The organism is Streptomyces cyaneofuscatus (genome assembly GCF_000718135.1).
Classification (GTDB): Bacteria; Actinomycetota; Actinomycetes; order Streptomycetales; family Streptomycetaceae; genus Streptomyces; species Streptomyces cyaneofuscatus.
This window is the reverse complement of the sequence record NZ_JOEM01000018.1, coordinates 112588-157253: the sequence shown is the minus strand read 5'-3', so window position 1 is coordinate 157253 and position 44666 is coordinate 112588. Positions and strand designations below refer to the sequence as shown.

Below are 44666 nucleotides of genomic sequence, written 5' to 3'. Positions count from 1 at the left end.
ACCGCGCGCTCGCGAAGCTCGGGAGGGTAAGGGGACGGACGTGCCATGACTCGATCCTCTCAGGGAATCGAGCCTCCATCAGACCCGGAGCGGTTCACACTGCCTTACCGATGGCGTCACCGCGCTTGCCCTCACGCTGGGGGCTGCGCTTGAACTCAAGGCAGGCGGATTCCTGAGTTCCCAGCAAGTCGGCCAGATCCACGTTTTCGTCGCTCACATCCTCATTGTGCCGTGCCGACCCGCACTCCGACCGGGAGGCCGGGCAATGGGTTCCGAAACCGCGAGCCCCCGTCGGTCGACCCGGACCTGGTCGGAGACTATGCCGACCTGGCCACGTGAGGGCCGTCGAGCCAGTGTCCGCAGCTTCTGGAACGGAAGCTCCAGCCGTCGAGCGCGAGTCGGTGACTGCCGCCCACGTAGCCGTGCCCCATACGTGCCCTTCAGAGCGGCCAACAGCGGACAAGTACGGCGTCGGCAGACCTCTTCAGCCTCGCACGCCTTGAGCGAATATGCAGGTCAGGGCCAATGTGACCGTCGGAGTACCGCTGATTCCCAAGCTCAGAGCGCGAGTTCGATTCTCGTGACCCACTCCACGATAAAGGCCCTGGTTGATGACCGAGGCCTTTCGCTTGCCCCGCACTGGACGGCGGGGGAGCGGCCGCCCTGTCACCACCCCCGCGCATGCGTTCGCAACCCTCAAGGCAAGGGGGGGCTGTGGCTCAAGCCGAGCCTTGCATACTCCAGTATGATGGGCTCATGTCCTCAACGACTCGCATCACCGTCACGCTCCCCAGCGATCAGGTGGCTGAGCTCCGCAAGCTCACGGACAACGTCTCCGGCTACGTGGCGGAAGCCGTAGCCCGCCAGATCCGGCACCAACTCCTGGGCGACGACCTCCGCCGCCACGAGGAGGAGCACGGGTCTTTCAGCGACGAAGAGCTCGCCGAGGCCCGCGCGAAGATCTTCGGCTCCGCCGGCACCTCCAAGGGCGCGGACGCCGCGTGAACGAGCGCATCGAAACCGTCGTCCTGGACTCGGAAGGGCTCTCCGCCTGGATCGCGCAGGACCGCAAGCTTCTTGCGATGCTTCAGGTCTTCCACGACATGGGAGCTGACCTGGTCATCGGGGCCAACACCATCGTGGAAGTCAGCCATTCCCGTACCAACATGCCGCGCCTTAACTGGGCTCTGTCCCGCGTCAAGGTGGAGCCCGTCACCGAACAGGCGGCGAAAGCGGCAGCGGAACTGCTCAAAGGTGCCGGACTGCACGGGCACAAGTACGCCATCGACGCCACGGTCGCCGAGGTCGCCCTGCGCCAGCCGAAACCCGTCGCCCTCCTGACCTACGACAACGACGACATGACCAAACTCTGCGGCAACCAGGTCCGCATCATCTCTCTCTGACGCGCTGGCCCACCCCGAGCACACCACCTGTCAGGGTCCACCGCACCACTACCCTCGTGCCCAGCAGAGCGGACAACGGTGGTCGAGTACGGCTTCCATAGACCGTGGCCATCCACGCCGAGGGCTTGAGGGCTGGAAGCCCTTCGGGTCTCCAGGGCGCGTCGGTTGGGACCGCACTTCATCGTTCAGGTTCGAGGGGGGCCTCAGGCGGGCTCGCTGCGTACCGGCTCCGGGGGCCAGCCGACCACCGCGTCTGCTTGGACGTTGCGCAGGGTTGTTCCCTCGAAGCGGGCGCCTGTGATGTCTGTGGGGCCCAGGCGGGGGATGCCTGTGTTGACGCTGCTCAGTCTGGCGCCCGTCAGGTCGGTGTCGCGTAGGTCGGCGTCGCGGAGATTGCAGCCGGCCAGGACCGCGCCGCGTAGGGAGGCTCCGCGTAGGTCGGCGCCGGTGAAGTCGCAGAACTTGAACCAGCAGCCTTCGAGGGTTGCGTGGCGCAGGTCTGCCCCAGCGAACGAGCAGCGCGCGAAGCGGAGTTGGTTCGTTCGGGTTGACGCCAGGTTCTGGTGCGTGAAGTCCTCGCCGCTTACGGCCGCGTAGCGGTGGAGCTCCGAAAGGCGTTGGTGGGCGGTCAGTGGCGTGGTCATGGAGACCAGCGTCTCAGCCGGGGTGGGGGGCGCCGTCGAGATTTCGTCAAATTGACCGTTCAACAGACAGGTCTGTGGGGGGTGATCTTGTGGCTCTCTAGGGGGACTTGGGGGCGTCTCGGGGCGGTTTGGGCGTCGACGCTGCCTGAGCTGCTGTACGGTGATCGTGTCATCACGCTCTGTGCGTACGCATGGGGCGGCCCCCGGTGGTGTTACAGCACCTAGCCGAGGGCCTTCACCCAACTAGTGGAAGCAGAAGGTCCACCGGGATGCTTTGGCATGCTATCGCGCCTGTTCGGCGCTACACGAAGGTCTCTCACGACGTCATGCGTCATCCGCGTCTGAACAGTGACGCGAAGGTCTTGATCTCTTACGTTCAGGGGTTGCCCGAAGGGCAAGTCGACCGGGCTCTCTCCGAGCATGCTCGTGAGGTTGGCATCAAGGGGCGGCGGTACCAGACGGCCAAGGAGCAGTTGGTCGTGAACGGGTTCGTGCATGAGCGGAAAGCGCCCGGGGCGCGCGGGTTGTGGGCTACCCATCAGCTCTTCTCCAATGTGCCGTTGAGCAATGCCGATGCTCGTGCAGTGTGGCGAGAAGCCGGTGTGGGTGGTGGTGGCGAGGTCGGTGGGGGAACTGAAGCGGCTCCGAGTGCGCAGGTTTCGACCGTCGGTCAGCCGAGGGCTCGGAGCGTCGGTCATCAACTACCGGTAGACGAAGAACTGGGGGAGAGCTCTTTCCGCCCACCCACCCAAGCTGCTGACAGCGAAGCTGCGTTGGATGAGCTTTCGCCTGAAGAGGCCCAGGTGGAGCGGGTGTTGCTGTCTCTCCAGGAGTGTCGCCGTGATCTGCGGCTCGGTGTCGCCGAGGCGCGTTCGCTGGTGGCCCTGGCTGTGGAGTGGTTGCGGCGTGGAGTGTCCGGGGTGGAGCTTCGGGAGGTGCTGAGCAGTGGGCTGCCGACGGGGCGGGTGCGGTCCGCTGTCGGGTTCCTGCGGCATCGGCTCGTGCAGAAGATGCCCGAAGCGCCCGCGCCTGAGCCGGCGCCCGAGCCCGCCTCCGTGTCTGATCCAGCGCCTCCTGCCCTACCTGATGTGCCTCCCACTCCTCCGCGTGTTGCGCCTCTCGTGACCTGTGAGGGGCCCGGCAACGAGCATGTCTTCCGGGCTTACGGCGGGGCGACCCTGTGCCCCGACTGCCAGCAGGCCGCCGCTTGGGCGCGGTGGGCCGAGCGGCGCGCCGCCGATCTGGGTGTTGATCTTGCTGAGGATGCCGCCAAGGCCGTGGAGGCCGGGCGGGATCCGGACGGGTGGCGGTCACGGCTCGCCGCTGCCGGGGCCGTAGCTGAGGGTGTCGACGAGCAGTAGGCCCCTGCGCGCACTTGGCCGATTTCCGTCTCGGGGGGTGACAGGGCGGACACGCCTGTGCCCGGCTGCGTAACGGATGTACGTCGCCGGGCACAGGGGGCGGAGCTGATGCGTGAAGGCGTCAGTCCGTAAAGCGTCAGTCCGTGATCTGGATCTGGTCCTTGTCGGCGGCCTTGTCCTGCTCGCTCTTCCGAGGGGCGGGAGCTGACGTGTCGGACGGCGAAGCCGGGGCGCCCGTGCGGTTCTTGAGGTTCTGGAGCAGCTGGGCGACGTCCACGCCCGTCGTGGAGCTGAGCAGCTCCACGCCCTGGGCGACGTTGTCGGTGACCGTGCGGGCCAGCTGGCTGGCGCCGTCCGTCGAGATGACCGTCAGCTTGTCGATGGCGCTCAGCGGCTCCGAGGCCTTCGCGACCACGTCCGGGAGGACCTCGACCAGCATCTGGAGGACGGCCGCGTCGCCGTACTGCGCGAACGCGTCGGCCTTCTTCTGCATGGCCTCCGCCTCCGCCGCACCCTTCGCGGCGATCGACGCGGCCTCGGCCTCACCCTCGATGCGCACCGCGTCGGCCAGCGCCGAACGGTGGAGCTTCTCACCCTGACCGGTCAGGCGCGAGCGCTCCGCGTCCGCCTCGGCCTCCTTGACCTGGGCGATGCGGCGGGCCTCCGCCTCCTGCTCGGCCTGGTAGCGGGCGGCGTCGGCGGGCTTACGGACCTTGGTGTCCAGCTCGCGGTCGGTCAGGGCAGCCTGGCGCTCGGCCACCTTCTCCTGCTCCTGGAGCACTTCCTGCTGGCGGGCAGCCTCGGCGAGCGGACCGGCTGCGTTGGCCTTGGCGGCCGCCGCCTCGGTCTCGGCCTTGATCTCGGCCTGCTTCAGGTAGTACGTCCGCTCGGCGATGGCGATCTCCTCGGCCGCCTTCAGCCGGGCCTGCTCCGAGGCGCGCTTGGCGATCGCCTCGGCGATGTCCGCCTCCTGCTTGGCGCGGGCGGCCTCCGGACGGCCGAGGTCCTCCAGGTAGGAGCCCTCGGTGGTGATGTCCTGGATCTGGAAGGCGTCCAGGATCAGGCCCTGGCCGGAGAGGCTGGTCTCGGCCTCCTCCGCGACCTGCCCGGCGAACGCGGCCCGGTCGCGGATGATGTCCTCGACCGACATGCGGCCGACGATCGCGCGGAGCGCTCCGGAGAGCACCTCCTGGGTGAAGCCGACGATGCCGTCCTGCTGCTGGAGGAAGCGCTGGGCGGCGGCGCGGATCGCGTCCTCGCCACCCCCGACCTTGACGATCGCGACGCCTTCGAGGTTCGACTTCACGCCGCGCAGGGTGACCGCGCCGCGGACGGCGATCGGGATGTGCCGGCTGGAGAGGTCCAGCGTGAACTTCTGCTGGACGAACGGCACGACGAAGACGCCGCCACCGACGACGACCTTCTGGCCGCTGTTGTCGACGCTGACGAGGCCGGTGACCGGATCGGTCGACTTCTTGCCGCGGCGGCCGGTGATGATGAAGGCCTCGCTGGGCCCGGCGACCTTGTACCGCGTGATGACGACCAGGCCGAGCAGGACGAGAAGTACGACGATGCCGATGACGGCGAGAGCTACTGGACTCATGAAGGTGTCCCCCCTGCCTCCCGGGTGGGGGACGGCAGATTGTTGTGGTGCCAGGTGCTGGTGGGGTGTGGGTTGGTTGGTGGGTGGGTCATGCGGTGGTGGTGTTCAGGTCGCGGTGGGTGGAGTGCGGTGCCCGGTCGCGTGGTCAGCGCTCTACCGGGCGGACGGCCACCGACGTCGTCGACAGCTCCGCCTCCACCCAGATCTCCGTGCCCCGGACGACCGGCGTCGGGGACTTGGCCGCGTACTTGACGGGCTGGCCCGCCAGCCGCAGCATCACCTCGCCGTAGCCGTCGGCCGGGATGGCCGTCACGACCGTCCCGGACGTGCCGACGAGGTCGCCGCCGCGCGGCGTGGAGGAGGTCTGGTCCCGCATCAGGGCCTTGCTGAACTTCCAGGTCAGCCAGCCCGCGACCAGACCGGCCGCGACGCCGGCGACGGTGGCCACGAGCGGCCCGGCACCCGTGGTGCCGAGCACGATCGCCCCGCCGAAGCCGAGCATCGAGATGGAGCCGGCGATCACCGGGAGCGAGAGCAGTCCGTCGAAGAGCCCGTCGAGCACGCCGTCGAGCATCCCTTCGAGGACGCCGCCGAAGATGAGGGAAAGGGCCAGCAGGACGATTCCCGCAATGCCGAGACCGAGAAAGAAGGTCACCTGATCACTCCCTGTTCTTCGACTTCCCCCGAGATATTTCCGTCGAACTGGCTGGATGGTCCCATAGGGGGGCGGTTCGGGTCACTGCCGGATCCCGGCAATCTTTACGCGGTTTTGATGCCGGACAACTGATCCGCCAGGGTGGAAAGTGACTGGAAGGTGGCGCCCAGCAACGCGACGTGCTTCCAACGCAGGACGCCGTCCGGGCCGATGAGGAAGACCGCCCGCCGTACGCCGATGCCGGGGGCGGCGACCCCGTACGCCTTGGCGATCTCGCGGCCCTCGTCCGCCAGCAGCGGCATGCGGAGCCCGTAGGTCCGGGCGAACGACTCGTGGCTGTCCACACCCTGTGGACTGATTCCCCAGACCTCCGCGTCGAGCCCCTCGAAGGTCTCCATGCCCGAGGAGTACGAGCAGAGCTGCTTCGTGCAGACGCTCGTGTTGTCCCCGGGGTAGAAGGCCAGCACCAGGGCCCGGCCGCGGGCGGCGGAGAGGGTGTAGTCGCCGCGTTCGAAGGTGTCCCCGGGCACGGACGGACCGGACAGGACACCGCCGGGGAGCGTGAAGTCCGGTGCCGGGGTGCCGAGGGGAGGTCCTGCCGCCATGACGACTCCTTCTTATGCGTTCGTGGTACGTACATGGATGGGGGCGTGCCCGTACAGTGAACGGCACTTTCCGCCCGTTGACACGTTCGGCCCAATCCGGAACCGGGTCCGCACCGAATACGGAGGGAGCGGGGGCATCGGCGCCCGCACCCGGATCTGGAGGTACGCGTGGACCGACGGCCGCCGTCAGCAGCGGTTCTCGTCCTGCACGGGGGCCATGAGAAGGGAACCGAGCCGCCGCCCTGGGGCCCGCTCAACCTGCCCGGCGTCCGCATGCGCCCCTTCGTCCGCGCCCTGCGCCGGGCCACCCGCGCCCCCGAGGACGGCACGGAGGTCCTCGTACGGCAGGTGCGGTACGCCCACCGGGGGTGGAACGGCCCCCGCGCCGACGCCCTCCGTGACGCCCTGGCCGCGCTCGACGCCCTCGGCGAGGAGGCCGGGGACGACGTGGCGGTGATCCTCCTCGGCCACTCCATGGGCGCCCGGGCCGCCCTGCGCGCCGCCGGGCACCCCCTCGTACGCGGCGTCGTAGGCCTCGCCCCCTGGTGCCCGCCCGGCGACCCCGTGACCCAGCTCGCGGGCCGCGACGTCGTCCTCGTCCACAGCAGCCGGGACCGGATCACCAGCCCCCAGGCCACCCAGTCCCTCACCGCACGGGCCCGCCGGGCCGGCGCCCGTACCTGCATGGTCACCGTCCGGGGCGGCGACCACGCGATGATCCGCCGCGCCCCCGCCTGGCACCGGCTCACCACCACCCTGGTCACCGGGTTGCTGGGAACCGGCAGTCTCCCGGAGCCCGTCACCACCGCCCTCGGCCTGCCGCCGACCGCCGAGCCCACGGAGGGCACCCTCGATCTCGACCGGCTGCGCGCCGAGCGGGGACCGGCCGGGCTCCTGCCGAGTTCCTGACCCGGTCCCGGGGCTGGATCGCCCGTGCGCACGTACGCACCCGGCGGCGCTGCGGATGCGGTGCCGGGGGCCGCCGCCCACGATGGAGGTCCGGAGGCCGATCGACGGCGGAGGAGACCCCCTTGCAGGCCGAAGCCGAAGCGTGCGGCGACGGAATGCCGTCGTCCTTCGACCCCACGACCGTGGCCGCCCTGCTCGACGGCAACCCCGCCGGAGTCGCCGTACTCGACGCGAACCTCCGCTACACCTACGTCAACCCCGCGCTCGAACGGCTCAACGGCCTCCGCGCCGGCGCCCACATCGGCCACACCTTCTCCGAGGTGCTCCCCGAACTCCGCGGTCAGGCCGCCGTCCTGCGCGGCGTCCTGCGCGACGGAGAACCCCGCGAACAGACGATCAGCGGCCGGACCTGGGCCGCGTCCTCCGCCGAACCCCGGTTCTGGCGCGCCACCTACCACCGGCTGGAGACGGGCGGGTCCGTCTGCGGGCTGATGGTGATCGTCGTCGAGATCAGCGACATCGCCCGCCAGCGGGCCGAGCTCGAAGAGGCCCGCGGCCATGTGGCGCTGCTCTCCACGGCCGCCGTGCGGATCGGCACCACGCTCGACATGGACACCACCTGCCGGGAGCTCGCCGAGTTCGTCGTGCCCGCCTTCGCCGACGTGGCGGCCGTCGACGTCTTCCCGCCCGAGGTGGGACACCCCGTACGCCGTGCCGAGCCCGGGGTCCTGCGGCTGCGGCGGGCCGCGCTGCGGGGCGATGGGGCGCTGGACGAGCAGGTGCAGCTGTTCGGGCACCCGGGGGAGTACGTCGACTTCGCCGCGGACTCCGCCGTCATCCGCTGTCTGGCCGAGAACGAGCCGGTCCTCGACGACTGGAAGGACCACCAGCGCGGCCGCTCCGCCTTCACCTCGGACCGGATCGCCGCCTCCCAGGCCCTCGGCCTGCGCGAGGCGCTCGTCGTCCCGCTCACCGCCCGGGGCGGCCAGATCGGCGCGCTCAGCCTGGTCCGGGCCGACGGCTCGCCCGCCTTCACCGACCAGGACGTGCTCGTCGCCCGGGAACTCGCGGGCCGGGCCGCCGTCGACCTCGACCATGCCCGCCGCTACGACCGCGAGCACAGCATCGCCCTGGAGCTCCAGGGCTCCCTGCTCTCCGAGCCCCGCGGCCCCCACCCGCACGTGGAGATCGCCACCCGGTACCTGCCGGCCGAGCGGGGCGTCCTGGTGGGCGGCGACTGGTTCGACGTCGTACCGCTCCGGGACGGCCGCCACCTCAAGGCCATGGGCGACGTGATGGGCCACGGCGTGGAGGCGGCCGTGGCGATGAGCCACTACCGCTCGCTGCTGCGGCTGCTCGCCGGCGACGACCTGCCGCCGCACCTGATCCTGGAGCAGCTCGACGCGATGGTGGAGCGGTCGGGTCTGGACCGGGCGGCGACCTGCCTGCTCGCCGTCGTGGACCGGTTCGGCGGGGTGTGCGAGGTGGCCAGTGCGGGCCATCTGCCGCCGGTGTTCATCGACCCGGGGGAGGCCGGGGCGCGCATCGTCCCGGTGGAGTCCGGGCCGCCGCTGGGCACCGGGTTCGGCGGCTACCGGACCACCTCCGTGCCGTGCGGGCCGGGGACGGTGCTGTTCATGTACACCGACGGTCTGGTGGAGCGCCGGGGCGAGGACATCGACGTGTCCGTGGGGCGGCTGGCCTCGCTCACCCTGCCACGCACCGGGACGCTGGAGGACCTGCTCGACCAGGTGCTGGACCGGTTCGGCGGGGACGCGGAGGACGACATCGCGGTGCTGGCCTCCCGGATCCGGGAGGGGCCGCCGGTGCTGCGGAGGCCGGACGCCACGTGAGCACCCTGGCCAGTGGGGTGGACGTGAGCACCCTGGCCAGTGGGGTGCTCAGCCCAGCTCCAGGCTCGTGATGCCGTAGTACCCGGCCCGGTCGATCACCGGCTCCGGGCCCGTGTACATCCGCGCCGTGTCGAACGACGGCGTCAGCCCCAGCTCGCCCGCGAGCCGTACGGCCGCCGGGTTGACGTCCGGTACGTCGACGGCCACCGCCCCCTCCGGCAGCGTCGCCGCCAGCGCGCTCACCAGGGCCGCCGCCACCTGCGGGGACGAGGCGTAGAGCGGGCCGATCCGGGAGGCGGCCCGGCAGGCGCGCACCACCCCGAGGCCCTGGAGCTCCCCGTCGCGGACCGCCGCCAGCGCGGTGCGGCCCGGGGCGGTGATCCAGGCCGCCAGGAAGCCGTCCCGGGGTGCCGGGAAGAACCGCCGGTCGTACGCGGCGAGCTGCGCGAACGGCACGGTCCGGGCGTCGACGAGCGAGGTGCCGGGCGGCGGTGCGATGTCCGGCGGCGGGGTGCCCTCGTACCGGGCGTTGCTCCAGCAGGTACGGGAGCCCGAGCGGCGGTAGTTGTCCTGCTGGGCCGGCACCCCGTCCAGCCCGACGTTGCGGCCGGCGAGCCGGGCCGTCCCGGCCTGCCAGGTGCGCAGTCCGTAGCCCTGGCCGCGCAGGTGGGGGCGGGTCAGGTAGAAGCCCAGGAAGCCGTGGTCGGGGCCGTACCGCACGACGGAGACGGAGGTGACCGGCGCACCGCCGAGGCGGCCGATCAGGAATCCGCCGGGGTCGGTCGGGAAGAAGACCCCGCCGTCGGTGAGGCCGGGGTTCCAGCCCTCCTCATGGGCCCAGGCGCCCAGCGTCACGATGTCCTCGGCGCTGGCCGCGGCGATCTCGAAGTCCTCGACAGGGTTCGGCACGGCACAGACGTACCCAGGGCGCGGGCCGTTCAGTGATCGGTCGTTACGCCGTCGGGGTGATGCCTGTCGAGGACTTCGAGGTCCCTCACGCCGTTTCCGGGTTCTCCTGGCGCCGGCCGCGCAGCTGCCGCAGGACCAGGGCGGCCGAGGTGATCAGCGGCAGCATCCCCGCCACCGCGTCGGCGGTGTTCAGCTTGTCGTGCGAGCCCTTGGCCCGGCGCACCTGCTTGGAGGCCCTGATGACGGCGAGCGCGCTGCTGCCCAGGCTCAGCGCCAGCCCCACCTTGCTGCCGCGCAGGCCCTTGGCGGGTGCGGAACGGTTCTTCTTCGCCATCGGAGGTACCTCCACGGGGTGCGGTGCGGGGTGTTCCGGAGTCGCCCGTTCCACGTAACCGGGTCCGCCCCGCCCCCGCAAACGGACCGGCCCCGGGCGACCGGCCGTTCATCACCCCGTTCACCATCCCGTCCAGAGCAGGTGGTTGATCAGCAGCGCCGGGACCACCGACGCGACCAGCCAGTACCGTGCGGTACGGGCGGGCAGCAGGGCGGCGGCGGGCAGCAGCCACAGCAGGAACGGCTGCCAGATGCGCTCGGTCTCCGCCTTGCTCATCCCGGAGAGGTCGGCGGCGAGCAGCGCCACCAGCGCCGCCAGGACGAGCAGCGCGAGCCGCTGGGCGGGAGCCCCTGTGCCCGTACGGAGCTCGCGTACGGCCCCGGGGGCGTACGACGCGCTCCGGCGTACTCCGGCGACCGCCGCCAGGCCCGCCGCGAGGACGGCGCAGGCGAGGTTGGCCCAGACCCAGTACGCGTACGGGCGCACGCCCCCCGCGCCCTGGTAGTAGCGCTCCACCAGCAGGTGGTACGCGGTCCACCAGTTGAACCCGGCGAGCGTGAAGGCGGCCGGGACCACCAGCGCGCCCAGCAGGAACGGGACCACCGGGCGGGCCGTCCGCGCGAGCACCAGGACCGCGAGCAGGACCGCCGCCATCAGCCCCAGCCCGTAACTGAGGTAGTAGGTCCACCCGAACAGCAGGCCCCCGCCCACCGCCGCCGAGCCCGGGAAGCGGACCCGGCGCGTCGCCGCCAGCGCGAGCAGCGCCACCGACCAGGCGGCGACGGCGGCGAAGTAACCGTCGGCCGAGACGCCCGCCCACACGGCCGCCGGGGCGAGGACCAGGAAGGGCGCCGCCCGCCGGGCCAGGCGCTCACCGGCCAGCACGCGCACGGTGATCAGGGCGGCCAGCACCGCCGAACTCCCCACGACGACACACCAGACGGCGGCCCACGCCCCGCCGCCGAGCCCGATCCGGTCCAGCCAGACGAAGGTCAGCGTCGCGCCCGGCGGGTGGCCGGCGACATGGGCGGGCCAGTTGCCGGGCTCGCCGATCACGATGTGGTCGGTGAAGCCGCGCAGGGTGGCGGGGATGTCGTCGAAGCGGTCGATGACCCGCAGGTACTCGTGCTTGGTGGTGAGGCGCCGCTCCACGCCCCGGTACCAGCCGTCGATCAGCGCCATCGAGAAGACCCAGGCCGTCGACCCGGCCCAGGCCGCCGCGAGGAGCCCGCGCCACGGCAGCCGGGCGGCGAGCGGCGGCCCGTACGCGATCACCAGCACGGCCATCGTCAGCGCGGCCGGGGTGCCGGGGCCGAGGTGGGGGTCCCAGGAGGCCAGGAGGGGCGGCCACTGGACCTGGAGGGTGCCGGTCCGGTTCTGCACGTACCGGCCGATGAGGATGGCGGCGGTGACGAGCAGGACCGCGAGGGCGGCGGCGATCAGGTCGCGTCGGTGGGCGGGGCGGTGGTCGGCGTGCCCGGGGACAGGGGCGGGGTCGGTCGTCCGCGGGTCCGGGGCGTCCGGGGTGTCCGGGGAGCCCGGCCTCGTTCCCTCGGCGGTTTCCGTACGGGGGGTACGTTCGGTCTTCACGCTGGCACGCTATGCACCCCGGGGCGAGTTCCGGCGGTACGGCGGGGCCGCGTCACCGAACCGTCAGATCCGGCACGCGCGCCCGGTGCGCGCACGGGCCGCAGGCCGCCATCCAGTTTCCGCGCCCGCCCGGTGGCGGGCGTCCAGGTCCGGCGCACGTCCGGTGGCAGGCCGCCATCCAGGTCCGGCGGGCCCCGACGTCAGAATTTCGTCAGGAGTCGCAGCCGCCTTCGCACGGGGTCCTCGGCCTAGCGTCGGGCCCATGCCCGAACGCCGCCGGATCCCCACCCTCCCCGCCCGTCTCACCGACCGTCTTCCCGCCCGCCTCGCCGCCCTCCGTACGCCTGCCGATCCCGGCTTCTGGCGCAGCCCGGTGCGCGGGGCACGCTTCACCGCCGTGCTCGGTGTCGTGCTGCTCGTGGGGCTCACCCTGGTGTTCGTCACCGGCCTGCTCTCGTACGCCGCGTACAACCCGGACCTGGACCCGGTCAACGACAAGACCCCGGCCAAGGGGTGGCTCGGCTTCTACCTGTTCGCCTGGCCGACCGGACCGCACTGGCTCTACCGGCTGACCCAGGCTCTGCACGTCACCGTCGGCATCGTGCTCGTACCCGTGCTGCTGGCGAAGCTCTGGTCGGTGGTCCCGCGGCTGTTCGCGCTGCCGCCCGCCCGGTCGGTGGGGCACGCGCTGGAGCGGCTCTCGGTGCTGCTCCTCGTGGGCGGGGCGCTGTTCCAGTTCCTCACCGGGCTGCTCAACATCCAGCTGGACTACCTCTTCCCGGGCTCCTTCTACACCCTGCACTTCTACGGGGCCTGGGTCTTCCTCGCCGGGTTCGTCACCCATGTGGCGCTGAAGCTGCCGCAGGCCGTACGGGTGTTGCGGAGCGGCGGCATCCGGCGCGGCGAGCCGGACACCCTCGCCGCCCCCGACCCGCTGCCCGCCACCCTCTCCCGGCGCGGCGCCCTCGTCATGGTCGGGGCCGGGTCCCTGCTCCTGCTGATCACCTCGGCCGGGCGCAGCTTCGACGGACCGCTGCGCCGCATCGCGCTCCTCACCCCGCGCGGCGGTACGGACCAGGGGCCGGGCCCGAACGCCTTCCAGGTCAACAAGACGGCCGCCGCCGTCCGGATCACCCCCGCCGACACCGGCGAGCGCTGGCGGCTGACGGTACGGGGGCCGGTCGGCGAACTCCGCTTCTCCCGGACCGAACTGCTGGCGATGGAGCAGCACACCGCGGCGCTCCCGATCGCCTGTGTGGAGGGCTGGTCGACCTCGGACCAGCTCTGGCGCGGGGTGCGGCTGTCGGACCTGGCGGCGCTCGCCGGGTACCCGGACAGCCCGCCGGACCTGTTCGTGGAGTCGTTGCAGCGCAGCGGCTCGTTCCGCAAGGCCGCGCTCCGGGGCAACCAGGTCCGCGACGGGCGCTCGCTGCTGGCGTTGGAGGTCAACGGCGCGCCGCTGTCGCCCGACCACGGCTACCCGGCCCGGATCATCGTGCCCGCCGCGCCCGGGGTGCTGAACACCAAGTGGGTCGAGACCCTGACGTTCGGAGAACTGTGATGTCCACGCCGACCGCACCCCGCCGCCCGCGTCTCTCCGTACGCCGCCTCGTACGCCGGTGGTACGGCGAGGGCCCCCTGCACCTGCTTCTGCTGGCGGCCACCTTCTGCTTGGCCGGATACGCGGGCGTACGCCTGCTGGACGGCGACACCCTCGGCGTCCTGCTCTGGTTCGCCGGATCGGCGGTGCTGCACGATCTGGTGCTGCTCCCGGTGTACGCGGGGGCCGACCGGGCCCTGCGCGCGGCGCTCGGGCCACGGCGGGACCTGGTCAACTTCGTCCGCGTACCGGTGTTCCTCTCCGGGCTGCTCCTGCTGATCTGGTTCCCGTTGATCACGCGGCGGACCGAGCGGCGGTACGTGGCCGCCTCCGGCACCTCCCCGGACCTCTACCTTTCCAACTGGCTGCTGATCACCGGCGCGCTGTTCGCGCTCTCCGCGTTCTGGCTGCTGGTCCGCGCGCTCCGCTCCCGTACGGCCGGCCGGGGGCGCGGGCGGCGCAGCGCGACGAAGGACCGCCCCTCCGCGCTCCACTGATCGGCCGGACGCCAGCCGCACGCGCCGGCGTACCGCAGCAGCGCCGGCGTGCCGATCCGCGCCCAGGGGAACGGCCGGTCCGCCGGGCCGGCCTTCTCCGCGGGCGCGCGCCGGCCGTCGTCCAGGCGGACCTGGACGCGTTCGTCGATGTCGAGCGGTGACGTCTCCGCGATGAGCAGCCCGCCGGTGGAGAGGAGGTCGGCCGCGCGGTCCAGCAGGGCAGCGGGGTCGCCGCCGATGCCGATGTTGCCGTCGACGAGGAGCAGGGTGCCCCAACGGCCCTCCCCGGGGAGCGGATCGAAAACGCTGCGGAGCAGGGCGGAGCCGCCGATGCGCCGGGTCCGGGCGACGGCCGCCTCACTGACGTCGATGCCGAGCGCCCGGTGGCCCAGCGCGGTCAGCTCCGCGACCAGCCGCCCGGGGCCGCAGCCGATGTCCAGCACCGGGCCCTCGCACCGGTGCAGCGCGGAGAGGTCGGCGGCGCCCGCGTCGGAGCACCAGCGCTCGACCTCCAGGGGCAGCAGCCAGCCGTCGCTGCGGCGGAGGAAGAGCGGGCCGCGTCCGTTGCGCAGGGCGTTGGCGTACGGGTCGGTGCCCCAGGGGGCGGTACGGGCTTCGGCGCCGGAGCGGGCGTCGGCCCTGGCGCGGGGTCCGGTGGGCCGGTCGGCCTCAAGGGCGTCGGCGGTCTCCCGGGTCTTCTGCGTGGCGGTCCGGGACGACGACGTTCCGGATGACGACGGTGGCAGCATCGTGCTCATCGCACTCCCGCCCCCGCCCCGGTCAGCCGGCCGAGCACCGCGGCGAACCGGCCGCCGGGGGCGTCGGCCGCCACCCGGTGCGCGTCGGACGCGGTGTCGACGTCGAGGAGGACCGGCAGGTCCCGTACCGCGAGGCCGGCCTCCACCAGCCGGCGCCGCTGCACCGCACCGGTCTCCGGGACGGACATGGGCACCCCCCGGAGCAGGGCGGGATCGGGTTGCGCGAGGCCCAGCGCCCAGAAGCCGCCGTCTTCGGCGGGGCCGAACCAGGCGTCGCAGCCCTCCCAGGCGTCCGGGACGAGGGCCGGGGCGAGCAGGGCCGGGGTGATCTGCGGGGTGTCCATGCCGACCAGGAGGGCCGGCCCGGTACACCTCCCGAAGGCCGCCGCGAGCCGCTCGTCCAGCCCGCCCGCGCTCTGCGGGACCACCTCGACGCCCGGCGGCACCCAGGGGCCCGGCCGCCCTTCGAGGACCAGGACGCGCCGCCGGGCGGGGAGGGCGAGCACGGTCTCCAGGGTGTCCGCGAGCGCGGCGGCGGCCAGCTCGGCGGCCTCGGCGGGGGAGAAGGGCGGACAGAGCCGGGTCTTGACCCGGCCGGGCACCGGCTCCTTCGCGATGACCAGCAGCTCCGTGGGCTCGTCGGGTCCGTACGGGGTGGTGCCGGTGGGTCCGTACGCGCTCATCGGGCGGCCCCCGTTCCGCTCGGGGCGGGCGCCGGCGCATGCGCCCGGTCCGCCGGTGGCTCGCGCAGGACGCCGCGCATGTCGCGTACCGCGTGCCAGGTGCCGCGCCAGGTACCGGTCACCTTCGACTTTCCCGTACGCGGCCGGTACGGGACATCGGTCTCGGCGACCCGCAGCCCGGCGTCCGAGGCCCGGACCACCATCTGGAGCGGGTAGCCGCTGCGCCGGTCGGTGAGGTCCAGGGACAGCAGGTCGGCGCGGCGGGCCGCCCGCAGCGGGCCGAGGTCGTGCAGGCGCAGCCCCGTACGGCGGCGGAGCATGCGGGCGAGCGCCAGGTTGCCCGCGCGCGCGTGCGGCGGCCAGGCGCCCCGGCTCTCCGGGCGGCGGCGGCCCAGCAGCAGATCGCACTCGCCGTCCGCGATCCGCCGGACGAACCCGGCCAGCAACGCGGGGTCCAGCGAGCCGTCGCAGTCGCAGAAGCAGACGAACTCGGCCTCGGCGGCCAGCAGTCCGGCATGGCAGGCCGCGCCGAACCCGCGCCGCTCCTCCGTGACGACGTGCGCGCCGAGGGAACGGGCGAGCTCGGCCGAACCATCGGTCGACCCGTTGTCGACGACGATCGCGCGCCAGCCGTCGGGAATCCGGTCGAGCACCCAGGGCAGGGCGGCCGCCTCGTCCAGGCAGGGCAGGACGATGTCGGCCCTCGGGACGGCTCTCCGGGAAGCGGTGGGCGGGACGGTGGCATCGGGAAGGGCGGCAGAGGAATCGGTCACCCGCCTCACCCTACGGAGACAACTCCGACATTCCGGTCTTCAGGTTCTTACGAAACATGGACGTCGGCCGGATGGCGGCGCACGGCTCTGCGGCGCGCCGGAGCGCGGTGCGAAGGTGGACGGCATGGAGAACACCCCGCTCGCCCCGCCGCACGCCCTCGCTCCCGCCGCCGCGCGGGGCCGGGTCCTCGTCGTGGACGACGACCCGACCGTGGCCGAGGTCGTCGTCGGCTATCTGCACCGCGCCGGGTTCGCCGTCGAGCGGGCGGGGGACGGGCCGGCCGCCCTGGAACGGTTCGCGGCGGCCCGGCCCGACCTCGTCGTCCTGGACCTGATGCTGCCCGCCATGGACGGGTTCGAGGTGTGCCGCCGGATGCGCGCGCACGGGCCGGTGCCGGTCATCATGCTGACCGCGCGCGGGGACGAGGAGGACCGCATCCTCGGCCTGGAGACCGGGGCCGACGACTACGTCACCAAGCCGTTCAGCCCGCGCGAACTGGTGCTCCGGGTCGAGTCCGTGCTGCGCCGCGCCGGGGCCGGAGCGCCCGCCGCCGAGGGGGCCCGGCCGCTGTCGGGCGCCGGGCTGCGGCTGGACCCGGTGGCCCGCAGCGCGTCCCGCGACGGCGTGGGACTCGCCCTGACACTGCGGGAGTTCGACCTGCTCGCCTTCCTTCTCCGGCATCCTGGCCGGGCGTTCGGCCGGGAGGAGCTGATGCGGGAGGTGTGGGGCTGGGACTTCGGCGACCTGTCCACGGTGACCGTCCACATCCGCAGGCTGCGCGGCAAGGTCGAACAGGACCCGGCTCGGCCCCGGTTGATCCGCACGGTGTGGGGGGTGGGGTACCGGCTGGACCTCCCGGGCGACGGGGCGGCCACCGAGGTCGCGGAGGACGCGGGGGTCACGGAGGCCACCGAGGTCGCGGAGGACGCGGCGGTCACGGAGGCCACCGAGGTCGCGGACGCCACGGAGGCGGCGGCGGTCACGGCCGCCACGGCGGTCGCGGAGGCCACCGGCCGTACGGAGGGAGCAGGCCGTGCGTGACCTCTTCCTCATCGCGCTGTTCGCCTTTCTCGGTGCGGCTGCCGCCGGGCTGCTTGGCGCGCTCGTCCTGCGCCTCCTGCGGCACCGCTCGCTGGTCGTCTCGGTGACCGTCGTCGCCGGGGTGGCCGTCACCGCGATGCTCGCCGGGACGCTGACGGTCGCCTGGGCGATGTTCCTGTCCTCGCACGACCTGTACGTCGTCACGACCGTCGTCGCCATGGCCGCCGTGGTCTCCCTCGCCACCGCCGTACTCCTGGGCCGCTGGGTCGCCGCCCGCAGCCGTGAACTGACCCTGGCCGCAAGGTCGTTCGGCGAAGGCGGCACCTTCGCGGCGCCTGCGGGGCAGCCAACCGCCGAACTGGCCGCGCTCACCCGCGAGCTGGCCGCCACCAGCGCCAAGCTGGACAGCTCACGGGAGCGCGAGCGGGCCCTGGAGAGCTCGCGGCGCGAACTCGTCGCCTGGATCTCGCACGATCTGCGCACGCCGCTGGCGGGGCTGCGGGCGATGGCCGAGGCGCTGGAGGACGGCATGGCCCCCGACTCAGGGCGCTATCTGCGGCAGATACGGACCGAGGTGGAGCGCATGAACGGCATGGTCGGGGACCTCTTCGAACTCTCCCGCATCCACGCCGGCTCCCTCACCCTCGCCCCGGCCCGGATCTCCCTCTACGACCTGGTCGACGACGCACTGGCCGGGGCCGGACCGCTGGCGCGCGAACGCGGGGTGCGACTGGTGGGCGACCGGATCGAGGCGGTGCCGGTGGAGGTGGACGGCAAGGAGATGAGCCGGGTGCTGGGCAATCTTCTGATCAACGCCATCCGCCGCACCCCGGCCGACGGCACGGTGGCCCTGTCTGCGCACCGTTCGGACGGCGGGGTCGTGCTGTCGGTGACCGACGGCTGCGGCGGCATCCCGGAGGAGGACCTGCCCCGCGTCTTCGACACCGGCTGGCGCGGCAGCCACGCCCGTACGCCCCCGGCCGGCGCGGGCCTGGGCCTGGCCATCGTGCGCGGCATCGTGGAGGCGCACGCCGGGCGCGCCGAGGTCCGCAACGTCCAGGGCGGCTGCTGCTTCTCGGTCACGCTCCCGGCGGTGTGAGGGTCGGGCGCTCGGCCTGGTCCGGTCGGTCCGGTCCGGCCCCCGGTCCCGCCGTGGCATGACAGCGTCATCACCCGTTCATGCCCCGTCCGTACGGGCGTCGCCGCGCCTTGCGATCTTTCCAGCGAAGAACGCGTACGGGTGTGGGGAGAGGACGTCATGAACAGAGCGAGTACCGGCCTGCCCCGGCGCGGGGCCCGGCTGCTGGCCGGAGTGCTGGCGGCGGGCACGGTCGTCGTCGGCGCCTCCACCGGGGCGGTCGCGGCGAGCCCCGGTAGCGCCGGGGGCGCGGGCGGTGCGGGGGCGTGCGCCGGGAGCGGGCCGCTGCCGCGCGCCTGCGCCCAGCCGGGCGATCTGATCGACGTCACCCTCGGCGAACTCCACCCGACCCAGGCCGTACTCGGCTTCGACCAGGTCTTCTACAAGCTCGGCCGGTACGGCGGCGACCGGGACGAGGCGGCGGGCGGCTTCAACAAGCGCTTCGACGACTGGTGCGAGACCAACGGCCAGGGCGAGGCCGCCTCGGTGAGCCCCGGCGCCCGGCTGGACGACCCGGCGAGCTTCACCTGCACCGTGCCGCTCGGCCAGGAGACCGAGAAGTCCGTCGCACCGATGAAGACGGCCGTCATCGGCCCCGGCGGGAAGCTCTACCTCACCGACGGGCACCACACCCTGACGTCCTTCCTGGAGGGCCCCGACGGCTCCGCCCGGCTGCCGATCCGCCTCCGCGTCACCGACAACTTCAGCTCCCTCTCCACCACCGCCTTCTGGCAGCGCATGACCGCCGAGAAGAAGGTCTGGCTGCGCGACGAGAACAACAAGCCGCTGGCCGTGGACCAGCTGCCGGACCGGCTGGGGGTCACCAACTTCCGCGACGACCCGTACCGCAGCCTCGTCTACTTCACGCGCGACATCGGTTACGAAGTCCCGGACGGGGCGACCGAGTTCCTGGAGTTCTCGTGGGGCTCCTGGCTGCGCGGGGAGCACGACACGGCCGCGTACGACCTGACCTCCCCCGGCCCGTACCTCGACCTGGTCAAGAGCGCCTCGAAGTCCATGGCCGCGCTCGCCCCGGACGCGGTCGTCGACGACGGGAGGACCGCCGCCCAGCTGGGCCGGATCGCGGAGTGGAACGGCGGCAAGAAGGAGACGGGCGGGGAGTTCGCCAAGCTGAGCAAGCCCCTGACGGACGCCAAGCCGGGCAAGCTCGCCGAGGCCCTCGACTACAAGTCCCGGGTGCTGCGCGCCCCCGCCTGCACCACGAAGATCACCGGCGTGCGCAACGGCCCGCTCACCGTCACGAGCGGCGTCACCTGCGTCGACCGCGCCGCCCTGCGCGGCCCGGTCACCGTCCGCGCCGGCGCCGCCCTCGTGCTGACCGGCTCCACGCTTCAGGGCCCGCTCCAGTCCGACCGCGCCGCCGCGGTCCACGTGTGCGGGTCGGGCGTCACCGGGCCGCTGGCCATCAGCCGTACGACCGGACCCGTCCGGCTGGGCGGCCCGGGCTGCACCGCCAACGCGGTTACCGGGGCCGTCGTCCTGACCGGCAACACCGGGGGCGTCCTGCTCGCCGCCAACAAGGTCACCGGTCCCGTGGCGTGCTCCGGCAACCTTCCGGCACCGGACACCACGGGCCGGGCCAACGAGGTCCACGGCCCGCGCACGGGGCAGTGCGCCGGGGTGTGAGCCCGCGCTGACCCAGGCTCACCCGGCCTGTTCCTACGGCGCCTCAGCCCCCACGGGCTGGGGCGCCGCCGCGATCCGAGAGGCTTCGGCCCCCCGCAGCCCGGCCCGCGCGAACTCCGCCATCCCCGCCGCGAAGCCGACCCCCGGCCGCCACCCCAGCTCCTCGCGCAGCCGCAGCGAGTCCGCCGTGACATGGCGTACGTCGCCGAGACGGTACTCCCCGGTCACCACCGGCTCCGGCCCGCCGTGCGCGGCCGCCAATGCCGTGGCCATCTCGCCGATCGTGTGCGGCTCGCCGCTGCCGCAGTTGTACGCGGTGAACGAAGCGGCCCGGCGCTCCCGTACCGCCTCCAGGGCCACCGCGTTGGCCGCCGCGACATCGCGGACGTGGACGAAGTCGCGGCGCTGGCGCCCGTCCTCGTAGACCCGGGGCGCCTCGCCGCGCGCCAGGGCCGAGCGGAAGAACGAGGCGACCCCGGCGTACGGGGTGTCGCGCGGCATCCCCGGCCCGTACACGTTGTGGTAGCGCAGGGACACCGCCCGGCCCCCCGTCGCCCGGGCCCACGCGGCGGCCAGGTGTTCCTGGGCGAGCTTGGTGGCGGCGTACACGTTGCGCGGGTCGGCGGGCGCGTCCTCGGAGACCAGGCCCGGCACCAACTCCGTACCGCAGTCCGGGCAGTGGGGCTCGAAGCTCCCCGCCCGCAGCCCGGCCTCCGGGCGCGGGCCGGGCCGGACCGTGCCGTGGTGCGGGCAGTCGTAGCGGCCCTCGCCGTAGACCACCATCGACCCGGCCAGCACCAGGTCCCGCACCCCGGCGGCGGCCATCTCGGCCAGCAGCACCGCCGTACCCAGGTCGTTGCACCCCACGTACAGCGGCGCGTCCGCGAAGTCCTTGCCCAGGCCCACCATCGCCGCCTGGTGGCAGACCGCGTCGACCCCGGCGAGCGCCCCCGCCACCGCCTCCCGGTCCCGGACATCCCCGACGACCAGCCGGGCCCCGGGGATCTCGGGGACCGTGGCGCCGGGGTGGGCCGAGGGGAGCAGGGCGTCCAGCACCACGCTCTCGTGCCCGGCCGCGGCGAGTGCGGCGACGATATGTGACCCGATGAACCCGGCTCCGCCGGTGACCAGTACGCGCATGGCGGCCACGCTAGGGGCGAGGCGACCGCCGGGCGGTGCGCGGCGCACCCGTGTCACGGGACCGTAAGGACTGCCGCGCGCCGGGGCGTACGGGGAGGCCGGGCGCCCGGCCGCGCGTACGGGAGGGGAACGCCCAGCCGAAGGCGCACGGGAGGCGACGGCTCAGCCGAACGCGTACGCCACCGTCGTCGCCGCCCCCAGCGCCGCACCCGCCACGGTCTGCGCGACCGTGTGGTAGCCGAGGGCCACCCGCGACCAGCAGACGGCGACCGTCAGCGTGTACGCGGCCAGCCACCACGGGGAGTGCACGACCGCGAGCAGGGCCACCACCGCCGAGGCCACCGCCGAGTCGACCGAGATCTTCCACACCGTGTTGACGGCCAGCAGCCCGATCGTCATCACCCAGAGCGCGAGCATCGCGACGAGGATGCCGCCCGGCGCGTTCCCGAGGACCATCACCACCGAACCCGCCCCGATGGAGCCGAGGATGACGAAGAAGATCGGGGCCCGTTTCGTACGGTCCACGACATGGCGGTCGCCCCAGGTGCCGCGTCCGCGCTCCCACTCGATGTACCCGGCCGGGATCAGCCCGGCGCAGAGCGCCCCGAGGAACCCCCAGAGCAGCCCGGTCCAGTCGCCCGCCGCGGCGAGCCCGATGCCGAGCATCCCGGCCAGCAGGGCGTTGCGGGGCTGGAGCACGTCGGTGACGGTCCGCGCGAGGGTGGTGTGCTCGGCGGTGGTGGTGGTGCTCATGAGGTCTGCTCCGTCGTCTCCGATGTACGGGCGGTCTCCGATGTACGCGTCGTCTCCGCTGTACGGGTGGTCGCCGCCACGAGCACCTCGCGGGCGCGCTCCACCGTGACCGTCCGGTACGCGGCGGCGACCCGCTCCAGCCGGGCCACCTCGCCGTCCTGGTCGGCGGCCTGCTGGGCGGCGACCGCGGCGGCGGGGCCCGCGGGCGCGCCGGACTCCTTGGCCAGCAGGGCGGCCCGGATCCAGTACGCGTCGCCGAGCGCCGCCGCCCGGCGGGTGTCGGCGGCGTCCCGGGCGGCGGCCTCCTCGGACGCGGCCACCAGCTCGTCGGGGACGTAATGGCGCAGCTTCTCCACCGCGTCCGCGATGTCGGCGGCCCAGCGGTCGATGCGCAGGTCGGCCGGGGCGCTGAACCGGGTGAGCTCCCGGGGCAGGGAGGCGGGCGGATCGAAGGGCTGGTCGGGGAAGGACGCCATCAGCTCGTACCAGAGGGCGTGCAGCCGGACCTGGGCCCGCCACAGCCGCACCCGGCGTGCGCCGGTGCTGAAGGCGGGGACGGACGCGCCGAGGGCGAAGAAGGCGAAGAGGACCAGCTGCGCCGCCTCGGTCACCTGGTCGAAGCGGAGGGCGAACGCCTCGCTGGGCTCGTCCACCACGCTGACCCAGAGGAACAGGGTCCGGCTGACCGTGTAACCGACGCCGATGAACATCGCGAACGTCATCATCCCGAGCCCGATGCGCAGATGGCGGCGGTGCGCGTCGGCTGTGGCCAGCGCCCACTGGAAGGCGCAGACGGCGGAGGCGGCGCCGAGGTAGAGGTAGAAGACGCTCATGTAGAGCGTGGCGCCCCACTCGCCGGCGTGGTCGGAGACGAAGCGGTCGGAGGGGACCGAGCGGTCGACCACGGTGAAGAAGAGGACGGTCAGCAGGATCAGCGTCGCCACGGAGGCCTTCGCCGCGACCTGCTGGACCAGCCGGGCGAACCGTACGTGGCGGGGGACGGTGCCCGCCTCGGGGTAGCTGCCGTAGATGGCGACGATGTAGCTGAGGATGGCCAGAATCGCCACCGTCGCGGTGTAGTGCTTGATGAGGACGGCGAGATCGGTGACGGCACTGTTGTTGAGTCCGGTGCGCACCGCCTCGGTCTTCGTCCACAGGGCGATCGCGAACCCGGCGTAGCAGCCCCACAGGGCCCGCCGTCTGCGGTCCTCCTCGTCTCCCCACAGGGCAGCGGGCATACGCCACAGGGCAACGGCTGTCATCAGGCCGGCTATCAGGTAGCCGGCGAGATCGAGGGGGGTCACAGCGGTTTCCGGGGGGTCTTGGGGATCCGGCGGATCCGGGAGATCAGGGGGAACGGTCCGCGTCGGCGGTGGGCCACCGGGCGGGACAGGGAGTCGGTCAGCCGCCCCACCATGTCATCGGTGGTGAGGTCCCGCGCCATCCGGGGGATCAGGGAGGCACCGAATTCGGCCATGCGTTCGTCGTGGGTGGCGTACTGCGCGCGGGCCTGCACGGTGGAGCCGCCGGAGGCGAAGGACGCGGCGGCCTCGGGGGAGATCATCCGGGCGATCAGCGAGGTGTCGAAGACCGGGAGCAGCGTGCGCAGTTGCTCGGCGTCGAGGGTCGTCCCGTGGTCGAACCACTCGTGGCAGAGCTCGTGCAGGATGACGTGCTCGGTCTGGTACGCGGTCGGCCTGCGGCGGTAGAGGACGAGGCTGGTGTCCCCGGCCTTCAGGCGCAGCCCGCAGGCGGCGTTGACGCGGACGAGCCGGTCGGGCATCTCGTGGAGCCGGATGGTGCGGCCGCGCGCCGCCTCCATGTTGGCGACCAGACCGGTCAGCGAGAACGGGGCCGGGATGGGCAGGTCGGCGAGCTGTGCCTCGCACTCTTTGCGCAGCTTCCGCAGGGACATGACACCGACGCTACGTGCCCTGCGGGCGGTTCGGCGACCTCTCCCCCGACCTCTCCCCCGAGCTCTCGCCCGCTCGCCCCTGCGGGCTGCCGTGCGGGCTGCCCTGCGGGCTGTCCTGCCGCGAGCTGTCCCGCGCCGCGTCCTCCAGCAGGGAGAGCGCGAACTGCAGCAGCTCCGGCGGGAGCCCCTCGTCGTCCAGCCCCCGTCCCGCCACCCCGCTGATCTCCCCGGTCCGCCGCTTGGCCAGGAACTGGAGCCCCGCCACGACGTCGTCGACGACCTCGGACTCCTCCTTGAAGAAGCGCCAGTCGACGCCGAACCCCAGCCCCAGGGCCTTGAGGATCTCCTCCGACGGCTGGGTGACCTTGCCGGCGAGGATGTTGGAGAAGTAGCTGTGCGAGAGGGATCCGCCGCGCTCCCGCACCAGCTCCGCGAAGACCCGGCCCGAGATCTTCTGGCCGGGGAAGGTCTTCTCGACCATGTACTCGACCTTTTCCCGCAGCGAGTTCAGCGGGGGCGGCCCGGCCGGCTCGGGCGTTTCGTTCCGTTCCGTACCGGGTTCGTCACCGTCGACCGTGGTCATCCGGGCCTCCATGCTCACCTCGGAGTCGGAACTGAGCTTGCGCAAACACTCTACGTCACTGTTAACTCGAAAAAACACGGGCAGGGGACCACGAGGGGAGTCCCTTGCCCGTGATGGCCGACGCCCCCGGCGACCGTCTCCGGGCAGCCCCGGAACCGTCTCCGGACAGGGGTGTAGCCCTTCACGACGGGGGATGCGTGAAGGGCTACGCCTGCATTATGGCCCCGCGGTCCGCCCGACGACAACTGACCAGTCGGTCAGTTCCATCGGCATGTCGGCCATCGCCCCGCCGCCGGTGGCCGAAACCTGTTCCGGCCGCGATAGACATGTCCTTCCCGGGCGATTAGGGTTTCTTGTGCAGTCAGGTGAAACAGCGGTACGCAGCAGAGGGGCACCCCGCAGGCGTACGGCGCCCCCGGGCCCTCGGTCATGCGTGACAGAAGAGGTGCAGATGCCCCCGGAGACCCCCTCGCACGCCATCGACCGGTTCGACGACGACGACTACCCCGCCTACACGATGGGGCGCGCCGCCGAGATGATCGGGGCGACGCCGGGTTTCCTGCGGGCGATCGGTGAGGCCCGGCTGATCACGCCGCTGCGCTCCGAGGGCGGCCACCGCCGTTACTCCCGCTACCAGTTGCGCATCGCCGCCCGCGCCCGCGAGCTGGTCGACGCCGGCACGCCCGTCGAGGCCGCCTGCCGCATCGTCATCCTGGAGGACCAGCTCGAAGAGGCGCTCCGCCTCAACGAGGAGCTGCGCGGCGGCGCGGACCGCTGAGCCCGCCCGGGGCCGCCCGCGCCCGGCGCCCGGAACATATCTGCATTCGCCAGCACAGAATTTCACGCAATGCGCGATGAGGCTTTTTCTTCCGCGATTTTGTTCCGCCATGCCGAGTGATATTCCGTTCAGCGTCTTCCGGTGCTGCCGTGCTACTGTTGATCTCAGTTGCAGTTGTGGTTCCCAAAAACTTCAAGTGCATCAGCCGACTCGATGTCGGTAGGTGCGCTTTTGTATTTCCGGTGTTCTTCCGGACGGGGTAATCATCGCGGCGACGTGGGGTCCGCACAGTGTGGGCCCACGGGCACTGCCCCTCCCCTAAGGAGATATGACATGGCTACTGGCACCGTGAAGTGGTTCAACGCGGAAAAGGGCTTCGGCTTCATCGAGCAGGACGGCGGCGGCGCTGACGTCTTCGCCCACTACTCCAACATCGCCGCCTCCGGCTTCCGCGAGCTGCAGGAGGGCCAGAAGGTGAACTTCGACGTCACGCAGGGCCAGAAGGGCCCGCAGGCCGAGAACATCACCCCCGCCTGATCGCTCAGGTAGTTCTGCGCAGCTGGGGCCCGCACCTTGGGGTGCGGGCCCCAGCTCGTTGCTGTTTCCGGGGCCCGCCGAGCGCGCCCCCTGACGAAGCCGCGTCCGGTGCACTGATTCCCGGCGGCCGGGCTTCGCTCCCCTTTGTCATTTCATCGGCTCGTTCTTGCGATTCTGGGTGCCGTTCACGGCCGCTTCCCGAAAAAGAATCCCTCGATACGTGCCCCATCGAGGAAAGGTTCTGCATGAACCGCGAACGTACCCCCCGCTCGAACGACCGATTCGCCCGCACCCGCTCCGGCGGCCCCTCCGGCGCCCGCAGCGGCGGCGCCCCCCGCTACTCCGGCGGTGGCGAGCGCCGCGCCGCCGGGTTCGGTGGCGGCCCCAAGCGCTCCGGTGGCTCCAGTCGTCGCAGCTCGGCGCTGAAGGGCGAGTTCGCCCTGCCGGTGACCATCACCCCGGCGCTGCCCGCCGCCGAGACCTTCGGCGAGCTGGAGATGCCCGCCACGCTCAAGGCGGCGCTCGTCGCCGAGGGCATGACCGTCCCGTTCCCGATCCAGGCGGCCACCCTGCCGAACTCGCTGGCCGGCCGTGACGTGCTCGGCCGTGGCCGCACCGGCTCGGGCAAGACCCTCGCCTTCGGCCTCGCCCTGCTGGCCCGTACCGAGGGCCGCCGCGCCGACGCCAAGCGTCCGCTCGCCCTGGTGCTCGTCCCCACGCGGGAGCTGGCCCAGCAGGTCACCGACGCGCTCACCCCGTACGCCCGGTCGCTCAAGCTCCGCATCGCCACCGTCGTGGGCGGCATGTCCATCGGCCGCCAGGCCAGCGCGCTGCGCGGCGGCGCCGAAGTCGTCGTCGCCACGCCGGGCCGGCTCAAGGACCTCATCGAGCGCGGCGACTGCCGGCTGGACCGGGTCACCATCACCGTCCTCGACGAGGCCGACCAGATGGCCGACATGGGCTTCATGCCGCAGGTCACCGAGCTGCTCGACCAGGTGAACCCGGAGGGGCAGCGGATGCTCTTCTCGGCGACGCTCGACCGCAACGTCGACCTGCTCGTCAAGCGCTACCTCAACGACCCGGTCGTCCACTCCGTCGACCCGGCCGCCGGTGCCGTCACGACGATGGAGCACCACGTGCTCTACGTCCAGGGCGCCGACAAGTACGCCACGACCACGGAGATCGCCGCCCGCGAGGGGCGCGTGATCATGTTCCTGGACACCAAGCACGCGGTGGACAAGCTCACCGACCACCTGCTGCACAGCGGGGTCCGGGCGGCCGCGCTGCACGGCGGCAAGTCCCAGCCGCAGCGCACCCGCACCCTGGAGCGCTTCAAGACCGGGCACGTCACGGTCCTGGTCGCGACCAATGTCGCGGCGCGTGGCATCCACGTCGACAACCTCGACCTGGTCGTCAACGTGGACCCGCCGAGCGACCACAAGGACTACCTGCACCGCGGCGGCCGTACCGCCCGGGCCGGGGAGTCCGGCAGCGTCGTCACGCTGGTGCTGCCCAACCAGCGCCGCGAGATGACCCGCCTGATGGCGGACGCCGGGATCACCCCGCAGATCGCCCAGGTCCGCTCCGGCGAGGCCGAGCTGAGCCGGATCACCGGCGCGCAGACGCCCTCGGGCGTCCCGGTCGTCATCACCTCCCCGCCCAAGGAGCGCTCCGGCCGCGGCGGTGGCGGCGCGTTCATGGGGCGTGGCACCAAGCGCGGCGGCGGGGCCCCGGCCCGTCGCGGCCGTGGTCCGGCCGTGCCGACGCCGGAGGCGCGTGCGGCCGCCGCGATGCGCCGGTCCAACCGCGCCGCGTAGCCCGCGCGGGGTGGCGGCGCACGCGCGCCGCCACCCTCCCCGTACGGCTCCGCCGTGCGGCCCCCCGAGCCACTCGACCCTGTTGAGGACCCATGCGCTGTGTCATCGCCCGCTTCCCCTTCGATCTGTTCAAGAACGAGGTCGAGGACTCGATGAAGGGCATCAAGCCCGAACCCGTCACCGGGGACGCGGTGGTCATCAGCCGCCGTGTCTACCCGGTCAAGCAGGTCGGCGAGGTGATCACCCGGCAGGACCGGCGTGACTTCTCCTCCGCCGAGGTCGTCCGGGCGCTCTCGAAGCTCGGCTTCACCTGCCGTACGGCCGAGACGGCGCCCGCCCCGGCCGCCGCTGCCGCCCGCACCCCGCTGGAGACGGCGTCCGCGCTCCTGGGCACCCCGGCGGTCGCGGCTCCGGCCCCCGCCCCGGCACCGGGTCCCGCGCAGGGTTCCGACAGCCTCTGAGCGGTCACCCGGCAGGGGTTGCCTTCGGCGGCCGCTGCCGGGCCCACTCCAGGCGGGGCTCCAGCAGCGGCCGCAGCAGGCTCCGTACGTACGGGGTGCACAGAGCGGTCACCATGACGGCCGCGCCGGCGGTGACGGTGACCGTGCCCAGCGTGGTGTCGAAGAACGGCTGCTCGTAGAAGCCCCCGTTGCGCAGGCCCCGGACGACGAAGCCGTGCAGCAGGTACCCGTACAGCGTGCAGGTGCCGAGCGCCGTCATCCAGCTGCGCCCCCTGGGCACCCAGGCCAGGAAGCAGGCGCCCAGCACGACGGCCGCCGCGAACAGCAGGAGCGTGGCCACCGGCCCGGCCCACCCGACGGTGTCCATCTCCTGGGCGCTGTTCTTCCGGAAGAACCACGAGGTCGACGTGCGGGGCACCAGCCAGTACGCGACCAGCAGCCCGAGCGCGAAGACCGGTACGGAGACGACGCGTACCCACGTACGCCGCAGAGCCGCGAAGTGCTCCGGTCCCAGCCGCAGCCCCAGCACGTAGAACGGCATGAACTGCAGGATGCGCTGGAGGGGCAGGGCCCCGTCGGCGGCGGGTGACACGGTCGCCACGGCGGCGACGGCGAGCGAGACCAGCACCGGGGCGCGGACCGCCTGCCAGATGGGGGTGGAGAGCCGCCAGAAGAACAGCGCGGGCAGGAACCACAGCAGCCAGTAGGGCTCCAGCAGCGACAGCGGGAGCTCCGGGTCGCGGGTGAGGCGGTGGAAGGCCGTGTAGAGGAGCTCGAAGATCAGATACGGCACCAGCAGGCTGGTGATCAGCTTCCACACCCGGTCCGGCCGCAGCTCGAAACCGCGCGAGAAGTAGCCCGCGATCAGGATGAACACCGGCATGTGGAAGGTGTAGATCAGGGTGTACGCGGCTTCCACCAGCCGCCCGCTCGGCAGCGGCTCCCACGCGTGCCCGACCGCCACCAGGACGATCGCCAGGTATTTCGCGTTGTCGAAGAAGTGGTCGCGGCCGTCGTCGGGCGGCTTTCCGGTCGTCGGCTTTCCGGTCTCCGGCTTTCCGGTCTCCGGGGTTCCGGCGGCGGCGGTGGGGCGCGGCTGCTCGGAGGTGAGGGGGGAAGGCATCCCGACACCCTAGGAGCGGCTCCCTCCGCTCGTCACGTCCTTCACTCCTCCCGGTGACCGTTCGGACTCCTGAGCGCTTCCCTCCGCGTCCAGATGCGGAAGGATCCGGTCCAGCGGGCCCGGGATCCACCAGGCGGACCGGCCCAGCAGGGTCATCACCGCGGGGACGAGCAGCAGCCGTACGACGGTGGCGTCGATGAGCACGCTGGCGGCCAGCCCCAGGCCCAGCATCTTCACCACGATGTTGTCGCTGATGATGAACGCGGCGAAGACGCTCACCATGATCAGCGCCGCGCAGGTGATGACCCGGGCGGTGATCTCCAGCGCGTGCGCCACGCTCGCCCGTGCGTCCCCGGTGCGCACCCAGGCCTCGTGGATGCGGGAGAGCAGGAAGATCTCGTAGTCCATGCTCAGGCCGAAGACGATGGCGAACATCATCATCGGCACGTAGCTCTCGATCGGCACCTTCCCCGACACGCCCAGCGCCGGGCCGCCCCAGCCCCACTGGAAGACCGCCACCACGACCCCGTACGAGGCGGCGATCGACAGGACGTCGAGCACGGCCGCCTTCACCGCGACGAGCAGCCCCCGGAAGACGGCCAGGATCACCAGGAAGGCCAGGGCCACGACGACCGCGATGATCAGCGGCAGCCGGCCGGCGACGATGTCCAGGAAGTCGACCTGGGCGGCGGTCGTGCCGGTGACGTAGGTGTCGGCGGCGGTGCCGGAGACGGCCTGCGGCAGGACGTCGTCGGTGAGCCGGTTCGTCAGGGAGGTGGTCCGCTCGTCCTGCGGGGAGGCCACCGAGTAGGCGGTGGCGGTCAGCACGTCGCCGTCCGATGTGGCGGTGAGCGGGGTGATCACGGCCGCGTCCGGGACGTTCGTGAGGGCCTTCTGCGCCTGGTCGGCGAGGGCGGAACGGTCGGAGGACGGCACCTTGCTCTGGTCGATGACGAGGGTCAGCGGGCCGTTGGAGCCGGGGCCGAAGGCGCTCGACATCAGGTCGAAGGCGCGCCGGTCGGTGAACGACTTCGGGTCGGCGCCGTCGCCGATGTGGCCGAGCTGGATGAAGAAGACGGGGAAGGACAGCACGGCCAGCAGCACCACCCCGCCGGCCAGGAACCACCAGGGCCGCCGCTCCACCCGCTGCGCGTACCGGTGCCAGCCGCCCACCTCCGAGCCGTCCTGCGCCGGTACGGTCTCGGCGACCGGCTTCCGTACGCGTACCCGGTCGATGCCGCGGCCGATGAGACCGAGGACCGCCGGTACGAGGGTGAGGGCGCCGAGCACCGCCGTGACCACGGTGACCGCGGCGGCCAGGCCCAGCTTGCCGATGAACCCGATGCCGGAGACCCAGAGCCCCGACAGCGCGATGATCACCGTGCAGCCGGAGAGCAGCACCGCGTGCCCGCTGGTGGCGGCGGCGTTCCCGGCGGCGGTCACCGGGTCCTGGCCGTCGATCAGGTTCTGCCGGTGCCGGGTGACCAGGAAGAGGGCGTAGTCGATGCCGACACCGATGCCGATCATCGTGGCGAGCGTGGGGGAGACGGTCGCGAAGGTCGCGGCGGCGGCCAGCAGGCCGAGCAGCGCGAGCCCGCACAGGGCGCAGACCAGGGCGGTGACCAGCGGCAGCACGGCGGCCAGCAGGCTGCCGAAGCCGATCAGCAGGACGATGACCGCCACCCCGAAGCCGATCGCCTCGCTGGTGCGGTCGCTCGGTTCGGGCCGGGCCAGTTCGCCGAGCGGTCCGCCGTACTCCACCTCCACCCCGGCCGAGCGCAGCGGCTTCACCGCCGCGTCGACCCCGTCGAGGTAGGACGCGCCCAGGGTGGAGGGCTGCACGCTGAAGCGGACGGTGATGTAGGCGGTCTTCTGGTCGGTGGAGAGCGGCCCGGTGTTCGGGTCGGGCGGCGGGGGCGGGGTGGAACCGGAGGACGGCAGCGGGTTCTGCGCCGAGAGCACGTCGGGCAGCTTCTCCAGGTCCGCGACGGCCGTGGCGACCTGGTCGGAGACCGAGGTGAGCGGCTTGCCGGCGTCGTGCAGGACCACTTGGGCGCTGTAGCCGCCGGCCTGCGGCGCGTGAGCCTTGAGGACGTCGAGGCCGTCCTGTGACTGGGTGCCGGGGAGCGAGAAGTCGTCGGAGTAGTCGCCGCCGTAGGCGTGCTGGAGGACCTGGAGCCCGGCGAGCGCGGCGACCCACAGCACGAGGACGGTGAGGAAGTGCCGGGCGCACCACTCGCCGGTGCGGCGCAGCGCGCCCCGGCGGTGCGGGGCAGCCTCCCGGCCGGCGCGGGCCGGTGAGGCCGGTGACGACGGCATGCGGCTCCCTGTCCTGTGCTGGCCCGTTCCCGAAGGCCCGGTGTTGCCCTGTTCCGCATTCAACGGCCCCCTCCGGCCCCCGGCATTCCGGCGCGGGGGAACGGGTGACGGGTGCGTGCCGCAGGGGTGGTGCGGGGGGTGACCCCACCGGGAGTCCACCGGCCTTCCGGATGGGCTGCGGGCCCGGGGCCGACCAGGCTTGGGGCATGAAGAACTGGACCCGTAAGGCCTTACTCCTCACCGTCTCCGCTGCCGCTGCGGCCGGCACGCTGGCCGCAGCCGGCGCGCCCGTGGCGCACAGCCGCCCGGCGGGCCGTGCCGCGCCCGCGCTCGTCTGGCACCCCTGCGGGCCGGTCGCCGGGGCACCGGTCCCAGCAGGGCAGGAGTGCGCCGAGCTGCGGGTCCCGCTGGACCACGCCGAACCCGGGGGCCGCACGGTCGAGGTGGCCGTCAGCCGGCTGCGCACCGACCGGCCCGACGCCCGGCGCGGCACGCTGTTCGTGATCCCCGGCGGCCCCGGCTCCTCCGGGGTGCAGCGCCTGGCACAGAAGGGCGGGGCGTTGCGGGCGGCGACCGAGGGGGCGTACGACCTGGTCAGCCTGGACCCGCGCGGGGTCGGCTCCTCCGTCCGGGCGAACTGCCGGATCCCGGAGGCGGACCGGCATCTGGTGACCCTGCGGTCCTGGCCCGCGCCGGACGGCACGATCACGGCGAACACCGAGCGCTCCCGCCGCACCGCCGAGCTCTGCGCCCGTAACGGGGGCCCGGTGCTGCGGTCCTTCACCACGGGGAACGAGGTCCGTGACCTCGACCGGCTGCGTGAGGCGCTGGGCGAGCGGAAGGTGTCGATCTGGGGCTCCTCGTACGGGAGTTACGTCGGCGCCGTGTACGCACAGCTTCATCCGGACCGGGTCGGCCGGCTGGTCCTGGACAGCACCGGCGACCCGGACCCGGGCCGGGTGGCGTACGGCTGGCTGGCCAACATGGCCCCGGGCGCCGCCGAGCGCTTCCCCGACTTCGCGGCCTGGGCGGCGGACCCGGCCCGGGAGACCGAGGGGCTGCGGCTGGCCCGGCGCCCCGGAGACGTACAACCGCTGCTCCTCTCTCTCGCACGGGAGTTGGACCGGCACCCCAAGGCCTCGGACGTGCCGTCCACGCCGCTCACCGGGAACCTGCTGCGGCAGGCGCTCCAGAGCGCGCTGTACAGCGATGCGGGTTTCGCGCCGCTGGCCCGGCTGGTGAAGGCGGCTCAGGACCCGGAAGGCCGCCCGGTGCTTCCGCCGGAGCTGGCCGGGCCGCTGCCGGACGCGGACGCGTCGATGACGGTCGCGGCGATCTGCAACGACGTGCGCTGGCCGGGACCGGCCTCCGGTTACGCCGGCCGGGTCGCCGCCGACCGGGCGCGGCACCCGCTGACGGCCGGGATGCCCGCCAACATCACGCCCTGCGCCTTCTGGACCCACGGCAAGGAGCCGAGGCCCACCCGGATAACCGGCGACGGCCCGTCGAACGTCCTGATGATCCAGAGCTTGCGCGACCCGGCCACCCCGTTGGCGGGGGCCCTGAAGATGCGGGCGGCGCTCGGTGAGCGGGCCAGGATGGTGACGGTCGGTCAGGGCGGGCACGGGATGTATCTGGGCAACGGGAACGCCTGCGGGGACCGGGTGGTCAGCGACTTCCTGGTGACCGGCAAGCGGCCCGCCCGGGACACCCACTGCCCGAACTGACCAGGTGGTGGCGGCAGGGTGTCATAGCGGCTGATTCCGGGGCGTTCCTTGCTATACACGAGCGATGGAGCACCCCGGGACCCTTGTCCTGATCATGGCCCTGGCGGTTCTCGCCCCCCTGCTCGGCTATGCGACCGGGCGGTGGCTGTCGGTCCCCGTCGTCATCTTCGAGATCGTGCTCGGCATCCTGGTGGGGCCCGATGTGCTCGGCTGGGCCCACCACGACCAGGTCATCGACACCCTGTCCGACCTCGGGCTCTCGATGCTGATCTTCCTGGCGGGGTACGAGATCCGGTTCGCCGAGGTCCGCGGCTCCACCCTCCGCCGGGCCGGCGGGGCGTGGGTGGTCTCGTTCGCCGCCGGGCTCGGGATCGCCCTGCTGCTCAGCGGGGCCGATGTGGCCAAGAGCCTGGTGATCGGCACCGCGCTCACCAGCACGGCGCTGGGCGCGGTGCTGCCGATCCTGCGGGACTCGGGGCGGCTGGAGGGGAGGTTCGGGTCGGTGGTGATGGCGTTCGGGGCGGTCGGCGAGTTCGGGCCGATCGTGGCGATGGCCCTGCTGTTCAGCGGGCGGAGTCCGGGGGCGGCGAGCGCGGTGCTGGCGGTGTTCGCGGTGATCACGGTGGGCGCGGTGTTCTGGGCGATGCGGCCGAGGCCCCCGTGGTTCGCCCGGATCATCGCGATGACCCTGCACAGCAGCGGCCAGTTCGCGGTCCGCTTCGTGATGCTGCTGCTCGCCGGGATGCTGGGGCTGGCCCATGGCTTCGGCCTGGACACGCTGCTCGGCGCGTTCGCCGCCGGGATGCTGACCCGGCTGGTCCTCCAGGGGGCGGTGCCCGAGCGCAGCGGGGAGATCCTGGGGCGGATCGAGGCCATCGGCTTCGGCTTCCTGGTCCCGTTCTTCTACGTCGTCACGGGTATCGACTTCGACCTCCGGGCGCTCCTGGACGGCGGCCGCCCGCTGCTGCTCCTGCCGGTCTTCCTGCTGCTGTTCCTGCTGGTGCGGGGCGTACCGGCGTACCTCCTGGCCCCGCGCGACCTGAAGGGGCGCGCTCCCCGGTCCGCGCTCGCGCTGTTCGCGTCCACGTGTCTGCCGCTGGTGGTGGCGATCACCGCGATCGGGCTGGACGAGAAGGTGATCGGTGCGGGGGAGGCCGCCGCGCTGGTGGCCGCGGCGATGGTGTCGGTGCTGACGTTCCCGCTGCTGGCGTTCCGGCTGCTGGGGAAGGGGGAGGGGGAGAGCGGCGCGGGACGGGATGCGCCGAGCCGGGCGGCGGAGAGCGGGGAGGCGTGGTGAGGGCCCGCCCTAGGGGGCGTCCTCCTCCGTCGGGACGCACAGCACGGGGATCTTGGACATGTGCAGCAGCTTGTGCGGGGTCGAGCCGAGCAGGGCCCCGCGCATCGGGCTCTCGCCCCAGGTGCCGACCACGATGACCCGGGCCCCGTGCCGGTCGGCCGCCTCCAGGAGCGCCTGCGGAGGGCTCTCGTCCAGCACCTCCACCCGCGCCGGTACGCCGGCCTCCTCGGCGGCCGCCAGCGCGTGCTCCAGGCCGGTGCGGCCGGCCTGCCGGATGGCGTCGTAGTGGCTGCGGTACTCGGCGCCGTCGCGCAGGCCCGGGGCGGCGGCGCCGTAGACGAGGACCAGCTCCTCGCCGTACGCGGCCGCCACCTCGATCGCGATGCGCAGGGCGCGGGCGGCGCCGGGGGACTCGTCGTAACCGAGGACGACCGACATCTCAGCGCTCCTTCAGGGCGGGGGCGTGCACCAGCTCCGGGTCGGCGACCCCGGGCCGCTCCTGCCAGAACACCGCGTCGCGCAGCCGCCACACCACCATGAGGATCACGCCGACCAGGGAGATGACGATGCCGATGACGAGCGGCGGGCCGAGCCCGAACCAGGAGGTGCCGCTGTAGGAGTTGGCCGGGTCGGACATGTCGATGACCGACCGGACCAGCAGCCAGGTCAGCAGCCCGGCACCGACCACCGGCCCCAGGCCGATGAGGACGAAGTTGCGCACGCTCTCGGTGAGATGGCGCCGGTAGTAGACGGCGCAGGCCACCCCGGTGAGCGCGTAGTAGAAGGCGATCAGGAGGGAGAGGGCGGTGAGCGAGTCGAAGAGGGCGTTGGTGGAGATCTGGTTGACCACCAGGTACCAGGCGATGGCGATCCCGGCGACCCACCACGTACTGACGTCCGGGGTACGGAACCGGGGGCTGATGTGCCCGAAGTGCCGCGGCAGCGCCTGACGGCGGGCCATCGACAGGGCGGTCCGGGAGGCCGGGATGATCGTGGTCTGGGTGGAGGCGATCGCGGAGGTGGCGACGGCCAGCAGCAGGATCCAGTCCCAGCCGCCCAGCACGTCCCCGGCGAGCTGGGCGAAGATGAACTCCTCCTCGCCCGCGTTCTCCGCCAGGAACGCCGTCCCCGCGAAGGCGACGACCGCGACGGCGACCGACAGGTAGGTCACCAGGAGCACCACCGTGGACCACAGGCCCGCCTTGCCCGGGGCGCTCGCCGAGTTCTCCGTCTCCTCGGTGAGGTTGACCGCGGACTCCCAGCCCCAGTAGATGAACACCCCGAGCAGCAGCCCGCCGGTCAGCGCGGCGCCACCCGCGCCGAAGGGGTCGAGCCAGCTCACGGACGGCTCGATGGAGTCGAAGCCGGTGGTGCCCGCGTACACCCGGTAGAGCGCCACCACGACGAAGACCAGCAGGAACGCGATCTGGAGGAGGATCAGGACGTTCTGCACCTTGGCCGACAGCTCGGTGCCGATGACGCAGAGTCCGGTCATCACGATGATCAGCAGCACGGTGAGGATCTGGCGCGCGAAGTCGTTCTCGACCCAGCCGTCGAGGCCCACCGCCAGCAGGGTGAAGCTCACCGCCACATCGGCCAGCGAACCGACGACCAGCACGCCGGTCATGGTGATCGCCCAGCCGCCGAGCCACCCGGCCCACGGGCCCATCGCCCGGGTCACCCAGGAGAACGTCGTACCGCAGTCCTGGTCGACCTTGTTGAGGTAGTAGAACGCCGAGGCGATCAGCAGCATCGGGACGAAGGAGGCGAACATGACGCCCGGGGCGTAGATCCCCACGAGGGCCACGATCGGGCCGATCACGGCGGCCAGCGAGTAGGCGGGGGAGGTCGCGTTGAGGCCGATGACGAGGGCGTCGACGAACCCGATGGCGTTCGGCTTGAGGCTGACCGCCGAGCCGTCGGGCCGCCCGCCGTCCTGCCGCCCGCCTTCCCCGTCGTGCACAGCGTCGTGGGCCATGGCTCCTCGATCCGGCCGGGCTCGCCGCAGGGCGCGGCGGGTGGTCCGGATCTCATCGTAAGAACACACCCTCACCGGCGCATTCCGGATGAAATGCCCTCACCGGGCAGGGGTCACCCGAACGGCCTGCCCCTCTGCGACACGCCCCAGGTCAGCGCGCAGGGTGGAGTCCATGTGGTCCCGCCGAATCGTCCTGGGCACCCTGCTGCTGCTCCTGGTCCTCCTGGTGTTCCAGGACGGCCCGGTGCCCCACGAGCAGCAGCGGGAGACGGCCGGCGGGCCGAGGCCGCCGCGCGGACTTCCGCAGCCGGCCGTGGTCAGCCGCCAGGAGTGGCACGCGGACGAGGGCCTGGTCCGGGAGGGCCCGCAGTACACGGGCGCGGCGAAGGCGGTCTTCGTCCACCACACCGGCAACCCCAACGACTACGCCTGCGAGGACGCCCCCGAGCTGATCCGGGCCGTGCAGACCGATCACGTGGAGAAGGACGGCTGGGACGACATCGGCTACAACTTCCTCGTCGACCGCTGCGGCACCATCTACGAGGGCCGGGCGGGCGGCGTCGGACGGTCGGTGCTCGGCGCCCACACCAAGGGGTTCAACGCCGATACGGTCGGCATCGCGGCGATCGGCACCTTCGGTGAGGGCACCGAGGTGCCGAAGCCGATGATGGACGCGCTGGTGGAGCTCGCGGCCTGGAAGCTGGCGCCCGGTGTCGACCCGCTCGCCACGGTGGAGCTGGTCTCGACGAACGCCGAGAGCCGTTTCGACGAGGGCCAGGTGGCCCGGCTGAACGTCATCTCCGGCCACCGCGACAGCTACGAGACCCGCTGCCCGGGCGATGTGCTCTACGGGCTGCTGCCGCAGCTGCGCGAGCGCGTGGCCCGGCTGCGGGACTCCGCCCCGGGGAACGCGGCGAACCCGCGGCTGCGCCCGTACTTCTGAAGTCGTGCCGCCGGACTACCGCGCGACGAACTGCGTGAGTATCGCCTGCACCTCGTAGATGTCGACGCCCTTCGTGAACGTCTTCTGGAGCGGGGTGGGGTTGCCCGAGATCCAGATCTTCAGCTCCGCGTCCAGGTCGAACGTCCCGGCCGTCTCCACCGCGAAGTGCGTGATGCTGCGGTACGGCACGGAGTGGTACTCGGTCTTCTTGCCGGTGATGCCCTGCTTGTCGACGAGGATCAGCCGGCGGTCCGTGAACAGGATCGTGTCGCGGATCAGCAGGAACGCGGCGTGCACCTGCTCGCCCTGGCCGAGGAGCCGTTCGTAGTCCTGCTGGGCGGTGGCCGGGTTGATGGTGTGCGCGTTGCCGAACAGTGCCATGGGTGCCCCGTCTCTCGGATCTCTCGGACCTGTCGTACATGAGTACGTGTACGGCAGTTGTCTGGTTCCCGCCTTCTGGTTCCCGCCGGGGCGCGTGCCATACGTGGAGTCAGAGCGGGACCACCGTCACCTCGGTCGCCTTCACGCCCGTCCAGACCTCCGTCCCGTCCGCGATGCGCAGCTCGGCCGCCGCCTGCGGGGTGATCTCCGCGACCAGGTCCGGCGCCCGGTCGGAGGTGATCAGGAGCCGCAGCCGGCTGCCGCCCGAGGTGATCTCGCGGACCGTGCCGGGCCAGACGTTGCGGGGGGAGCCGGTGGGCTTCTCGCGGTGTACGGAGACGGCTTCGGGGGCGATGACCGCGAGGGCCTCCGTGCCCGGGGTGAGGGGTTCGGCGACGACGAGGTGGCCGCCGCCCGCCAGGTCCAGGCCGTCGGCGGTGGCGGTGCCGGGCCAGGCGTTGCGGCCGAGCATCCGGGCCACCCAGGGCGAGCGGGGGTGGCGGGTCACCTCGGCGGGCGGCTCGTCCTGGAGGACCCGGCCGTCGTCCAGGACGAGGACCCGGTCGGCCAGGGAGACCGCCTCGACCGGGTCGTGCGTGACGATCAGGCAGACCCCGCCGAACTCCGCGAGGTGCCGGCGCAGGGTGTGACGCACGTGGGCCCGGGTCGTCTGGTCGAGGGCGGCGAGCGGTTCGTCCAGCAGCAGGAGGCGCGGGCGGGCCGCCAACGCGCGTGCCAGGGCTACGCGTTGGGCCTGGCCGCCGGAGAGCTGGCCGGGCTTGCGGTGGGCCAGGTGGCCGACGCCGAGCCGGTCCAGCCAGGACTGCGCCTCGCGCCGGGCCTCCGTGCGGGGGACGCCATGGGTGCGGAGCCCGTACGCCGTGTTGGTGAGGGCGCTCAGGTGCGGGAAGAGCGCGCCGTCCTGGGGGACCCAGGCGACGCCCCGGCGGTGCGGGGGGACTTCCGTCACATCGGCCTCGCCCAGGCGCAGTCGGGCGTGGGCGCGCGGGGTGAGGCCGAGGAGGGCGCGCAGGAGGGTGGTCTTGCCCGCGCCGTTGGGGCCGACGACCGCGAGGGTGGTGCCGGGGGCCGCGTCCAGGGTCAGGCGGGTGAAGCCGGTGACGTCGGCGTGCAGGGGCCAGCGCTCCTGGGGGGCCGGTTCACGTACGGACGCGGATGCCTTCTCCCGTACGTACGAAGGTGGTCCGGGCAGGACGTCCGGCGCCGCGACCGTCGGCTCCTCCGGGCGCGGGGCGGACCGCTCGCGCTGGTGGTCGCCCGGGGTGCCCGTCCACCGCCCGCGCAGCGCGATGAGCACGATCATGGCGATGGCCAGGAGCAGCAGGGAGACCGAGGTGGCGGCCTCCGGGGACTCCTGGAGCAGCAGATAGACCTGGAGCGGCAGGGTCTGTGTGGTGCCGGGGAGGTTCCCGGCGAAGGTGATGGTGGCGCCGAACTCACCGAGCGCCCGCGCCCAGGTGAGGGCCGCTCCGGCGATCAGGCCGGGGGCGACCATCGGCAGGGTCACGGTGAGGAACACCCGTACCGGAGAGGCTCCGAGGGACGCGGCGGTCTCCTCGTACCGGGGGCGCAGACCACCGAGCGCGCCCTCCAGCGAGATGACCAGGAACGGCATCGCGACGAACGTCGCCGCCAGGACCGCCCCCGAGGTGTGGAAGGGGAGCGTGATGCCGAAGGTGTCCTCCAGCCACGGGCCGAGCAGCCCGCGCCGGCCGAACGCCAGCAGCAGCGCGACCCCGCCGACCGTGGGCGGCAGCACCATCGGCAGCAGCACCAGCGAGCGCACGAACGCCTTGCCGGGGAACGGCACCCGGGCCAGCAGCCAGGCCAGCGGCACCCCGAACAGCAGCGAGAGGCCCAGCGACCAGAGCGAGACGAGGAGGGAGAGGCGGAGCGCCTGCGTGGTCGGCTCGGCGGTGAGGTGGGTGGAGAGTTCGCCCCAGGAGGTACGGGCCAGGATGCCGACGAGCGGCAGCATCAGGAACGCCACGGCCAGCAGCGCGGGCACCGTCAGCAGGAGCGGGGCGCGCGCCCCCGGCGTACGGCGGAGTGCCGGTCGTTTCATGGTGACCTCGTCGGGCGGCTGGCTGGACGTGCGGGGCCCGGCAGGCCCGTCGGACGGGACGGGCCTGCCGGGAGCGGTGCGGTTACGGCTGCTGGAAGCCGGCGCCCTGGAGGATCTTCTGCGCGGCGGGCGTCGAGAGCCAGGCGACGAACGCGGCGGCGGCCTCGCTGTGCTCCGACCCCTTCAGTGTGGCGGCCGGGTAGGAGGCGACGGCGTTCTCCGCGTCCGGGATGTCGATCGCGTCGACCTTGTCGGGCGCGGTCTCGGCGTCCGTCTTGTAGACGAGCCCGGCGTCCGCCTCGCCCAGCTCGACCTTGCTGAGGACCGCGCGGACGTTGGGCTCCTGGGAGACCGGCTTCACCGCGATCTGCTGCGCGTCGAGGATCTGCTGGCTGTAGCGGCCCACCGGCACCTCGGGGGCGGCCAGGACGACCTTCAGCTTGGTGTCGGAGAGGTCCTTCAGGTTCTCGACCTTCTCCGGGTTGCCCTCGCCGACGGCGATGACCAGGCGGTTCTTGGCGATGACGGTCGGGGTGCCGGTCTCGCCGGAGAGGCCGTCCATCGTCTTGGTGTCGGCGGTGACCAGGGCGTCGGCGGGGGCGCCCTGCTTGACCTGGGCGGCCAGCTCCTGGGAGCCCGCGAAGGAGAACGTCACCTTCGTGCCCGGGTTCTCCTTCTCGTACGCCGCTCCCGCCTCCTTGAAGACATCGGTCAGCGAGGAGGCGGCCAGCACGGTCAGGTCCGCCTTGGGGGCGCCCGACGCGGCGTCGGAGGGCGTGGCGCCGGCGCCGCTGTCCTTGGCCTTGTCCGTGCCCGAGTCGTTGCCGCAGGCGGCGAGTGGGACGAGGAGGGCGGCGGTGAGGACGGCGGCGGCGGTGCGGCGGCGGCTGAGCAGGAGGGACATGAGGGCGGGACTCCTTGGCTGCGAGTCCGGTCGGCGGGTGCCGGTCCGGGCGGGGACGAGTTCGCGCGGGGTGCGGAGAAGGGCGGCGCGGAGAAGGGTGTGCGGGCGGGTGGTGCGGGCAGCACTCGGCGCCCGGCCGCCGGTCGCTCCGGCCGGTTCAGGTGCGGTCGATGTGCACGCTGGTCGACTTCACGCGGGCTGTCGCCTGCATGCCGACCTCCAGACCCAGCTCCTCGACCGCCTCCCGGGTCAGGAGGGAGACGAGCCGGTGCGGGCCTGCCTGGATCTCGACCTGGGCCGCGACATCGCCGAGCTTCACGGCGGTGACGATGCCCGGGAAGGCGTTGCGCGCCGAGGTGTACGGGGTCTCCTCCTCGCCCGCGGCGCCCTGGCCGACCTCGATCGAGAAGGCGGCCAGCGCACGGCCGTCGATCAGCCGGCGGCCGGTCTCGTCGCGATGGGTCGCGACCCGGCCGGCGTCCGCCCAGCGTCGGGCGGTGTCGGGGCTGACTCCGAGAAGTCGTGCTGCCTGACCGATTGTGTAGGACTGCATGCGCGACACGCTAGGCCAATCAGGCTCGCATTTACCATTCTCCAGACGATTGCCCATCGCAGATGCGAGCTTCTCGGAGAATCGTACGGAGCCCTCGCAGGCTGTCCTCAGGCCGTCCCCGGTCCGCGCTCAGGTCGCCAGCCGCGTCGTCGGCATCTCGCCCTCGGTCGTCGTCACGTCGATCACGGAGAACGTGGCACCCTGCGGGTCGGTGATGGCCGCGAACCGGCCGAAGGGGCTGTCCATCGGGCCGAACTGCAGCTGCGCGCCCCGCCCGGTCGCCTTCGCCACCGCCGCGTCGCAATCCGGGACGGTGAAGTACACCATCACGAAGGAGCCCACCTCGGGCGGGAAGTCGTCGCCCATCGCCATCCGGCCGAGCACCGACTCGCCCTGGACGTCGTACATCCCGAAGTCCATCGACGGGTCTTCGAGCTTCCGGACCGCGTACGGGAACACGGCGGGGAAGAAGGCGTCCGCCGCCTTCGCGTCGCGGGTGAAGACCTCGCTCCAGCAGTAGCCGCCGGGTGCGCCCATCTCCGTCTCGAACCCGTCGTGGGTGTCGGCCTGCCAGACGCCGAAGACCGCGCCGCCGGGGTCGCCGGCCAGCACCATCGTGCCGAACGCGCCGACCTGCATGGGCTCCATGAGCACCTGGCCGCCGGCCGCGCGGACCTTCTCGCTGGAGGCGGCGGCGTCCGGCGAGGCCAGATACAGGCACCACGCGGACGGGCCGTCCTCGTTGCCCGGCATCGGCGGGACCACGGCGGCCGCCCGCTTGCCGTCCGCGTACGCCGTCGTGTAGTTGCCGAACTCCGGCGAACCCTCGCCGAACGTCCAGCCGAGCACATCACCGTAGAAGCTCTTCGCGCCCTCCAGGTCGGCGAACGAGGCGTCCGCCCAACACGGGGTGCCTTCGGGTTGTACAGCCATGGCACTGACCCTCTTCCGGTCCTGGTCACTCCGCGTCACTCCGCCCGGGAGTCCTCTACCAGCCACGCTAGCCAGCCGCCCCCGGGTCCGCGCGCCGGGGAAACCGGGGCGGCGACGACGAGGAGGTGTGGCGCCGACGGGGCGGTCCGGTGCCGACGGGACGGTCCGGCGCCGCGGACCCGGGAGGAGCTGCTGACCCGGCTGGACGACGTGCTCGCCGACGAGTGGCCGGCCGCGGAGGCCCGCCTCACCGCCCGCCTCGCCGCGGGCTGAGCCGGGGGTTCAGCGGACGGGCCTCCGGCGGGCCCGGTGGATCGCCGCCCGCTCCTCGGCGGTGTGGTCGCCGCAGTCGGGGTTCTCGCAGGGGCCCGGGCGCCAGACGGGGACGAAGATCCCGAGGGTCTTGCGGCGCTGGATCTCGGAGGCGACGGGATGCTTGCAGGTCGGGCACATGAAGGCGGCCCGCTGCTGGGTCTCACGCTCTTTGCTGGCCATTTACCAACGATAGGCCGGGCAAAGCGCTTGGGAAAGTCTTTCCGCGCGCTTTGCCCGGCCATTGCCCGCCCGGTCAGTCGGTGGGCTTACCGTCGGAGTGCTTCTCCGCGCTCTCCGAACTTTCCGTACCGTCCGCACTCTCCCCGGTGTCCGCGTTCGGCGGTGGGCGCCGGATACTGAGCACGATCGAGACCGTCAGAATGACGACGATCACCGCCAGGCTGATCGGCGAGGGAATCTCCGGAATGGAGGTGCTGATCATCTTGTGCGAGGCCTGGAGAACCAGCTTGACCGCGATGAACGCCAGAATGATCGCGAGGCCCGTGCTCAGGTAGTGGAAGCGGTCCAGGAGTCCCGCCAGCAGGAAGTAGAGCGCTCGCAGTCCGAGGATGGCGAACGCGTTGCTGGTGTAGACGATGAACGCGTCGTCGCTGACCGCCAGCACGGCGGGCACGCTGTCCACGGCGAAGAGCAGGTCGGCTGCCTCGATCGCGGCGACCACCGCGAGCAGAGGTGTGGCGACCCGCTTCCCCTCCTCCTTGATGACGAAGTGCGTTCCCGCGTATTCGTCCCGGACGGGCATGATCTTCCGCAGCATCCGCACCGCGAAACTCTTGCCCGGGTCGAAACTGTCGTCCTCCCCCTTGAGGATTTTGAAGGCGCTGTAGAAAAGGATCGCCGCGAAGAGGAACAGCACGAAGGTGAAGCGGTTCACGACCGCGACGCCGGCTGTCAGGAAGATCGCGCGGAACACCAGAGCGCCGATGACGCCGAAGAACAGCACCCGGTGCTGATATTCCCGGGGCACCTTGAAATAGGCGAAGATCAGCGCGAAGACGAAGAGGTTGTCGACCGAAAGGCTCTTCTCCAGAAGCCAGGCTGTCGTATATTCCGTCCCCGCGGTCGTCCCGAGGACGAAGAAGACCACACCGCCGAAGATGAGCGCGAGGCTCACCCACAGCACACTCCACCAGGCCGCTTCCTTGAAGCCGATGACATGCGCCTTGCGGTGGGCAAGCAAGTCGACTGTGAGGGAGACGACCACCGTTACGGCGAACGCCACCCAGAGCCACACCGGTACATCCACGCCCGAGACCTCCCCTGTCGATTGTTACGAGTGTGACGTGTCGGGCCCAGGAGTGCGAGGGGGTGTGCGCCGACCGGCTGCCGCGACCGAGGCCATCAGCTCCGCGTCCAGGAACGAGGGATCGGCCATCCGGGTGGCGGCCGCATAGGAGTTGAGCAGGGCTTTCGTCACCCGGAGGGCCGCTTCGGGGCGGCGTACGACGGGCTTCGCCCAGGCCTCGACAGCCTGATCCAATTCGTTTTCCGGAACGACCCGCTGGAGGACGGAGAGCGCTTGCGCCTCGGCGGCGTCGAACGCCCGTCCGGTCAGGATCAGTTCGCGGACCCGGGCCGCGCCGATCTCGTGGATCAGCCGGGGCAGCAGCCCGCCCCAGGCGGTGGGCAGCCCGAGCGCCAGCTCCGGCAGCCGGAAGGAGGCGCTCTCCGCGCCGACCCGCAGATCGCAGGCGAGGGCGAGCGCGAGACCCGCGCCGATGGCCTTGCCCTGGACCCGGGCGATGGTGACGGCCCGGTTGCCGGAGATCGCCTCGCAGACCCGGCGGGCCTTCTCCCCGGCCACCCGGATGCCCCGGCCGGTCGGGTCCTCCTCCAGCCAGTCGGCGAACTCGGTACGGTCGCCGCCCAGGCAGAAGTCGTCCCCGGCGCCGCTGAGCACCACCACCCGCACCTCGGGGTCGGGCGCGGTGACGGCCTCCAGCAGCTCGTCCAGCATCGCCTCGGTGACCGCGTTGCCGGACTCGGGGGCGTAGAGCTCCACGTGCAGGACGGGGCCCTCGCGCCGGGTGCGTACCGTCGCGGGCTCCTCGTACGCGGAGTCCTCCTCGTACGCGGGAGAGTTCTCCTGCGAGGCGGG

General features: G+C 72.4%; 44 protein-coding genes (1 of these 44 running past the window's edge). 16 read left to right on the top strand and 28 right to left on the bottom strand.

Going from position 1 to position 44666, the window contains the following annotated elements:
• Positions 1 to 94 precede the first annotated feature (94 nt).
• Positions 95 to 217, bottom strand: coding sequence for a hypothetical protein (locus IF17_RS1000000140150; protein ID WP_280518080.1), 123 nt, complete (start codon positions 215 to 217; stop codon positions 95 to 97).
• A gap of 539 nt (positions 218 to 756) precedes the next feature.
• Here IF17_RS1000000140150 and IF17_RS0127455 point away from each other — a divergent pair.
• Both IF17_RS0127455 and IF17_RS0127450 read left to right on the top strand, forming a co-directional pair.
• A complete protein-coding gene (locus tag IF17_RS0127455) occupies positions 757 to 1005 on the top strand; it encodes a type II toxin-antitoxin system CcdA family antitoxin (protein ID WP_030571234.1) in 249 nt (82 codons plus the stop codon).
• Positions 1002 to 1403 (top strand): PIN domain-containing protein, encoded by a 402-nt coding sequence (locus tag IF17_RS0127450; RefSeq protein ID WP_030571232.1) that lies wholly within the window; start codon positions 1002 to 1004, stop codon positions 1401 to 1403. Before IF17_RS0127455 ends, IF17_RS0127450 begins: the two co-directional genes overlap by 4 nt.
• Before the next feature lie 203 nt (positions 1404 to 1606).
• Here the strand turns inward: IF17_RS0127450 and IF17_RS0127445 are convergent, their stop codons facing one another.
• Positions 1607 to 2047 (bottom strand): pentapeptide repeat-containing protein, encoded by a 441-nt coding sequence (locus IF17_RS0127445; protein WP_030571230.1) that lies wholly within the window; start codon positions 2045 to 2047, stop codon positions 1607 to 1609.
• A gap of 269 nt (positions 2048 to 2316) precedes the next feature.
• Between IF17_RS0127445 and IF17_RS0127440 the strand changes: the two genes are divergently transcribed.
• Positions 2317 to 3408, top strand: a complete 1092-nt coding sequence (locus IF17_RS0127440; protein ID WP_030571229.1) for a hypothetical protein — start codon at positions 2317 to 2319, stop codon at positions 3406 to 3408.
• Positions 3409 to 3544: 136 nt separating this feature from the next.
• On the opposite strand, the gene IF17_RS0127435 is transcribed toward IF17_RS0127440, so the two are convergent.
• The 3 genes from IF17_RS0127435 to IF17_RS0127425 all read right to left on the bottom strand — a co-directional run bounded on the left by IF17_RS0127435 (position 3545) and on the right by IF17_RS0127425 (position 6271).
• Positions 3545 to 5011: a flotillin family protein gene (locus tag IF17_RS0127435; protein WP_030571227.1), complete on the bottom strand. Its 1467-nt coding sequence runs from the start codon at positions 5009 to 5011 to the stop codon at positions 3545 to 3547.
• A gap of 145 nt (positions 5012 to 5156) precedes the next feature.
• Positions 5157 to 5666: a hypothetical protein gene (locus IF17_RS0127430; protein WP_030571224.1), complete on the bottom strand. Its 510-nt coding sequence runs from the start codon at positions 5664 to 5666 to the stop codon at positions 5157 to 5159.
• Between the two features lie 104 nt (positions 5667 to 5770).
• Positions 5771 to 6271, bottom strand: a complete 501-nt coding sequence (locus IF17_RS0127425) for a peroxiredoxin (protein ID WP_018514004.1) — start codon at positions 6269 to 6271, stop codon at positions 5771 to 5773.
• A 168-nt stretch (positions 6272 to 6439) separates the two neighbouring features.
• On the opposite strand from IF17_RS0127425, the gene IF17_RS0127420 reads away from it, so the two are divergent.
• Complete coding sequence (locus IF17_RS0127420) at positions 6440 to 7180, top strand: alpha/beta fold hydrolase (RefSeq protein WP_030571222.1); 741 nt, start codon at positions 6440 to 6442, stop codon at positions 7178 to 7180.
• A 155-nt stretch (positions 7181 to 7335) separates the two neighbouring features.
• Positions 7336 to 9033 (top strand): SpoIIE family protein phosphatase, encoded by a 1698-nt coding sequence (locus IF17_RS0127415; RefSeq protein WP_030571220.1) that lies wholly within the window; start codon positions 7336 to 7338, stop codon positions 9031 to 9033.
• 48 nt (positions 9034 to 9081) lie between these two features.
• Here the strand turns inward: IF17_RS0127415 and IF17_RS0127410 are convergent, their stop codons facing one another.
• The 3 genes from IF17_RS0127410 to IF17_RS0127400 all read right to left on the bottom strand — a co-directional run bounded on the left by IF17_RS0127410 (position 9082) and on the right by IF17_RS0127400 (position 11866).
• Positions 9082 to 9942: a GNAT family N-acetyltransferase gene (locus tag IF17_RS0127410; RefSeq protein ID WP_030571218.1), complete on the bottom strand. Its 861-nt coding sequence runs from the start codon at positions 9940 to 9942 to the stop codon at positions 9082 to 9084.
• Positions 9943 to 10027: 85 nt separating this feature from the next.
• Positions 10028 to 10276: a hypothetical protein gene (locus IF17_RS0127405; protein WP_030571215.1), complete on the bottom strand. Its 249-nt coding sequence runs from the start codon at positions 10274 to 10276 to the stop codon at positions 10028 to 10030.
• 120 nt (positions 10277 to 10396) lie between these two features.
• Positions 10397 to 11866, bottom strand: coding sequence for a hypothetical protein (locus IF17_RS0127400; protein ID WP_030571213.1), 1470 nt, complete (start codon positions 11864 to 11866; stop codon positions 10397 to 10399).
• Positions 11867 to 12128: 262 nt separating this feature from the next.
• On the opposite strand from IF17_RS0127400, the gene IF17_RS0127395 reads away from it, so the two are divergent.
• On the top strand, positions 12129 to 13427 hold the full coding sequence (locus IF17_RS0127395; RefSeq protein WP_030571212.1) for a molybdopterin-dependent oxidoreductase: 1299 nt from the start codon (positions 12129 to 12131) through the stop codon (positions 13425 to 13427).
• Between the two features lie 388 nt (positions 13428 to 13815).
• Here the strand turns inward: IF17_RS0127395 and IF17_RS1000000140280 are convergent, their stop codons facing one another.
• The 3 genes from IF17_RS1000000140280 to IF17_RS0127380 are packed head-to-tail and all read right to left on the bottom strand — an operon-like array spanning position 13816 to position 16177.
• Positions 13816 to 14721: a class I SAM-dependent methyltransferase gene (locus tag IF17_RS1000000140280; protein ID WP_076967172.1), complete on the bottom strand. Its 906-nt coding sequence runs from the start codon at positions 14719 to 14721 to the stop codon at positions 13816 to 13818.
• Positions 14718 to 15404, bottom strand: coding sequence for a TIGR04282 family arsenosugar biosynthesis glycosyltransferase (locus tag IF17_RS01000000136720; RefSeq protein ID WP_051884139.1), 687 nt, complete (start codon positions 15402 to 15404; stop codon positions 14718 to 14720). The genes IF17_RS1000000140280 and IF17_RS01000000136720 overlap by 4 nt, the downstream gene beginning before the upstream one ends.
• Positions 15401 to 16177 carry a glycosyltransferase family 2 protein gene (locus tag IF17_RS0127380; RefSeq protein ID WP_078616059.1) on the bottom strand — a complete coding sequence of 259 codons (777 nt, stop codon included), beginning with the start codon at positions 16175 to 16177 and terminating at the stop codon, positions 15401 to 15403. Before IF17_RS0127380 ends, IF17_RS01000000136720 begins: the two co-directional genes overlap by 4 nt.
• A gap of 124 nt (positions 16178 to 16301) precedes the next feature.
• Here IF17_RS0127380 and IF17_RS0127375 point away from each other — a divergent pair, with 124 nt between their 5' ends.
• From IF17_RS0127375 to IF17_RS0127365, 3 genes are all read left to right on the top strand, one after another.
• Positions 16302 to 17219 (top strand): response regulator transcription factor, encoded by a 918-nt coding sequence (locus IF17_RS0127375; RefSeq protein ID WP_030571202.1) that lies wholly within the window; start codon positions 16302 to 16304, stop codon positions 17217 to 17219.
• Positions 17212 to 18318, top strand: coding sequence for a sensor histidine kinase (locus IF17_RS0127370; RefSeq protein WP_030571199.1), 1107 nt, complete (start codon positions 17212 to 17214; stop codon positions 18316 to 18318). Before IF17_RS0127375 ends, IF17_RS0127370 begins: the two co-directional genes overlap by 8 nt.
• Positions 18319 to 18477: 159 nt before the next feature.
• The gene (locus IF17_RS0127365; protein ID WP_030571196.1) at positions 18478 to 20004 is read left to right on the top strand and encodes a ParB/Srx family N-terminal domain-containing protein; all 1527 of its coding nucleotides are present in this window, start codon (positions 18478 to 18480) and stop codon (positions 20002 to 20004) included.
• Between the two features lie 33 nt (positions 20005 to 20037).
• On the opposite strand, the gene IF17_RS0127360 is transcribed toward IF17_RS0127365, so the two are convergent.
• The 5 genes from IF17_RS0127360 to IF17_RS0127340 all read right to left on the bottom strand — a co-directional run bounded on the left by IF17_RS0127360 (position 20038) and on the right by IF17_RS0127340 (position 24440).
• The gene (locus tag IF17_RS0127360; protein WP_032772663.1) at positions 20038 to 21144 is read right to left on the bottom strand and encodes an NAD-dependent epimerase/dehydratase family protein; all 1107 of its coding nucleotides are present in this window, start codon (positions 21142 to 21144) and stop codon (positions 20038 to 20040) included.
• A 162-nt stretch (positions 21145 to 21306) separates the two neighbouring features.
• A complete protein-coding gene (locus IF17_RS0127355) occupies positions 21307 to 21897 on the bottom strand; it encodes a hypothetical protein (RefSeq protein ID WP_030571191.1) in 591 nt (196 codons plus the stop codon).
• A complete protein-coding gene (locus tag IF17_RS0127350) occupies positions 21894 to 23201 on the bottom strand; it encodes an MAB_1171c family putative transporter (protein ID WP_030571188.1) in 1308 nt (435 codons plus the stop codon). The genes IF17_RS0127355 and IF17_RS0127350 overlap by 4 nt, the downstream gene beginning before the upstream one ends.
• Positions 23198 to 23812: a hypothetical protein gene (locus IF17_RS0127345; RefSeq protein ID WP_032772662.1), complete on the bottom strand. Its 615-nt coding sequence runs from the start codon at positions 23810 to 23812 to the stop codon at positions 23198 to 23200. The genes IF17_RS0127350 and IF17_RS0127345 overlap by 4 nt, the downstream gene beginning before the upstream one ends.
• A 10-nt stretch (positions 23813 to 23822) precedes the next feature.
• Positions 23823 to 24440, bottom strand: coding sequence for a hypothetical protein (locus IF17_RS0127340; RefSeq protein ID WP_032772661.1), 618 nt, complete (start codon positions 24438 to 24440; stop codon positions 23823 to 23825).
• Positions 24441 to 24846: 406 nt separating this feature from the next.
• Between IF17_RS0127340 and IF17_RS0127335 the strand changes: the two genes are divergently transcribed.
• The 4 genes from IF17_RS0127335 (at position 24847) to IF17_RS0127320 (ending at position 27988) form a co-directional block, all read left to right on the top strand.
• The gene (locus IF17_RS0127335) at positions 24847 to 25173 is read left to right on the top strand and encodes a MerR family transcriptional regulator (RefSeq protein WP_030571179.1); all 327 of its coding nucleotides are present in this window, start codon (positions 24847 to 24849) and stop codon (positions 25171 to 25173) included.
• Between the two features lie 333 nt (positions 25174 to 25506).
• Entirely contained in the window at positions 25507 to 25710 is a 204-nt protein-coding gene (locus IF17_RS0127330; RefSeq protein ID WP_015609674.1) for a cold-shock protein, read from the top strand.
• 245 nt (positions 25711 to 25955) lie between these two features.
• Complete coding sequence (locus tag IF17_RS0127325) at positions 25956 to 27527, top strand: DEAD/DEAH box helicase (RefSeq protein WP_030571177.1); 1572 nt, start codon at positions 25956 to 25958, stop codon at positions 27525 to 27527.
• Between the two features lie 92 nt (positions 27528 to 27619).
• A complete protein-coding gene (locus IF17_RS0127320; RefSeq protein ID WP_051884138.1) occupies positions 27620 to 27988 on the top strand; it encodes an SCO5918 family protein in 369 nt (122 codons plus the stop codon).
• A gap of 4 nt (positions 27989 to 27992) precedes the next feature.
• Here the strand turns inward: IF17_RS0127320 and IF17_RS0127315 are convergent, their stop codons facing one another.
• Together IF17_RS0127315 and IF17_RS0127310 are read right to left on the bottom strand one after the other, a co-directional pair.
• A complete protein-coding gene (locus IF17_RS0127315; protein WP_030571170.1) occupies positions 27993 to 29111 on the bottom strand; it encodes an acyltransferase family protein in 1119 nt (372 codons plus the stop codon).
• Between the two features lie 9 nt (positions 29112 to 29120).
• On the bottom strand, positions 29121 to 31430 hold the full coding sequence (locus IF17_RS0127310) for an MMPL family transporter (RefSeq protein ID WP_030571156.1): 2310 nt from the start codon (positions 31428 to 31430) through the stop codon (positions 29121 to 29123).
• Between the two features lie 206 nt (positions 31431 to 31636).
• Between IF17_RS0127310 and IF17_RS0127305 the strand changes: the two genes are divergently transcribed.
• Together IF17_RS0127305 and IF17_RS0127300 are read left to right on the top strand one after the other, a co-directional pair.
• The gene (locus IF17_RS0127305; protein ID WP_030571154.1) at positions 31637 to 33157 is read left to right on the top strand and encodes an alpha/beta hydrolase; all 1521 of its coding nucleotides are present in this window, start codon (positions 31637 to 31639) and stop codon (positions 33155 to 33157) included.
• Positions 33158 to 33221: 64 nt separating this feature from the next.
• Positions 33222 to 34454, top strand: coding sequence for a cation:proton antiporter (locus tag IF17_RS0127300; protein ID WP_030571149.1), 1233 nt, complete (start codon positions 33222 to 33224; stop codon positions 34452 to 34454).
• Between the two features lie 9 nt (positions 34455 to 34463).
• Here the strand turns inward: IF17_RS0127300 and IF17_RS0127295 are convergent, their stop codons facing one another.
• The gene (locus tag IF17_RS0127295) at positions 34464 to 34892 is read right to left on the bottom strand and encodes a universal stress protein (RefSeq protein WP_030571146.1); all 429 of its coding nucleotides are present in this window, start codon (positions 34890 to 34892) and stop codon (positions 34464 to 34466) included.
• A 1-nt stretch (position 34893) separates the two neighbouring features.
• Entirely contained in the window at positions 34894 to 36432 is a 1539-nt protein-coding gene (locus IF17_RS0127290) for an APC family permease (protein ID WP_030571143.1), read from the bottom strand.
• Between the two features lie 172 nt (positions 36433 to 36604).
• Here IF17_RS0127290 and IF17_RS0127285 point away from each other — a divergent pair, with 172 nt between their 5' ends.
• Entirely contained in the window at positions 36605 to 37375 is a 771-nt protein-coding gene (locus IF17_RS0127285) for a peptidoglycan recognition protein family protein (protein ID WP_030571140.1), read from the top strand.
• Positions 37376 to 37390: 15 nt separating this feature from the next.
• On the opposite strand, the gene IF17_RS0127280 is transcribed toward IF17_RS0127285, so the two are convergent.
• The 8 genes from IF17_RS0127280 to IF17_RS0127245 form a co-directional block, all read right to left on the bottom strand.
• Positions 37391 to 37756: a PH domain-containing protein gene (locus tag IF17_RS0127280; RefSeq protein ID WP_018514034.1), complete on the bottom strand. Its 366-nt coding sequence runs from the start codon at positions 37754 to 37756 to the stop codon at positions 37391 to 37393.
• Between the two features lie 109 nt (positions 37757 to 37865).
• A complete protein-coding gene (locus IF17_RS0127275) occupies positions 37866 to 39842 on the bottom strand; it encodes an ABC transporter permease (protein ID WP_030571136.1) in 1977 nt (658 codons plus the stop codon).
• A gap of 82 nt (positions 39843 to 39924) precedes the next feature.
• On the bottom strand, positions 39925 to 40746 hold the full coding sequence (gene modA / locus IF17_RS0127270) for a molybdate ABC transporter substrate-binding protein (RefSeq protein ID WP_030571132.1): 822 nt from the start codon (positions 40744 to 40746) through the stop codon (positions 39925 to 39927).
• Between the two features lie 157 nt (positions 40747 to 40903).
• Positions 40904 to 41299 carry a TOBE domain-containing protein gene (locus tag IF17_RS0127265; RefSeq protein ID WP_026237824.1) on the bottom strand — a complete coding sequence of 132 codons (396 nt, stop codon included), beginning with the start codon at positions 41297 to 41299 and terminating at the stop codon, positions 40904 to 40906.
• Between the two features lie 129 nt (positions 41300 to 41428).
• Positions 41429 to 42232, bottom strand: coding sequence for a VOC family protein (locus tag IF17_RS0127260; RefSeq protein ID WP_030571128.1), 804 nt, complete (start codon positions 42230 to 42232; stop codon positions 41429 to 41431).
• Between the two features lie 282 nt (positions 42233 to 42514).
• Positions 42515 to 42727 carry a hypothetical protein gene (locus tag IF17_RS1000000137240; protein ID WP_030571126.1) on the bottom strand — a complete coding sequence of 71 codons (213 nt, stop codon included), beginning with the start codon at positions 42725 to 42727 and terminating at the stop codon, positions 42515 to 42517.
• A 73-nt stretch (positions 42728 to 42800) separates the two neighbouring features.
• On the bottom strand, positions 42801 to 43814 hold the full coding sequence (locus tag IF17_RS0127250; RefSeq protein ID WP_030571123.1) for a TerC family protein: 1014 nt from the start codon (positions 43812 to 43814) through the stop codon (positions 42801 to 42803).
• Between the two features lie 24 nt (positions 43815 to 43838).
• A protein-coding gene (locus IF17_RS0127245) for an enoyl-CoA hydratase/isomerase family protein (protein WP_030571121.1) crosses the window boundary here: on the bottom strand, positions 43839 to 44666 show its 3' portion. The gene runs 30 nt beyond the window's last position; 828 of the gene's 858 nt are visible here — the last part of the coding sequence; its start codon lies off the right edge, out of view; the stop codon is at positions 43839 to 43841.

Coding starts and splice junctions, on each gene's coding strand:
- IF17_RS0127455 (WP_030571234.1), top strand. CDS start 757: ATGTCCTCAACGACTCGCATCACCGTCACGCTCCCCAGCGATCAGGTG.
- IF17_RS0127445 (WP_030571230.1), bottom strand. CDS start 2,047: ATGACCACGCCACTGACCGCCCACCAACGCCTTTCGGAGCTCCACCGC.
- IF17_RS0127440 (WP_030571229.1), top strand. CDS start 2,317: ATGCTTTGGCATGCTATCGCGCCTGTTCGGCGCTACACGAAGGTCTCT.
- IF17_RS0127435 (WP_030571227.1), bottom strand. CDS start 5,011: ATGAGTCCAGTAGCTCTCGCCGTCATCGGCATCGTCGTACTTCTCGTC.
- IF17_RS0127425 (WP_018514004.1), bottom strand. CDS start 6,271: ATGGCGGCAGGACCTCCCCTCGGCACCCCGGCACCGGACTTCACGCTC.
- IF17_RS0127415 (WP_030571220.1), top strand. CDS start 7,336: ATGCCGTCGTCCTTCGACCCCACGACCGTGGCCGCCCTGCTCGACGGC.
- IF17_RS0127405 (WP_030571215.1), bottom strand. CDS start 10,276: ATGGCGAAGAAGAACCGTTCCGCACCCGCCAAGGGCCTGCGCGGCAGC.
- IF17_RS0127395 (WP_030571212.1), top strand. CDS start 12,129: ATGCCCGAACGCCGCCGGATCCCCACCCTCCCCGCCCGTCTCACCGAC.
- IF17_RS1000000140280 (WP_076967172.1), bottom strand. CDS start 14,721: ATGAGCACGATGCTGCCACCGTCGTCATCCGGAACGTCGTCGTCCCGG.
- IF17_RS01000000136720 (WP_051884139.1), bottom strand. CDS start 15,404: ATGAGCGCGTACGGACCCACCGGCACCACCCCGTACGGACCCGACGAG.
- IF17_RS0127375 (WP_030571202.1), top strand. CDS start 16,302: ATGGAGAACACCCCGCTCGCCCCGCCGCACGCCCTCGCTCCCGCCGCC.
- IF17_RS0127365 (WP_030571196.1), top strand. CDS start 18,478: ATGAACAGAGCGAGTACCGGCCTGCCCCGGCGCGGGGCCCGGCTGCTG.
- IF17_RS0127360 (WP_032772663.1), bottom strand. CDS start 21,144: ATGCGCGTACTGGTCACCGGCGGAGCCGGGTTCATCGGGTCACATATC.
- IF17_RS0127355 (WP_030571191.1), bottom strand. CDS start 21,897: ATGAGCACCACCACCACCGCCGAGCACACCACCCTCGCGCGGACCGTC.
- IF17_RS0127345 (WP_032772662.1), bottom strand. CDS start 23,812: ATGTCCCTGCGGAAGCTGCGCAAAGAGTGCGAGGCACAGCTCGCCGAC.
- IF17_RS0127335 (WP_030571179.1), top strand. CDS start 24,847: ATGCCCCCGGAGACCCCCTCGCACGCCATCGACCGGTTCGACGACGAC.
- IF17_RS0127330 (WP_015609674.1), top strand. CDS start 25,507: ATGGCTACTGGCACCGTGAAGTGGTTCAACGCGGAAAAGGGCTTCGGC.
- IF17_RS0127325 (WP_030571177.1), top strand. CDS start 25,956: ATGAACCGCGAACGTACCCCCCGCTCGAACGACCGATTCGCCCGCACC.
- IF17_RS0127320 (WP_051884138.1), top strand. CDS start 27,620: ATGCGCTGTGTCATCGCCCGCTTCCCCTTCGATCTGTTCAAGAACGAG.
- IF17_RS0127315 (WP_030571170.1), bottom strand. CDS start 29,111: ATGCCTTCCCCCCTCACCTCCGAGCAGCCGCGCCCCACCGCCGCCGCC.
- IF17_RS0127310 (WP_030571156.1), bottom strand. CDS start 31,430: ATGCCGTCGTCACCGGCCTCACCGGCCCGCGCCGGCCGGGAGGCTGCC.
- IF17_RS0127305 (WP_030571154.1), top strand. CDS start 31,637: ATGAAGAACTGGACCCGTAAGGCCTTACTCCTCACCGTCTCCGCTGCC.
- IF17_RS0127300 (WP_030571149.1), top strand. CDS start 33,222: ATGGAGCACCCCGGGACCCTTGTCCTGATCATGGCCCTGGCGGTTCTC.
- IF17_RS0127295 (WP_030571146.1), bottom strand. CDS start 34,892: ATGTCGGTCGTCCTCGGTTACGACGAGTCCCCCGGCGCCGCCCGCGCC.
- IF17_RS0127290 (WP_030571143.1), bottom strand. CDS start 36,432: ATGGCCCACGACGCTGTGCACGACGGGGAAGGCGGGCGGCAGGACGGC.
- IF17_RS0127285 (WP_030571140.1), top strand. CDS start 36,605: ATGTGGTCCCGCCGAATCGTCCTGGGCACCCTGCTGCTGCTCCTGGTC.
- IF17_RS0127280 (WP_018514034.1), bottom strand. CDS start 37,756: ATGGCACTGTTCGGCAACGCGCACACCATCAACCCGGCCACCGCCCAG.
- IF17_RS0127275 (WP_030571136.1), bottom strand. CDS start 39,842: ATGAAACGACCGGCACTCCGCCGTACGCCGGGGGCGCGCGCCCCGCTC.
- modA (WP_030571132.1), bottom strand. CDS start 40,746: ATGTCCCTCCTGCTCAGCCGCCGCCGCACCGCCGCCGCCGTCCTCACC.
- IF17_RS0127265 (WP_026237824.1), bottom strand. CDS start 41,299: ATGCAGTCCTACACAATCGGTCAGGCAGCACGACTTCTCGGAGTCAGC.
- IF17_RS0127260 (WP_030571128.1), bottom strand. CDS start 42,232: ATGGCTGTACAACCCGAAGGCACCCCGTGTTGGGCGGACGCCTCGTTC.
- IF17_RS1000000137240 (WP_030571126.1), bottom strand. CDS start 42,727: ATGGCCAGCAAAGAGCGTGAGACCCAGCAGCGGGCCGCCTTCATGTGC.